Genomic DNA, 56833 nt, shown 5'->3' with positions numbered 1-56833 from the left:
CTCGCGCGAGAGGCTGCCCGTGCCCGAGCACGCCGTTGGGGGCGAGGGTGGGGGAGGCGTGGTTCCGTCAAGGACAAAGGGCGAAAGCTGGCTGCCGGCAATGGGCTCCTGCCGGGTTCCGTCGGGCAGGGTCCAGGACACAGCCAGATAGCTGGGACCCCAGCTCTGCTTGTGCAGGGCTTCGATGTAGTAGCGCTGACCCGCTTGCAGCTGCACGGGAGCCGATTGCTGACTGGGGTAGCGGGTGAAGTCGCGGTTAGACGAAGTCCAGCCAACACACGAAGCGATGCGGACTTTGCGGCTGGGGTCAGCATCGGTGCTGAGGTACAGTTCGGCCGCGTCGTCGCCGACGATGGAAAAGGTATAGGCGCCGCTTTGCGGGGCGCAGACATAACCGCGCAGGCGCTCGGCGTGGTTATAAGTGGCCTGCGCGGTAGTCTCAAACTGCGTGAGCGGGCCACTGCTACTGGCCGGCAGGGAGAGTGGAATATCGGCCACGGCAGCGCCGGGCACGTCGTTCCACTCTTCGCGCAGCAGCGAACCCGTAGCCGAGCAAACGCTGACCGGAGGAGTAACCGGAGGAATGACCGGGGAGCTGCCGAAGTGGTCATGAAGAAAGCCGGGACCTCGCTCAGCGCAATGTTTTGGGCTGAACTGACGGCTTTGCTGCCCGATAGCGAATAGTCCCACTCGTACCGCTCCAGGCCGCCCAAGTTCAGGGCGCTGGGGAAGCTGTAGGTGGCGCTGGCCTGCTCCACGTTGTCGACCAGGGCCTTGGCCCAGAGCACGTACACGTACTGGCCGTCTTTGGCAAAAGCCGCGCCGTCCACGTTAGTGGGCAAGGCCAGGGCTGCCGTGCGGGCAGCATCGTAGCGGTAGCCGTACAGCAGCTTGGACGTGGTGGCAAAGGCGCGGCCCAGCTGCACCAGCTTGGTGGCGCCGGGGGCGTCGCGCTGCAGGTTTTCATACAGGCCCATCAAGCCCAGGCTCGTCTTCGCCCGACACCACGGTGCCGGCAGCCGGGGCATTCACGGTCTCGCCAATGGAGTACAGGTAGAACTGCTTGATGTCGTTTTTCTGAATGAGCACCAGCGCTTTGATGCCAAAGTTGCGCTGGTACTCATCGGAGCCCACCCGGTCGTCGGACGTGCGGCGGCTCACGTTGGACTCGCTCAGGGTCAGGAACTTGGCGGGGTGTTTGGTGCCGTTGTAGCCGTACTTGTTGAGCACAGCCACCATCTGGTTTTTGTCCTCGATGATTTTGTTGGCCGAATAGTCCGACGTGCGAGTATAGCGGAAGCCCCCGATGGCATTGTCCCAGTAGTGCAGCGAATAGTTCGGGTACACGTGGTAGCTCAACACGTCGAAGTAGGCCCCGCCGGTGCGCGCGTAGGCGGCCGTGGCGGCGCCGCCGTCGGGGTTATCGGTGTAGCGCAGCAGGGCGTCCACGTATTCCGGATAGCCCACGCTGGTCGACACGTACGCTTCGGGGTGGTATTTCTTCACCACTTCGTAGGTGATGCGCAGCATCCGGATGTAGTGGTAGAAGGGGGCCTGCGTGTTCACTTGCTCGGCCGGGGTAGGGGCCCGCGTGAGCCAGGGCGCGGCGCTGGCGCCGTTGGCAAAATCGGGCTCGTTGAGCACTTCCCAGAAGCGCACTTTGTCGCCATACACCTGCAGCAGCTTGTAGACGTACCGGGCGTAGTAGTTATTGTCGTTTACGGTGCCGTCGGGGTTCCAGATGGGCTCGTACATGTTGGCAAACAGCTTCGAGGGGCCCGTGGCGCCGGGGTACACGGTCCAGTCGGCGTGGGCATTCGAGGGCTTTTCGATGAAGCAGGTCAGCTCCTTCATCCCCAGCTCGTTGACGTAGGTGTTGAACGTGTTCTGGCGAATGGTGTAGCCGTAGTTCTCCACAAACCATTCGGGCAGGGTGGGGCGCAGCGAGTGCCCACCGGCCTGCTGCAGCAGGCCCGCCAGGCTTTCGTCGTTCCAGTTGGTGCCGTAGTAGCCCACGTTGGCGCCGTATTGGAAGGGTTCGGTGTAGGGCCGAACGTATTCATCGGCCGTTTGCGCCGTGGCCGGCAGTCCCGAGAGGCCCACCCAAAACATCGTTAGCGAGATGACTCTTCTGAAAATATGTTTCATTTAATAGGAAGTAAAATGAGTACAAATAATGGGGGTTCGAGGGTGGTTAAATTGTAAGTATTAGGATGTTAAAATGTATTTTATTGCTGTTGAGCTTACTCTTTCGACATAGCTGAACTTAGAAAGGAATTAGCCCGACTCTAGCATATTTGCATTTTATTCGTCAAACAATCATAAATAAACTCGAAAGTATAATATTTATGCATGGCTAATTCGGATAATATTTTACTAGATAAATGTTAATATTCTTACCCGATTAATTCTGCTATTTTGGAGTTAACTGCAGTGGTTCAGCGGGTCGAAATCGATAAAGTTTATCTACTTCCCGGCCGGTTTCGTTAGGCGGGTTGGGCATCGCCCGGGGCTGGGCTGCCCGACTTATCTGGCCCTGGTTCGTATCCGGCCGGCCGGTTCTGCGTAATCCCGACCATTGAAAGTCTTACCCCGACTGCATGAAACGTGTTCTTAGCCTGGGCTTGCTGCTGGCCCTGATTAGCTGCTCATCCCCATCGGGCCAATCCCAGGAGGCCAACGCCACGCCCCCGGCGGCTACGCCCACCGGCGAGCCGGGCTACGTGCGCGGGGTGCTGCCCCTGGACCTGAGCAGCATGGTGTACCAGCAAAACAACGTGAGCGAGCCGCCCACGGCCCTGTTTCACCCCACCGGCTCCGACCTCACCAACACGTTCAGCCCCGGCCCCGGCCTGCTGCTCGACGAGCACGCCATCGTCATCGATTTCCCGCCCCAGTGGGCTGCCAAGAACCTCAAGCTGCGGATTTTCGACGGCAAGGGCGAGTTCAACCCCGGCCAGCGGTACTACGTGGTGGCCCGGGGCACGGGGGCGTCGAGAAGCTGGTGCACACCTTTACCGGCGCCCGCTACAACGAAGTGGAGACCGTGGAGCTGCCGCCCAATACCGTGTACGAGCGGCTGGTGCTGCGCGGTCCCAAAGCAGCCCAACCCGCCAAGCTGGAAATCATTGGCGACTACCGGCCCTTTAAGCCCGCTGCCGTAAAGCGGCCCCGGGCCCCACTGGCCGCCTTCACCGGCGCCAACGCCTTCCCCTGGAACTTCAACCAGACCGACGGCAGCGCCTTGAGCGAAGAGAAGTACGGGGCCATCCGCGAGGCCTTCGGGGGCGTGCTGCGCATGTACGTGGAGCTGGAAAAGTTTGTGCCCGTGGCCGGGCAGCACCAGTTTGAATACTGGAACCTAGACAAGCTGGCCCAACGCACCCACGCCGACGGCAGGGAGCTGATGTTTACGTTTACCCACGCCACCCGGGCCGAAATGGAAACTTGGCCCAAGACCACCTACGAGGGCAAGGAGTCCCCCGACATCGACGCCTCGCCCCACGTCTTTACGGCCGACGCCATGCAGGAAGCGGCCTACAAGCCCTCGGGCGAGGCGGCCTACCAGATGGCGGCCCGCTACGGGTTCAATACTCACATTCCCGACGCCAACCTGAAGCTCTATACCGTGCCCGCCTACCCCAATGCGCCGGTGTCGCTGCCGCGCAAGGGATTGGGCTACGTGCGCTACTACGAAGCCCACAACGAGCTCGACAAGGACTGGAAGGGCCTGAGCCACTACATGAGCGGCTGGAAAATGGGCCTGCACCAGTCCGTGGTGTACGACGGCGCCCAGGGTCGCATGGGCCCCACCTGCGGCATCAAAACCGCCGACCCCAGCGCCATCGTGCTCAACGCCGGCCTGGCCAAAGCCACGCCCGACACCTTCCGGGGCATGATAGACTGCTGGAAAAAGACCCGCGGCTACAAACCCGACGGTACCCTCGACATCCCCCTGGACCAGTGGAACTACCACCAGTACGCCAACGACGCCGGCAGTGCCCAGCACAGCGGCCAGCAAACCCGCGGCGTCTCGCCCGAGCAAAGCGCCATGCCCGGCGCGGCCCGGCGCATGGTCGAGTTTTCGACCCTCTACGGCGGAGGCAAGCCCGTGGTAATCACCGAAACGGGCTACGACGTGCACCCACTCTCGACCCTGGCCGCCGTGCGCGAGGCCGACTTGAAAGCCTATCCCAAACGGGAGCTTATTCCGGCCGCGCGCATCCAGCACACGCAGGGCGTGTGGGAGCTGCGCACCCTGCTGGAGGTAGCCGCGGCGGGCATCGACGGCATCACCTGGTACCAGGCCTTTGATGACAACGGGTCGTTGCCTTACATCTACCAGTCCTGCGGCCTGCTCAACAACGACAATTCCCGCCGGCCCGCGGCCGATTTTCTACTGCAGACCCGGGCGCTGATGGGCCAATACACCTTTCGCGAGCGCCACAGCGAAAACCCGCGCGTGGACATCTGGGAGGCCGGCCGGGCCCGCATGGCCGTGCTGTGGCTGCCCGTGGAAGACGACCGGAAAGGCTCGTACTCTCTACCAGTGCCCGCGGCGGGCCTGTGCTACACGCCCACCGTGGGCGCCAGCCGCATGGCTCAATCGAAGCTGGTGGTGAAAAAGGGCCAGGCCGTGGTCCCGCTCAGCGAAATGCCGGTATTTGTGCCCCTGGCGGAGGCCGGGCCCGAGCTGCCCGGCAAGGCCCAGGCTACCCCAAAGCCGAAGTCGCCGACAGCTCGAAAGTAGCCCGGGGCTGCCATTGCCGCCCGTCGTGGCGGAAGAGGGTGATGGTGTGCACTTCAAACACCGCGGCATAAGAGCGCGCCGCAAAGTGCTGGCGCAGCTCGGGCACCTGCGCCGGGGGCAGGTCCCGCGTGGCCAGCGTGAGGTGAGCCGTAAACGGGCGGTTTTCGGGCTTCACCTCGGGCAGGTGGGTGGCGCACCAGTCCATGAGCGCCGCATGAAAGGCTTTGATGCCCACCGCGTCGCTCACGTGCACAAACAAGGTCCGGTTGCCAAACCATTGAAACCCGTCGAGTCCCACCTGAAATGGGGCCTGCGTAGCCGTTAAAGCGGCGAGGGTTGCCGTGCAGCGGGCTTCAAACGCATCATCCTGGTGTAGCGGCGGAACGAGCGTGATGTGCGGCGGCAGCCGCACGGCATTGCGGCTCCCCGTGAGCTGGCTCACTTCCTGCTTCAGGGCCCAGACTTCGGAGAACACGGGCTCGGGCGGCAGCAGCGCCAGCAGGTACAGCGTGGGCATGGGGGAGATGATAATTTGGGGGTATTGGTCTGTACGAAGAGTGGGTTAAAAGGCTTCCTAGAGCCGTTTCATGGTCCGCGTACGTAGGGGCGGGGTCGTTCCCGACCCTACACGTACTTCGAAACCGCTCTAAAAGGTGTGTAGCGGCAGCTCAGGGCAAAGACCGTGTGATGGTGATGCTGCTCATTATGTAGCGCAAGCCGCCACCAGCTACTGAAGGAAGAGAGCCTTTACAATTCAGCGACGCTTAAAGAGGCTATTCTACCACGGTTCGCGCGAGTCTGGCAGATTGATTGTTGCCAAAATTTGCTCTGCGCTATAGTGCAGGTGTACAATCCTTGAACGAGTTAGTTGACAGGAACGAGGCCGCTTTGCTCCTCAATCCCGATACGCCTCTGATATCATTGATGAGCATGAAGCCCTCTGTTAGTATTGTATAATTCTGAAAATCAATGTTAGGCCTGATGTATAGTATGGGGTGACAATAGAATAAGCTAAATGTTTCCGCTCTATTATGAATTCTTTTCTTGTTACGCTTATGTCTGTGTAATTTATATTTTTTTCACAAAAAATATGTTGAGCTAAAAAAATAAGTAAATCTTTTATTGGAAAAGTGTTGTAAAATAGGCGTTTTTAATGTACTTTTAGTTTACTCAAGTGAAAGCCGCATAGCTCTTTTCTCAAAACTCAGCTATTGCCTATGACCTCGTGTACTGCCATTAAATTGGGAGGATTAATTGGTGAAATTGCCTCTAACGGCACCGGCAAGGCCGGTCTTTCAGTACTGTGCTGTTGAGTCTTTACAATGCTGACCTGACCACGATTCAGCTCAATTGTAAGTAGACCCCCTTTCCAAAACTTTTCTGGGTTCTCCCTAGCCACCGGCTACGGAATGGGATGCTTTTTCCCCGCGATTTCTGGTCCTACGCTACCATGGTTCCCTGTACAGGGCCTTGGTCTGCTGCTACCCCAGCAGCCATCCTCGACGCGAATTGAATGTCAAACCTTTCCATTGAATGTCATGAATACAACCTTTAGAACACCCAATCTTACCTATGCCCGACTGTGTACGCCTGCATTAGCTACTACTTCTTTTGCAAAGCGTGCCACTGCCAGTTGGCTGCATTTCCTGCTGCTCTTTGTAGCGGGATTTTTGTTTTCTGGAAATGCGCTTGCGCAAACCGTTACACTAAACTGTCCATCTCGCGACCGTTGTACTTCCAAAGACTTAGAAGTTGTAAGCGCGTATGTTGAAGGAGCTGACCAGTGCACTACTTGTACTGGCACTGAGCAACAGACAAGGAAGTTATACCTGAACATTGTTAATAAAACCGGCTCTGAACGAACATCATTTGCTGTTTTCGGAACACTGTCGGGAAGTGTAGCAGGTGAGAACGGATCCAGAATATTTTGCGGTGGTCCTATAGCTCCCAATTCAACCGTTCCTATTGAGGTAGGTACGGTTACTTACGTATGCGGCACTACCCTAAGGCTAACTGACGTTTTTGTCGCTTGGACAGACGCTTCTGATGGCAAAAAAATAGTTGCGATGCGATTAGAGCTGATGCTTGTGCAAGCATTGCACCTAAATGTGGCACTGTAGCAGAAATAATTATTAGAACACCTTTATCTGCTGCTTTCTCAAGCCCGGTTGCAACTTGCGCTGGTACTTCGAATGGAAGCCTAACTATCACTGCAGCAGGTGGAGTTGGGCCTTATGACATTGTCGTTAAAAACGCAGCAGGCACTACTGTTAAGACATATACCGATGTGACAGGTGCACAAACGGTAACCGGTCTTGCAGCAGGCAACTATACTGCTACCATCACAGATGCGAAGGGTTGCCACGCCACTGCAAACGGAACAGTTGGCACTTTGACCGCGCCCGTCATCACGTCTGCAAACGTGGCGATTACCCAGCCAACCTGCACCGCCGCTGGTTCGCTGGTAGTTAATACCACCGGCTTGGGCACTGGCACCTTTACGCTGCGTGGCCCCAGCCCCTCCACGGCCGTTGTTACTGCCCCCTACACCAACCTGGCTTCAGGAACTTACAGTCTCATCTTCACTAGCTCCAACGGCTGCGTTTCTGCGCCTTACCCGATTGTTATCAATCCGGCACCGAGTCCTTCGACCATTACTTCTGCGAACGTAACGGTAACGCAGCCGACCTGCACCGCCGGCGGATCAATTGTGCTCAATACCACCGGCCTGGGCACGGGTACGTTTACGGTACGCGGCCCCAGCCCCTCTACGGCCGTGCTGACTGCCCCCTACACCAACTTAGCTGCGGGCATCTACAGCATCACATTTACCAACGCTGATGGATGCGTCTCGGCTCCTTACCCGGTGACCATCAACCACGCCCCAAGCACGCTGGCCACGCCCACGGTGCTGCCCGCTTCGCAGCCCAACTGCTACCACAGCACGGGCTCGGTGGAAATCCACAACGTGGTGATTGGCGTGACTTACACGCTGACCGGCTGCGGGATTACGCAGAGCCTGACCCCGACCCAGCCCGGCGGCGCGGGCACGCCCATCTACCACAACGTGTTCGAGAACCTGCCTCCGTGCACCTACTCCGTGGTGGCCACCAAGGCGGGCTCCTGCCAGTCGGCGGCGGCCAGCGTAACGATTAACCACGCCCCAAGCACGCTGGCCACGCCCACGGTGCTGCCCGCTTCGCAGCCCAACTGCTACCACAGCACGGGCTCGGTGGAAATCCACAACGTGGTGATTGGCGTGACTTACACGCTGACCGGCTGCGGGATTACGCAGAGCCTGACCCCGACCCAGCCCGGCGGCGCGGGCACGCCCATCTACCACAACGTGTTCGAGAACCTGCCTCCGTGCACCTACTCCGTGGTGGCCACCAAGGCGGGCTCCTGCCAGTCGGCTCCCGCCAGCGTGACCATCAACGCCGTGCCAGCCGTACCCACTGTATACACACTAGGTGGTGGTTCGTGCGTAGGTAATTATGCTTCCGCACTGACGCTCAGCGATACCGACTACCACGTGAATTACCAGCTGCAGCGCGATGTAAACGGCACTTGGACCCCCGTGACGACTATGGCGGGCACCGGCGGAAGCATCAGCTTCGGCGTGCAGCCAGCCGGTACTTATCGCGTGGTGGCCACCAGCACCACAGCTGGCTATTGCTATACCACTACCAACTCGGTTACTGTAATTGTTTGTGCACCCATCGAAGGCTGCACGCTGGGCTACTGGAAGAACCACACCGACCGGTGGTGCTCAACCTACAGAACGGGCACACCTTACGGCTCGGTATTCACAAGCGCCCCTGCTGAGCTGAAGTACCTGACGCTGCAGGAGGCCCTAAATTTGGGTGGCGGTGGCATCTACAACCTGGCCCGTCAGTCGGTGGCTGCGCTGCTCAACGCGTGCAGCGACCAAGTGAACTACAACGCCCGGTATGAAGGCCATATCAGCGTACTTCAGTACGACGTGAACCACGCCTTCGAGACTGGTACGGCTGGTTCGTTGGCTTCCACGCTGGATGGGTACAACAATGAGGGCTGCCCCTTGGGCGGAACCCGCGCTACCACTGCGCCAAATGCCACTCTTGGCAGTGCACCGCTGGCCGAACGGGCCATGGACATCTACCCGAACCCCTTCACGCACCAGGCCTCGATTGAGTTCACGCTCAGCAAGTCGGAGCACTACAGCGTGCAGGTGCTCGATATGAGCGGCCGTCTGGTGACTCGTGTAGCCACTGGGGTTGCCGAAGCTGGTACGCCTAACCGCTTCCAGGTTTCGAGCAGCAACATGGCCGAAGGTATCTACATGGTGCGTCTGGTTACCGATAGCTCGATTCAGACGAAGCGCTTGATTCTGAGAAAATAATCTCTGGAGTGAAGTGCGAAAAAGACCGGCAGCTGCAAAGCTGCCGGTCTTTTTTGCCCGCTGCACTGGCTCGTTGAGCCATTTGGGTTAGAGCAACTGCACACGGCTTCGGTGCTCCGCTACCTCAACGTTGGGCAATGCTAAGCGCAGCATTAAGCCAACGGTAGTTGTGCTTCAAAAATTATATTATGAATATTATATATTATCGAGACAATGTTTGGTTTATCTGCTGGTTACTAACAATATATAATAAAAAATTATGGCTTTTGCAAATAAAGTTAATCTCCACGGACGTTGCGCTAGCGCCTTGATTTAGAGTAAAGTGAAAGTATTTAAGGTTAAAATAACTTGGACTATTGGATAAAAAAATATCAAATAACATACAAAATCTGCATCTTCTTATCTCTGAATTCAGTATCATTGCCTATCCAAAAGAACAGGCTCGTGGCCTCTGCCACAGGCTGGCGCTGCCGCCAGCGCCTGTGACCCCGTGTATCACCCGGCTCTAGGGTGGGATTTCAGTGGACCTGCCTTCCATGGCACCGGCAACGCCGGAATACTTACTGCTCTTTGCTGCTGCATGCTTACGCCTTTTCCCTGAGTGGTGCTTGGGGCCGGCGCAAGTCCCCTTTCGCTAAAAGGGGTTTTCCGATAGCCACAAGCTATGGAACGGAGCCTTTATGCTCCGCGATTTGCACTACTCGGTACGGGCCCGACGCGCTATGCGCCGGGGCTTGGGCGCTGCCTGGCAGCCAACGTCATTTCCATTTCACCCCTCATCACTTCATATGTAAAACATCGGTAACATGACTAATTCATCCAAGGACCACACACGTGGCCATTATCCCGGAGCGCAGAGCTGTTACGTTCACCTGGCTGCCGGTATGGCACCCGCGGCCCGCCCGGAGAGTATTCACCGAGTAGTCAGCTGGCTCCTAACGCTGCTGCTACTAGCCGGCATCAGCACTACCTTTTCGACCCTGAATGCACAGACCCTTACTGATAACTGTAGTTTTACGACCTACACCCAGGGCGGCTACGGCGCCGAGCCGCATGGCAACAACCCGGGAACGATAGTCGCCAGACTGTTCCCCTGGCGTTCCGCAACGGCCTCACGATTGGGGGCGGCTGCACCGGCGCCGAAACCCTCAGGCTCACATCGGCGGCTGCCGTGCGAGCCTTTTGCCTTCGGGCAGTACCGCCCGGGCGTTAGACCAGAACTACATGGACCCCACGCGGGACAATTACCGAAACGTGCTGGCCGGCCAGGTGGTCGCCCTCACGCTTTCGGTAGAATTTGACCGGTATGAGGCCGGCTTCGGTGCGTCGAGCACGTTGCTGGGGAATGCCATCATTACCCAGAGCGGCGCCTTCTACGGCATGACGGTCAACCAGGTGCTTGCCCTGGCCAACCAGGCCCTGGGCGGCTGCACCACGACTTATTCCTTCTCGCAGCTGAACGATATCATCTCGGCCATTAACGAGGCGTATGACGGCGGCCGGACCAGCTCCCTGCTGCGTTGCTGCAACCTCACCATCGCCAGCACCAGCGTGGTAACGGTGCAGCCCACCTGCACCGTGCGCACCGGTTCGGTTACCATCCACAACCTGGGCGGTGGCACGGCTACCCTGAGCGGGGGCGGGCTGGCTTCGCCCATTACCAACAGCACGGGCGTCTTCACGGGCCTGGCGGCCGGCACTTACAGCCTGACCCGCTCCCACAGCGGCTGCACCTCGCCCGCGGTCAGCGTTACCATCAACGCGGCGCCGGCTATCCCGGTTATCGTAGCGGCCAATGTGGCTACCGTGCAGCCAGGCTGCATCGTGCGTACTGGCTCAGTTACGCTGCACAACCTGGCCGGGGGCACGGCTACCCTGAGCGGTGGCGGGCTGGCTTCCGCCATGACCAGCACCACGGGCTCGTTCAGTGGCCTGGCCGCCGGCAGCTACAACCTGACCTGGACCAGCACGGCCGGCTGCGTCTCGGCGGCTTACGGCGTGGTCATTAGCCCGGCGCCGGCCATCCCGGTCATTGCGGCGGCCAATGTGGTCATTGTCCAAACCACCTGCGAAGTGCGCACGGGCTCGGTAACGCTGCACAACCTGGCCGGGGGCACGGTTACGCTGGGCGGGCTCTCGGCCCCGGTGAGCAACACCACGGGCGTGTTTACGGGCCTGGCCCCGGGCAACTACAGCCTGACGCTGACCAACACGGCCGGCTGCATGTCGGCTCCTTTTACCTTCTCCATCAACGTTCGGCCCACCCTGCCGGTCATCCCGGCCGCCAGCGTGGTCGTGGTGCAAACCTCGTGCACAAGCAGCACGGGCTCGATTACCCTGCACAATTTGGACGGCGGCACGGCCACCCTGAACGGCGGCAGCCTCTCGGCCCCCGTTACCAACAGCACGGGCATCTTCACGGGCCTAGCCGCGGGCACTTACAGCCTGACCCGGACGCTCAACGGCTGCACCTCGGCCGCATTCTCGGTAACTATCAACCCTGCGCCGGCTGCTTCTGTTGTGCTGGTGAATAATGTGGTAATAGTGCAGCCCACCTGCGCAGTGCGCACCGGCACGGTGACGCTGCACAACCTGGCCGGTGGCACGGCCACCCTGAGCGGTGGCGGCCTCTCGGCTCCGGTGAGCAATACTACTGGAGCCTTCGCCAACCTGGCTCCGGGCAGCTACAGCCTGACGCTGACCAACACCGCCGGCTGCGTGTCGGCTGCCTACTCGGTAACCATTAACGCCGCTCCTGCCACCCCGGTCATCGTGGCAGCCAACGTAGCCATTGTGCAGCCCGGCTGCATTGTACGCACGGGTTCGGTGACGCTGCACAACCTGGCAGGTGGTACGGCTACCATAAGCGGTGGCGGTCTGGCTTCGGCCATGACCAGCACCACCGGCTCGTTTAGCGGCCTGGCTGCCGGTTCTTATAACCTGACCTTGAGCAACGCCGCGGGTTGCGTATCGGCTGCCTTCGCGGTGGTTATCAATGAAGCGCCGGTTATTCCGAACATCTTGGGTGCCATTGTGGAAATAGTTCAGCCTACCTGCACGGTACGTACCGGCTCAATTTCGCTCACCAACCTGCGGAACAACGCCACAGCCACCCTGAGCGGTGGTGGCCTCTCGGCCCCGCTAAGCAACACGACGGGCCTCTTTACTGGTCTTGCCCCGGGCAGCTATAGCCTGACCATTACCAGTGCCATCAGCGGCTGCGTATCCGATGCCCGTGTAGTGGTCATCAATGCCGCGCCGGCCATTCCTGCCGCACCCGTGGTGAGCGTGAGCGCCGCAACGTGCACCGCCGGTTCGGTGGCCACGATTACCTCGCCCACTGCGAGCCTGACCTTTAGCCTCGACGGCTCGAGCACTTTCGCGGCTTACCCCGCGGGCGGCTACGCTAACCTGAGCGCCGGCCCCCACACCATCACGGCTCGCAACGAAGCCGGCTGCGTTTCGGCTGCTGCCAGCTTCACCATTGTGGGCCCCTTCGGCTTGCCCGTAGCGCCCGCCATCTGCGTGAGCGCCTCGACGTGCTCGGCCAGTTCGGTGGTTACCATTAATTCGAGCACCACGGGTTTGACCTTTAGCCTCGACGGCTCAACGACCTTCACGGCTTACCCGGTTGGCGGCTTCACTGGCCTGAGCGCCGGTGCCCACTCGCTCACGGTACGCAACGCGGCCGGCTGCACCTCTGCGGCCGCCTGCTTCACGGTTCAGGGGCCCTCGGCTACGCTCGATGTTCCGGTAGTAAGCGTGAGCGCGGCCACGTGCACCGCCGGTTCGGTGGCCACGATTACCTCCTCCACTGCGGGCCTCACGTTTAGCCTCGACGGCTCGGCAACCTTCGTGGCTTACCCCGCGGGCGGCTTTGCTAACCTGAGCGCCGGCCCCCACACCATCACGGCTCGCAATGCCGCCGGCTGCACCTCCGCTGCTGTCAGCTTCACCATTGCTGGCCCCCTGGGCGTGCCCGCTGCGCCGCTGGGCATTGTAACGCAGCCTACCTGCACGGCTGCCGGCTTTATCACGCTGCATAACGTGGTGATTGGCTCAACTTACACGCTCACGGGCACCAGCCCCGTGCGGGCTGCCGTGCGCCTGACCCCAACCTCGACGGGCGGCGTTATCTCCAACAATGTGTTCGCCCTGCTGCCCACCGGTGCTTACAACCTGACCGTGACCAACGCAGCCGGCTGCACCTCCGCTCCGCTGGCCTTGACGGTGAACCCTGCGCCGGCCGCCTCAGCCATTACAGCCGCCAACGTGAGCGTGGTGCAGCCCAACTGCTTCCACCACACGGGCTCGCTTACGCTCAACACGACGGGCCTCGGCGCCGGCACCTTTACCGTGCGCGGACCTAGCCCCTCAACGGCCGTGGTTACCAACCTGACCAGCCTGGCTCCCGGAACCTACAGCGTTACCTTTACCACGGCGGCTGGCTGCGTTTCGCCGGCCTACTCGGTGACCATCAACGCGGCTCCGGCGGCTTCGGTTGTTCTGGCGGCCAACGTGGCCACCGTGCAACCAAGCTGCACGGTGCGCGCGGGCTCAATTACGCTGCACAACCTGGCTGGCGGCATGGCTACCCTGAGTGGTAGCGGCCTCTCGGCTCCGGTGAGCAACACGACCGGTGTGTTCACCAGCCTGGCTTCGGGTAACTACAGCCTGACGCTGACCAACGCCGCCGGCTGCGTGTCCGCTCCTTACGTCGTGTTCATCAACGGTGTCCCGGCTATCCCCACTGCGCCGGCGGGCACCGTAGTGCAGCCAAGCTGCACCATGGCCATGGGCACCGTAAACGTGACCTCGCCAACCGCCGGCTATGCTTACTACCTGACCGGTACCAATCCGGTACGGGCGACGGTTAGCAACACCACCGGCATCTTTACCAACGTTGCGCCCGGCGTCTATAGCCTGACCAGGGTGAATATTGCAGGTTCGAGCCCCGGCTGCCCCTCGCTGGCACTTCGATAACGGTGATTCCGGCGCCCACCAACTGCGTAGCCGAGGGCTGCACGCTGGGCTACTGGAAGAACCACACCAACCGGTGGTGCTCGACCTACCGCCCCGGCATGCTCTACGGTTCCGTATTTGCCAGTGCTCCCAGCCAGCTGAAGGGCATGAGCCTGCTGGATGTCCTGAACCAGGGCGGCGGCGGCATCTACAACCTGGGCCGGCAGTCGGTGGCTGCGCTGCTCAATGTGTGCAGCAGCGAGGTGAACTACAACTCCAAGTACGAAGGCCATATGTCGGTGCTCATCGCCGATGTTAACTATGCCTTCACGCATGGCACTTCCGGTTCGCTCGCTTCCACGCTGGACAACTACAACAACGCCGGCTGCCCCCTGGGCGGCACGCCCGCCAATCACAATAGTGATACCGCTGGCGGCGAGGTGAACGGTGCCCAGGGCAGCCTCGACATCTACCCGAACCCCTTCTCGCAGCAAGCCTCGGCCCAGTTCACGTTCAGCAAGTCGGAGCACTACACGCTGCAGCTGCTGGATATGAGCGGCCGGGTGGTGAACCGCATTGCGGAAGGAGTGGCCGAAGCCGGGAAGGCCTACAGCTACCGGATTGCCGGAAAGGATTTGGCCGAAGGGGTGTACATGCTGCGTCTGTCGTCGGAGAAGTCGACGCAGACCAAGCGCCTGGTCCTGAAAAAGTAACCGGGGAGTAAGTGCACAAAAAAGACCGGCAGCCGCCAAGCTGCCGGTCTTTTTTTGTGTCGTGATTTCCGAGCTCGTCTTGTCGATTGTCGGGCGGCGGCTGGGCAGGAAGCAAGCCCGGGAAGGGTAGGGGATACTTGTAGTCCGACAATGGCTGCTTTGGCTCAATTTTTTGATTGTTAATATTTTATTAAATCCCGTTGCTTAAAATTTGGCTTAAGTCCACCCCGGTTTTCTTCGCCTTCCCGCAAGGCTGAAAATGGAGCCCCGCTACTTTCATGCTGAATTAAAACCCACCATGAAACGAGCACAGGACAAAGTAGTCATCATCACCGGCGGGGCCAGCGGCATCGGGCGGGTTTCGGCCCTGCGGTTTGCCGCCGAGGGCGCCATCGTGGTTATCTGGGATATCGACAAGGCTAAAGCGGAAGCCACCCGCGGCGAGATAGAAGCGGCCGGCGGGAAGGCGGTGGTGGCCCAGGTAAACACCACCCAGCCCGAGCAGGTGGCCGCCGCCGCCCAGGCCGTGCAAACCGAGTTCGGCCGCATCGACGTGCTGATAAACAACGCCGGCATCACCCGCGACGCCTCGCTGCGCAAGATGACCCTGGCCCAGTGGCAGCAGGTAATCGACGTGAACCTGACCGGCGTGTTTGTGTGCGCCCAGGCCGTGGCGCCCTACATGGAGGCCCAGCGCAGCGGCCGCATCATCAACACCTCGTCGGTGGTGGGGCTGTACGGCAACTTCGGCCAGAGCAACTACGCTGCCACCAAGGCCGGCCTCATTGGGCTGACCAAGACGCTGGCCCGCGAGCTGGGCAAGTACAACATCACCGTAAACGCCGTGGCCCCCGGCTTTATGGCCACCGATATGCTGAATACCATCCCCGAAAAGGTGCTCGATGCCCTGAAAAGCCGCACGCCCCTGGGCCGCCTGGGCCGGCCCGAAGACATTGCCGCAGCCTACTTATTCCTGGCCTCCGACGAAGCCGGCTACGTGAGCGGCACCGTGCTGAGCGTGGACGGCGCCATTACCATCTAAGGCCATGAGCACGACCACCGCCCGCCGCGCCCTGATTACCAGCACCGGCTCCTGCGTGCCGGAGCGGGAGCTGCCCAACGCCTACTTCAACGAGCCTGCTGGGCGAGGACGTGGACCAGTGGCTGCGCGACAACGTGAATATCTACTCCCGCCGCTGGTGCGCCGCCGACGAATCGGTGGCCGACCTCTGCGAGGGGCGGCCCGCCAGGCGCTGGAGCGCGCCGGCGTGCGCCCCGACGAACTGGACCTGCTCATCGTGGCCACCGACACGCCGGAGTATGTGTCGCCCTCCACGGCCGCCGTGCTGCAACACCGGCTGGGGGCCACGGGAGCAGGTACTTTCGACCTCAACGCCGCCTGCGCCGGCTTCGTGACGGCCCTCGATGTGGCCGCGAAGTACGTTATGTCGGACAAGCGCTACAACCGCGTGCTCGTGATTGGCGGCTACGCCATGAGCAAGTACCTCGACCTGACCGATAAGAAAACCGTGACGCTCTTTGCCGACGGTGCCGGTGCCGTGCTGCTCACCGCCGCCACCGATACCGACCGCGGCTTCCTCACCAGCCGCCTCCACACTGAAGGCCAGTACGCCTCCTGGATGGGCATCTACGCCGGCGCTTCCCACCAGCCCGTGACGGCCGAAGTAGTGGCCCGCAACGACCACAAGCTCAAGTTTGTGCACCGCTTCCCCAAACAGCTCAACCCCGAAGTCTGGACCCGCCTGGCCGAAGAAATGGCCGACGACATTGGCGTAAGCCCCCGCGCCGTGGACCACTACGTGATGACGCAGGCTCAACGTGCACGCCATTCACGAAACCCTCGACCGGCTGGGCGTGCCCCACAACCGGGCCCCGCTCGTCATGGACCGCTACGGCTATACCGGCTCCGCCGCCATCCCCATGGCCCTCGACTATGCGGTGACCAAGGGTGATATTAAAGAAAACGACCTGATATTTCTGATTGGCTCCGGTGGTGGGCTTGCCTTTGCCGGGGCTGCTTTTAGAATGTAGCGTGGACTCTGCGAGTCCGCGCCCGCACCATACGCTTCTAAAACATATGCTCACTCGCGGACTCGCAGAGTCCACGCTACATCCTTACATATGAACGGCATCGCTACTTCGCAGCAAGTTACCGCCACGGCCATTTTGCTGGCGTGCTATGCGGCCGTCATCCTGTTTTTTGTGGTGCGCGGGGCCTTGCGCATCAATAGTATGGCCGATTATGCGGTGGGGTCAGTGCGGTTTTCACCGGTGGCGGTGGGGCTGTCGCTGGCCGCGTCCATGACCAGCGCGGCCACGTTCATTATTAACCCCGGCTTTGTGGCCATCAATGGGCTCAGTGCCATGCTCTCCTTTGGCGTGGTGATGCCCATTGCTTCGATGGCTTCGCTGGTGGTGTTCACCAAAGGCTTCCGCAAGCACGGGCAGACGGTGAAGGCCCACACGTTGGCGCAGTGGATAGGCACGCGGTTTCAGAGCCGTGGGCTCACGCGCTACTTTGGGTGGCTGTCGCTGCTGCTCATCACCTTCATCGTGCTCATTTGCGTAGGGCTGACGCAGGTGCTCAGCAATGCCCTGAACGCGCCGCCGCTGCCCGTGCTGGTGGGCGTGGTGGTGTTCATTTTCGGCTACATGATGTTCGGCGGGGCCAATTCGATGGTGTATACCAATACCATTCAGGCCTGCCTAAAGCTGCTGGTGGCGCTGGTGCTGCTCACCTCCGGCTACGAGCATTTCAGCCAGGGCGTGCACGGTTTTGTGGACCGGCTCGGTGCTATCGACCCGGCCCTGACGCACGCCAACAACCCGGGCAGCTACCTGTTCCGCGACTACTTCGAAATCGTGTTTTGCCAAGTGGTCATCGGCATCGCCATCGTGTGCCAGCCCCACCTCATCACCAAGTCGCTGCTGCTTGACAACGAGAAGGACGTGAACCGTTACCTCACCACGGCGGTGCTGGTGCTCACCGTGTTTTTCTCGGTGGTATTTGTGGGGCTGTATGCCCGCCTGGCTTTCCCGGGCCTGGTGCTGAATGGCCAGGAGCTGAAGATGGACAAGATAATGTCGGCCTACGTGGTGCGGGAATTTCCGGTATACATGGGCGTGCTGATAATAATGGGCCTGATTTCGGCTGGAATTTCCACGCTGGAAAGCCTGATTCAGTCGCTCTCGAGCACCATCACGGCCGACATCATCAAGCCCTTGCTGCCGAGCACGGCGTTTGGTGGCGCCGGCGGTTTCGGCCGCGAAATCCTGCTCAACCGCGTGGTGATTGCCGCGCTTGGCGCCATTGCCATCTGGCTGTCGTACGACCAGTTTGTGAACGCCAAGCTCAGCGTGGCCATCTTCGCTCAGACGGGCGTGTACGCCTATTTCGCCGCGGCTTTCGTGCCCATCAGCTTCGGGATTTTCCTGAGGGATGCGCCGCGAGTGGCTGTGGCTGCGGCGTCGGTCACGGCGCTGCTGGTGCACTTTGCCATTTACTTCGGGCGCCTCACACCCTACATGCAGGCGCCCGTGCGCAACCCTGGGGTATCGGCGGCCATCGCCATCGTGGCTTCGGTGGCGGTGGGCGGGGCGCTGTATCTGGCCCGGCGCCAGGCTGCAGAGCCCTTAGCGGGGGAACTTCACGAGGCCCCTACAGGGCAGCCCCTCCCCATAAGAGAGGGAAGCCGGACAACTGTAGCGCGGACTCTGTAGTCCGCGTCTGCGCGAACGATACGCGGACTACAGAGTCCGCGCTACTTGCCGCGCCGCCGTGGCTCCCCTCTCTTATGGAGAGGGGCCGGGGGTGAGGTTCCTCAACTGTGCCGCTGCACTTCTTCATCCAAAATTCCCACCACCCCAACACCACCTCATCCGATGTACACGAAAGACTGGGCCGCGAAATGGGCGCTCTACTCGCCGCGCAAACCAGCCCTGAAAGAGCTGGATACCGACCGGGCCTGGACCTATGCTGAACTCAACCAAGCAGGCAGCTTCCTGGCTGCGGAGCTCACCCAGCGCCACGGCCTGCGCAAGGGCGACCGGGTGATGGTGCTGGCCGAGCACTGCTTAGAATACGTGGCCCTGTTTGTGGCAGCTCAGAAAACCGGCCTCATCCTCGTGCCGATAAACTACCGGCTGGCCCCGGCCGAAATCGACTACTTGGTGAGCAACTGCAAGCCCGCGCTGCTGATTTGCGAAGCCCAATTTCAGGACAAAGCCTCGCAGCTGCAGGCGCTCCAAGGGTCTTCTGCGCCGGAAGTGTGGCCCATGCAGTCGCTGACTGATATGTGCCAGCGCGGCCTGGAAGCGCCGGAGCCGGTGCCCTTCGCCGCAGTTGAGCTAGACGAGGACGATGCCGTGTTCATCCTCTACACCTCCGGCACCACCGGCTTTCCCAAAGGCGCCCTCTACACGCACCGCATGCTGCTGTGGAACAGCCTGAACACCTCGCAGAGCCTGGAAATCACCCCCGACGACGTCACCATCAACTGCATGCCGCCCTTCCATACCGGCGGCTGGAACGTGCTGCTGACGCCGTTTCTGCACCGCGGCGCCACGGTGGGCTTGCTCAAGAAATTCCAGCCCGAGCGGCTGCTGGCGCTGCTCGACCAGGAGCAGGCCGACATCTTCATGGGCGTGCCCACCATGCTCAAGATGATGATGGAAAGCCCGGCCTTCGCGGCCGCCGACCTGAGCAGCCTGCGCTATTTCATAGTAGGAGGAGGCCCTGCCGCTGGAAGTCATCCGGGCCTGGGACCGCAAGGGCATCAAAATCCGCCAGGGCTTTGGGCTGACTGAAGTAGGCCCCAACCTGTTTTCGCTGCACCAGGACGATGCCATGCGCAAAATTGGCTCCATTGGGCGTTCCAATTTCTACGTCGAAACCATGCTCATCGACGAGCAGGGCCAGGAAGTGGGCCCCGACGAAGTAGGCGAGCTGTGCCTGCGCGGCCCCATGACCACGCCCGGCTACTGGCGCGACCCCGAAGCCACCGCCAAGGCCATGCCCGACGGCTGGTTTCGCACCGGTGACCTGCTGCGGCGCGACGCCGAGGGCTACTTCTTCGTGATGGACCGCATCAAAAACATGTACATCTCGGGCGGCGAAAACGTGTACCCGGCTGAGATTGAGCGGTTTCTGCTCACGTTCCCGGGCGTATCGGAAGTGGCCGTAATCGGCGTGCCCGACGAGCGCTGGGGCGAAGTGGGCAAGGCCTTCATCGTGACCAAGGACCTCGAGATTTCCTGCGAAGCCCTGCAGGCCTACTGCTGTGTCAACCTGGCCCGCTTCAAGGTGCCCAAGTACCTGGAGCTGGTGCCCGAGCTGCCCAAAAACGACACCGGCAAAATCAATAAAAAGGCCCTGAAAGCCAGCGTATGAGCCGCGCCCTCCGTTTCCTGCCCGCCCTACTTCTGTTCATCCTCCCAAGCCTTTCTCCGGCGATGAGTTATCCGACGCAAACAGTGCCGATTCGTCAGGTGATTGGCCCCTATGGTTTTCCCGAGCACACCGTGGCGCTGGCCGACTCGGTGCAGCTGGCCTATGTGGACGCGGGCAAGGGGCCGAATACGCTCATATTCATCCACGGTCTGAGCAGCTACGTGCGGGCCTGGGAGCGCAGTATTCCGGAATTGAGCAAAACGGCCCGCTGCCTGGCCGTTGATTTGCCGGGCTACGGCAAGTCGTCCAAGGGCCAGTACACGGGCACTATGGACTTCTACGCCGAGGTCATCCACCAGTTCATCCAGAAGCTGCACCTCAAGAAAGTGACGCTGGTGGGCCACAGCATGGGCGGCCAAATTGCCGTGACCCTGGCCCTGAAATACCCCGCCGACGTGCAGAAGCTGGTGCTCACCTCGCCGGCCGGCTTCGAGACCTTCACCGAGCCCGAGCGGCAGCAGCTGCGCGCGTTCTACACGGTGCCGTCCATCGTGAGCACGCCCGAGGCGCAGGTGCGCACCAACCACAAGTACAACTTCTACCGCATGCCCGCCGAAGTGGACCTCTGGATAGCCGAACGCCTGCGCATGATGCAGTGCGACGACTTTGCCCAGTACGCCCAAACGGTGGTCAACAGCATGGCCGGCATGCTCGACGGCCCCATTTTCGACCGCCTGCCCCAGGTGAAGCAGCCCACGCTGGTCGTGTTCGGCGCCGAAGATTTCCTGATTCCCAACCGCGCCCTACACCCGAAGCTCACCACGGCGCAAGTATCGGCTGCCGGGCTGGCCCGGTTGCCCCACGCCCAGCAGGTGCTGCTGCCCGAAGCCGGCCACTTCGCCCACTACGAGCAAGCGGCCGAGTTTAACCGGCTGGTGGCCAATTTTGTACGGTAGGCTATAAAGTGCTCCATCATCAGTAATCGGTAGTATATAGAACGTCATGCCGAGCGCAGCCGTGCCTCTCGCCCGCTTCGTTGAGCTAATAGGATGACTACTCCACGCGAGATGCCTCGGCTGCGCTCGGCATGACGTTCTTTTTGTACTGGTATATTTCTACGGGGCACTCACTTTCTGAATAGCTGCCCACAGCTATTCTTAAGCTGCTGCCGTAGAACTGGCATGCGCAACGACACCTCTTTGCAACGATTTCTGGACGCCCAAGAGGCCGATTACCCCGTGGCCCTGTCGGAAATCCAGCGGGGCCGGAAACAGAGCCACTGGATGTGGTACATCTTTCCGCAGCTCCAGGGCCTGGGCTTTAGCTCAACTTCCCATTACTACGGCCTCCAGGGCAGCCAGGAAGCGCAAGACTACGCGCAACACCCCGTATTGGGCCCGCGGCTGGTGCGCATCAGCGAGGCCTTGCTGGCGCTGGGCGGCAGCGATGCCACGCGCATCATGGGCAGCCCCGACGACGTGAAGCTGAAATCGTGCATGACCCTGTTTGCAGCATTGCCCAATGCCCACCCGGTCTTTCAACAGGTGCTCGACAAGTTCTTCCAGGGCCGGCCCGACGAGCACACCTTGCGCCTGCTCGAGCCGCGCTCCTGAGGCGTATAGTTTCTCGCCGTTTCAACTGGCGCAGCGCTTGGTCGGAATGCCTAAAATTCGGCTCCCCGGTATGCTAGCTTTTGGGCCCTAGCAGGTAGGCCACCGCGACCTGAAAGGCGTGGTTGCGGTAGGTTGGCAGGGCCGCGGGACTGGTGAGCTGGGCCTCGTAGGCGGTGCCGACCGTGCGCACGCCCTGGCTGTAGCCGGCCTGCACTTGCAGCCCGCCGGCGAAGCCGTAGCCTACCCCCGCCTGGAAGCCCAGGTCGGGTCGCCGGGAGTAGAACTTCCCGTTGGGGGTATTGGCGTATCGTTCGCGGTCCACCACCTTGCTACCGACTGCCCCGCTGCCCGCAGCGCCGGGCCCATAACTGTCGCTGATAGTGGCAGTGACCAAGCCGCCGAGCAAATAGCCCGCGTACGGGCCGGCAAACACCTGCGCCCCCGGCCCGCCGGCCGCTGGCTATAAACCAGGTTCACGGGCACGCTCAGATAGTCGAGCCGGTACGCGTGCTCCTCGCGGTGGGTAAAGGACGCATTGTGGTTCTGCCGCGCAAAGCCGTAGCCTTTCTGCGCGTAGAGCACGGCCGGCTGCACCACCAGGCGGTCCGACACTCTTGCCTGGGCCACCAGCCCGGCTTCGGCCCCACTGCGGTAGGAGGTGCTCATCGACAATGGGTCGGGCAGGTCGGGGAGAGCGATGCGGCAGGAAGACAGGTTGTAGCCCACTTTCGGGCCCAGGCGGAAGGTGGCCTGCGCGTGGGCCATGGCGGCGTCGAGCAACAAACTGCCCGCCAGCAACGAGGTAGTGAAGGCTTTTCTCATGACGCTATGAGGAGTCGTATCAGTCCACAGGTTGCAGCGGGATGTTCGTTCACGCACGCGTTCCGGCCTGTTAGGAAAGAACGGCGTTTATGTAGCTAGTAGTATATAAACCCCTCTTTACTTCTCCGGCCGTTTATGTGAAACCAACCGATGGAATAGCGCGGCCCTTGGAACCGTGGTAGCTTGCGCCGCCCCCGTGGTTGTTTCCTGGTTCCGCGTTGCCGGGGCCAACCCTTGTTCCTACATTTCAGCCCCTTTGAATGAAGTATTGTTTTTCCTCCATCTGCCTCCCGTGGCTGCTTTTGGTCCTGCTCTGCGGCCTGGCCGGCCCTAGCCGGGGCCAATCCCTGCCGACCGGGCTCCTGCCCCGGACGCACCGCTTTGCCTACACGGCAGTAGTGCCGGTCGAGGGCGTGAGCCAGGCGGACTTGGTGCTGCGCGCACGTGCATGGGCCCAGCAAGTAACCCCCGCCGGCCAGTTCCCCGTGAGTACCCACGGGCCCGATACCGAGGTGGTGCGCACGACGGGTGTCTGCCCCTTGGCCTATGACTGGGCCGGGAATAAACTCCTGATGAGTGCGCTGCGCTACACCGTCACGATTTCGGTGCGCAAAGGCCGCTACCAGTACGAGGTGAAGGATTTCTTCTTCGTGAATCCGGGCTCGGACCGGTCTCCGGTCTCCGAAACGCCCGCCGAAACCTACTTCAACGGCAACTTTATTCCCTACAACGAAACCGCTGCACGATTCAATGGGACCATGCGCACATGCTTTAAGGAAGTCACCACCGAGGTGCTGGCCCACCTGCAAGAGGGCATGCGCAAGGCGTTATAGTAAACGCACTGGGGCATGAGTTCCGTGAACGCCTGATGCGAGTGAGAGGAAGAGCCCGCAGAAGAAGTAGCTCAACTGCTCGCGCATCAGGGAAGCCAGCCGGCCCATTTCAAATAGGCCAGCAGGCGCGGATTGTCGGCGGACATGGCCGGTAGCCAGATATCTACCGGCTCCCGCTGCCACCACAGGCCCTGCGGGTTGCCGGGCCGGGCAAACGAATACCGGTAGCGCACGGCGCGGATGTAGCGCGGCGGCCGGTCGGGGAAGGGGTTGGCGGCAAACAGGCCGACGGCGCCCGGGTCGTTGTGCAGGAGCTTCCACACCAGGTGCACCGTCCAGGGGTATTCGGTGGGCGTGGCCATCGAGGCAAACCACATTTGCCAGTCCAGCCGCAGCTGGTACGGCGCGATTTGGGGCGGGCGCTGGTCGAGGGCCACCGGCAGGCCTTTGTAGGGATACGGCTTCCAATGGCTTGTGTCGCTGGGGTTTTCGTCCATCGTGCCTTCGAATACCACGTTTAGCCGCTCGCGGCCCACCGTGCCAAAGGCCCCGTAGGTGTTCACGAGGTCGAGCGGGTCGAAGGAGGTGTTCATGATTTGGCCCGGCGATACCATGTTGAGGGCCGGCCGGATGCTCAGGGCGGCGATAAGGGCCGTTACCACCCAGGCCGCCGTGCGCATGGGCCGCGATTCCTGGGCACTCGCCGCCGCGGCCGCTGCCCGCCGCACCAGCCGCCGGGGCAGCAGCCGGGCCCAGAAGCCGTCGTCGAAACAAGCCAGGGCCGGCACGATGGTCAGCCAGTTCAGAAACGAGAGGTTGCCGCTGAGAATGATGTTGAGCTGAAACACCACCATCAACACGCCCGCCACGTGCCGGGCCAGGCGCGGCCCGAACGCAAAAAACGGCGCCACGATTTCGGCCAGCCAGTTAAACCACACACCCATCCGGAGCGCGAGGCGCGGCAGAAAATGGAACCATCGGCTCAGCGGCCCGGGAATGGGCTGCGTTTCGAAATGGTAGTACAGCGCGGTGCTGTTGCGCCATATCTCGTCGCCGCGCAGCTTGATGAGGCCGGCGCCCAGCATGACGCGAAACGCCAGCCACCGAAACAGCACGATGACGGGCATCGGCGGCGGGTACCGGGGAAACGGCCGCGCGTCGAGCAGCGGGCAAAGAAAGATGGTCAGAAACCCGGTCTCGGTGAGCTGAATCTCCCAGCCGTAGCCGTACCATTCCTGCCCCACGTGCACAAACGACATGTACAGCACCCAGAGCACGGCCAGCAGCAGGCCATTGGCCCAGCCGGCCACCACCACACAGGAAAGCCCGAGGCCCAGCCAGGCCGCCGCCAGCAGGGCCGTATCGGAGTGCCCAAGCCAGAAAAGCGACGGCAGCCGCGCAAAACCGGCGGCATCGGACCCCAGCGCCTGGCTCACCTGCTGGAGGTAATTCCCCACCGGCAGCAGCCCCGTTGAGCCAATTAATGGCACAATCTGATTGATGGCCACGAGAAAGGCCACCGCATAAATGGCCCCCAGCAGGCGCAGGATTACAAACCGCGCGAGCCAGTAAGTGGGTGGTGAGCCGGGGGCACGGGAAATGCTTTGGGCAACGCTATCCATGAGAAGGTTCGCTGATGGGAGAACACGACGTTGATTGCTTTGCGAATGCCCACTGGGAGCATGGCCGGGGAGCGGTAGCTCATTCGGGCGGGTGAGGCGGATTTCGCCATGCTTTTGGCTAAACCGGCCTCACCCATTCCTGCCCTTTACATACTGAGGAATGGAGGGTTGGTTTAGGCTGAGCTTCGGTGGGGCGGGGCCAGCAGCCCAAAGCAGCTGCGGCTGCCCTCGGTCGTGATTGAGCCCATTGATAGGCGCGGCTCAGACCGGCCTGCATGCCCAGCGTGTATCAGCCTGGGAACTTGCCCCTCAGGTCGCTTATGATTCTCTGGGATAAAGCCCCGCTCGTAGCTGTGCTCTAATTGCCGAAGGCGGGTGCCTGAGCAGAAAGCGCACGCGGGCCGGGCGCTACTCTGAAAGCACGATGCGCAGCGCCTGTAGCCGCCGCTGCACGGGCTGCAGCACCACCGGCTGTAGGGGCGCGTGGGTGCCGTGCTCGGTGAGCAGGCCGCGCAGGAGGGTGCGCAGGGCGTGCACGTCGTGACGCAGGCGGCGGCACACCGTTTCCCACTGCTCGGCGCCCAGGCTCGGGGATGCTCTGGCAGAGGTGGCGCACTGCGATGGCGAGACTGGCTACGTTGGCAATGGCTTCGAGGACTTCCTGCTCGGCGGCGTCGAAGGACCGCGGGCGCGGGCCCACCAGGCACAGCACCCCGATGGGGCGGCCGTCGGGCATGGTGAGTGGCGCCGCGGCGTAGAAGCCCGCGCCCTTGCTCAATACCGCGCGGATGGCCGGGGCGTCGGCACCGCCTTGCGGAGCGGTGGCGAGGTCCTGATAAGCCACGGCGTGCGGGTACAGAATCGCCGTGGAGCACAGCGCCTGGGCCCGGGCCACCGGCGGCATAGCCGGGACGCCGTGCCAGACGGGAAAGTGTACTTCGTCCTCGTCGACGAGGGCCAGAAAGGCCTGGGGCTGGCCAAACACCTGGGCCGAAAGGGCCACAAGGTCGGTAAAAACGTCCTCGGGCGGCGCCGCCATGAAGTCGTAGTGCTGCAGGGTCCGCAGGCGTTCGGACTCGTCGGGGTGCAGGAGGGCAGCAGGCGTGAGCATGAGTGCGGCTTGGGGAAAGGTGGTTCGCCTCGTTTCACCAACATACGAGATGCGTAAGCAGAAGGAAGCTAACCGCTACAAAAGAAGCACCTTCCGCCTTAGCAGAACGCAGGTTCCGGAAGCAGGCACCCAACAAAGGGAGGCCGGACAGGTTGTATGCTACGCGTGCGCTTTCGCAAGAAAGCACCCGCTTATTTCCAGGCTCGTATTAACCCGCTCTGTTTCTTAGCCGTATATGCCGCGCAAGCCAAGCCCCGGGTTATTCGCAGCCCGTCCAGCCTCTACTTTCTGCCGTTATGACGTCTACTGCTTCAGCGCTGCTCACCACTGAGGAAGAGCTTGCGCTGGTGGAGCGGATGCTGGCCCGCGACGAGCGGGCGCTGTGCCTGCTGCAGGAGCGGTACGCCCGGCATTTGCAGCAGGCCATTGTGCGCCTGGTGCGCGACGAGGTGCTGGCCCAGGACCTCTTGCAGGAAGGTTTGCTCAAAATCTGGCTGAGCATTGACCGCTACGACCCGGCCCGCGGCCGGTTGTCGACCTGGATGATGCGCGTGTGCTGCAACCACGCCATCGATGCCCTGCGCAGCCCGGCCTTCCGGTTTTACAATGCCAATAAATCGCTGGACGGCAGCAGCGCGCAACGCGCCCAGGCCCCGGCCACGTTCAACCCCGACCACATTGGGCTGCGCGAGCTCACGAGCGAACTCAAGCCGCGCCTGCGGGAGGTGATAGAGCTGCTGTACTTCGGCGGCTGCACGCAGGTGGAAGCCGCCGAGCAGCTCGGCATTCCCCTGGCCACGGTGAAGACGCGGGCCCGGACCGCGCTGGGAGTACTGGCCCGGGTGGCGCGCCCGGTGCTGCGCTAGGCTGGGTGGATAGTAACAATTCTTGGTGCAAATAACCCGTCGTGCTTCGCTACGCTCTGCATAACGGGCTATTCGCTTGCTGTCCAGCTGCCTTAGCGGCCTGGCACTTTTCTGCCAGCTTTGTGTCCACTGGGCCAAGCTAATTTCACTGTGTAGAAATAGTATTACCACAATATACACCTTTGACAGGCAGTAGCGTTACGATGTAGTTGTTAGCTACCTGTTACTCGTCCGTGTATGCGCTGCAGACTACTGTTCTTCCTATTGCTCACGGGGCTGCTCACTCAACCGCATCATGGCATTGCGCAAAGCACGCTGTACCTGGACCTGAAAGCAGGGATTAATCATAATGCAGCCGAGGGGGTGTACTTCGATAAAAGTCGGTTGCCTTTTAAACCGTACAGCACTCTGCAGGACATGAGCTTCGGCGTGCAGGGCGTGGCGATGCTGCGCCTGCAGGTGCGGGAGAAATGGGGCATCGCGACGGGGTATAGCGGCAGCTCGCTGGCGTGGGCGTATAGCCTCCAAATGCCGCAGCAATACACCGCCAACCCCTACCATGGCGAATGGAGGGGCCATGGAAGCAGCCTGTACATGCATCAGCTTCCGCTGTTGCTCAGCAAAACCATCGGGGCGTACAACATCCGGGAAATGGATACCGTCCGGCACACGTACCTGGCCAGATTTCGGCTGGATGCCGTGGTGGGCGGGGGCCTCAACCGTCTCGGCAATAACTGCCTGGACTGCGGCCAGCTCAGCGCAGGCGGGCTTCTCTACGACACCATTGACTTTCGGGAAACCATTCAGGTGCAGCGCCTGTGGGGCGGCTTCCTGATAGGCGGCGTGACGGCCCGCTTCTACCGCCTGGGCCGGGAGCGGCTCAACCTGAGCATCTACTACACGCAAGGGCTCACGGACATGCTGCGCGTGCCGGTGGCGTATCAGTACAACTCGCAACGCGGCGCTACTACGTTGCGCGTCCGTGGCTCGGGCTTCAGCGCAACCCTGGGCCTGCCGATTCGGCTGAAAACGTTTCGGAAGGCTCCGACAGGCTAAGCCAGTGGCTACAGGCCCGCACGATGTAGAGACGCCATATTGTGCGTTGCGTAGCCAGATGAGAGATAAACCTGCGAACGTGGAGGTCTTTGTTCAGCTCAACCAGGCTAACCGTTCAGCTACACAACAAGGCCAAACTCATGTTCTCCATCCCGCCGAGTTGAGCCATTTTCATCTTCCAGCAAAGCGCCCTTGGACGGCGCTTTTTTTGCGCGCAAACACCATAGCGGCCAACCTCAAAATTTCCGCTACATTGGATGCCCCGTCCACCCCTCACGCGGCTATTCTGTGAAAAAGAAACTAGAGAAGTTTGCCGAGTTTGCCGCCGACGTGCTGCCGCACGAAGTGGCGTGGCTGCAGCAGGTGCAGCAGTTTCAGGACGCCGACAACCGGGAGATTCTCGAAACCATTGCCTACAACTGCCACCACTCGCGCACGCCGGTGGCCTTCCGGCCGGCCATCGACAAGCGCAAGTACTCCAACCTGATGCAGTGGATACAGCAGCGGCTCGACAGCATCGACGTGGACAAGCACCTGGTGCGGCTCAACGAGCTGGACCAGAAAATCATGACCGATTCCATCAGCCCCGCGGAGGAAAAGGCGCTGCTGCAGGCCATCGTGCGCTACGACCGGCCGGCGTACTACTTCGCGAAGTTCTACGAGCTGACGTTGAGCTACCAGCAGTTCTTGCTGGTGCGCATGCGCTTCAAGGAGCACCAGGCTGGTGGCTCAATTTGTGGAGCAGCAGCGGGGGGCATACGAGAAGAGCAAGGCCACATTCGCGCAGCTGCACCAGGCCACGCTCGACATCACCAACCAGTACACCAAAAATGCCTCCGAAAGCCGGCAGTGGGAGCCGTGGCTGTTGGCCACGTTTTACGACGAAACGCTCGACGGCCTGAACCGCTACTTCGCGGTGGTGCGGCTCACGTTTCTGTACTTCAACTACTCGGAGTTTGACAAGCTAAAGGCCGTGTACGAGGCCCTGGACGGCATGCTGCGGCAGGGCATGTTCTACTCGCGCCGCATCCTGTTCAACTACTACGCCAACAGCGTGCTGCTGCACTCAAGTTCGACGTGCTGCAGCAGGCCGAGGAATTCGGCTACCTGAGCATCAAGCAGAAGAACACCGACCACCTGCACTACCTCAACAACTACAGCGCGATTCTGCTGCGGCAGGGCAAAATCCACGAGGCGCTGGCCCTGATGAAGCAGTCGTTTTCGTCGCTGCGCAGCACCAACAACCTGCGCAACAAAATCGGGTTCATGGCCTTCTACATCAAGTGCCTCAACCTGAACGGGCAGCCCGCCGACGGCGAGAAAATGGCCGACAGCTTCCTGCGCGACAACAGCAAGGAGATTCTGGCCCACCGCTGGCACATCTTCTTCGTGGCCTACTTCCAGGCGCTGGTGCTGCAGGAGAAGTACGACAAGCTGCTGCGGGTGTGCCGCAAGTTTCATATCCTGCAGAAAGAGGCCGAGTACCGCACGCGGCCCAACTACGTGCCCACGCTGGAGTGGTACTACAACATCAGCCAGTACGTGGAGAACGAGATTGACGACGACCAGCTCGTGGAGCTGATGGGCCGCTCCGGGCAGCCGCATTTTGGCAACCCGCACAAGCAGCGGCTGCTGCAGGACCTGCTGGGCGAGGTGAAATCCTGCATTCCGCACCTGTGCGGCCGCATAAAGTCCATGCTGTTGCAGCCGGGGCAAATCGGTTGATAAACAAGTGCTTGCGGAAGGCGTCGTGATTGGGCGGCGGTTAAGTCCACCTTCGTTATTTGATGGGCGGTGGGGCAGCGGTTTGGGGAGGCCAGTAGATTCGTCCCACTACTGCCCGCCACCCCGCAAATCCCACTCAACCCTTTCAAACACAACGAATATGGCCTCTCGAATTTTACTCCTTTTTCTGCTGACCATTCAGGCGTGGGCCGCGGCGGCCCAGAGCGGGGGCGTGCGCGGCCGCGTGACCGATGCCGCCACCAACGAGCCGCTGCCGGGCGTGAGCGTGCTCGTGACGGGCACCACCACGGGCACCTCCACCGGCAATGCCGGCGAGTTCACCATCAACAACCTCAAGCCGGGCACCTACAAATTGGCCTTCTCCTTCATCGGCTACGAGCTGCCCGAGCGCACCGTGGAAGTAGGGCAGGAGGTAGTGGACCTGGGCACCGTGACCATTGCCCAAACCACCGTGATGGCCGGCGAAGTGGTGGTGTCGGCCTCGCGCCGCCCCGAGAAGCTGACCGAGGCCCCGGCCACCATCAGCGTGATAAACGCCCGCCAGATTGATGAGCTGCCGTCCTTCAACGTGGGCGAGCTGCTGGCCCGCCAAAAGGGCGTCGACTACATCCGGACCGGCGTGCTGGGCACGGGCCTGAACGTGCGCGGCTTCAACAGCGCCTTCAACCCCAAAAACCTGCAAATGAACGATGCGCGCCTGTCCACGCTCATCGCCACGGGCCTGCCCCTGGGCCCACTCACCAGCGTGGTGAAAGAAGATATTGAGCGGGTGGAAGTGGTGCTGGGGCCAGCGGCGGCTCTGTACGGCCCCAACGCCCACAACGGCCTGGTGAACACCATCAGCAAGGACCCGCGCCGCTCGGCTGGCACCACGGTGGCCCTGGGCCTGGGCAACCAAAGCGTGTTTTCGGGCCGCGTGCGCCATGCGCAGGTGCTCAATTCCAAGCTGGCCTTTAAGGTGACGGGCGAGTACACCCGCGGCGAAGATTTCAAATACGTCGACACGGTGTATTACAACAACACCGCTTTTGCCGCGGCGGCTACGCCCACCACGCCCGCCCGCACGGGCCTGTTCCACGCCGAAAAGGAAATTGACCTGGACCGCACCTTCAAGAGCCTGCACGGCGAGGCGGCGCTCTACTACAGCCTCACCGACAAGGCCGACGTAATAGTGTCGTACGGCGGCAACCAGTCGAGCTTCCTAGCCCAGACCAACGCCGGCCGCAACCAGATAAAGGACTGGAGCGTGCAGTACCTGCACGCCCGCTACGTGTCGCCGCACATTTTTGGGCAGGTGTACCACACCTGGAGCAAGACCGACGACACCTACGCCATCAACCAGCGCACCCAAAACTACCTGAGCTTCAAGGATGCCGGCTTCAGCGAAGAAGTGGCCCGCAGCCGCTCGTTCGACGAGCAGTGGTTTGGCAAAACCACCACGGCCGGCGTGGCCCTGAAGCGCGGCGCGGTGTTTAAAGACGCTTCCCGCCGGCTCAACGGCGAACTGCAGTACAACAACACGTTCGGCATTTTCAACCTGGTGGTGGGCACGCAGTACCAGCGCGACATGGCCTTCAGCAAGCACACCTACCTGTTCGACCGCGACGGCGACATCGTCATCAACCAAATCGGCCTCTACGGCCAGGGCGAGGTGGCACTGCCCGGCCACTTCAAGTTCATCGCTGCCGCCCGCGCCGACCAGCACGACCGGTACGGTTTCAACTTCATCCCGAAAGCCGGCCTGGTGTGGTCGCACAACGACCAGTCGCTGCGCCTCACCTACGGCCAGGGCATTGCCGCCCCCACCATCCTCAACCTCGACGGCTACCTGTTTGGCGGCCTGCTCATCGGCAACGCCGAAGGCTTCACGCTCAGCGATGGCACCCTTATCAACAAGCTCAAGGTCGAAACCATCAAGTCGTTGGAAGTAGGCTACAAAGCCAAGCTGACCTCGAAGTTCTTCGTCGATGGCAACGCTTACTACAACCGCTCGAAAGACTTCCTGAGCCCGGCCATCAACATCGCCACGCTGGGCCGCAAGGTGACCAAGCGCGGCGACACGCCCATGTCGCAGGTAGTGCCCGGCACGCCCGAAGCCGGCGCCGCGGCCGTGCTCACCTACGTCAACTTCGGCCAGGTAGACACCTACGGCGCCGACCTCGGCCTGAGCTACTACCTGACCAACGCCGTGAGCCTGGCGCTGAACTACTCGTACTTCGGCTTCAAGCTCGACCACTCCGACCTGAATAACGACGGCAACAAGGACGGCAAGGTGCAGGACGAAATTGACCTGCCCATCAACACGCCCGCCCACAAAGGCAGCTTCGCCGTGAACTACAGCGGCAAGAAGCTCTTCGGCTCGGTGTTTACCCGCTGGGTGCAGGCCTACGACTTCTACTCCGGCATCAATGTGGCCGCTGCTGCCAACCCCACGCTCGGCGTGCGCGAAAACGCCCGCTTCGGCCGCACCTGGAACTACGGCCCCCTCGGGGGCTTCACCACCGTGGACGTGAGCGCCGGCTACCGCGTAAACAGCTACCTCACCGCCTCGGCCCAGGTAGTGAACCTGTTCGACACCAAGATGCGCGAGTTTGTGGCCTCGCCCTTCATCGGCCGCCTCTACTCCGTTGAGCTGAAAGCCATGCTGCCAGCGGTGGGAACCAAGTAAGCCTGCCGGGTATCAAGTAAAAAGGCCCCTGCTACCAATCGTAGCAGGGGCCTTTGCTGTAGGAACGCGCCATGGCGCGCTCCATCGTTGAACATTAATCGTTTCCTTCGCCTTCGTTCTGGCGCCGAACGCGCCATGGCGCGTTCCTACAACTAAACAGACCTGCGCCCGATAGGTGGCCGACGCTACCAGACCTGCGCTCGTTATGGCAGGCGCTTTAGCCCAATTACGCCGATTATAATGAGGCTCGTATAAAACAGGTGCAGCATGGAAAATGACTGCTTGAGCACGAAGACGTCGACTATTTTCAGCCCAATTACGGCCAGCGCCATCCACGCCGCGTAGGCGGTGGCGGTGGGAATGTTGCGCATGGCCAGGGACAGAAAAATCACGTTGCCCAGCCCGAACCCGATGTAGGCCACCAGCGGCAGCACGGGCGTCAGGTGGGCGGGTTGCGCGAAGGATTGCATCCACTCCACATCCCGGATTTTCTGCATGTTCAGCGCCTTCAAACTGTACGTCCAACAGACCTCCAGCAGCGACGCCGCCAATAAATAAAGCCAATGCATAGGGGAAAGAAGTAAGAAGAACAGAGGGGCTTAAACCGAAACTTCAGAGGCGGCAGCATCGGCCGGCACCGAAGGCACGCCTGGGGCGCGACGGCGTTTTACGAAGCTACGAACGCGCCGCTCCAGCACCGGCAGCAGCAAATAATAGCGCCGCAACAGCGGGTAGCGCCGCCCAAGTTCACGCTCGTCGAAGCGCTTTACGGAGAAGACGTGCTGCAGGAAATAGTCCTTGGGATACTTGTAGTACAGGCCCCATTTCAGGGGCTTATGGCCGGGAAAATACGCGGTGCCAAACAGCCAGTCCCAGAACGCGAACTTGGTGGAGAAGTTGGCGTGGAAGACTTCCTGGTGGTCGGCGTGGTGCCAGAGGTGCATTTCGGGGCCGTTGAAGAAGTACTGCAGCCGGCCGGACTTCACGTCGATGTTGGCGTGAATGTAGATGCCCCACACGGCATCAATCAGCGCCTTGATGGGCACCACCACGGGGTCGGCCCCGAGCAGGATGATGGGCGCAAACTCAATGGTCTGGTTGATGAGAATCTCGACGGCGTGGGAGCGGGACCCCGCCAGCCAGTCCACCTGCTTGCCCGAATGGTGCGCCTCGTGGGTGCGCCACAGCACGGGGCTGTGGTGCTGCCAGCGGTGAAACCAGTAGATGTAGAAGTCGTGCGTAATCAGAAAAAACAGCACCTGCACCCACACCGGCCAGTCCGACACGAGGTGCAGCTTCGAGAAAGCAAAGTGCTGGTCGAGCGGCAGGATGATGTAGTCGAAGATGAGTATCTTCAGCAGGAAGCTCTGCACGAAGGTGTAGAGCACGAGGTCCGTCCAGAAGCCTTCACGGAAAAAGGGCAGCCCCTTGCGGTACGGAAAGCGCCGCTCCAGCAGAATGACCACCACTACCCAGGCCAGCAGCAAGGCCGTGGTCACAATTTCGACCTGTTTCATATCCTCGGAAGACTCAGCTTGATACAGGGGTTAGGCTGAAAGCACGTCATGCTTTATCTGGCGTCCGCTTGTCGAAGCATCTCTACCGCGCCATCTGTTATGCTGACGAAGGAAGCATCTTATCACGGCTGAGTCGTTCCGCGGCGATAAGATGCTTCCTTCGTCAGCATGACAGGCAATTGGATTAGTTACGCAGTAGAGATGCTTCGCTGCACTCTGCATGACGGGCTTTTCTCACTCAGAAGATACTAACAGAATGCCTTACTGATTGTTAGGCGCAAGCTCGCGGCGCAGGCGGCGGCGGGGCTCCAGCTCGCTTTCGTACACGCGCTTGATGCCGTCGCCAAAGGCCATTTCCACGTCGCGAATGTCGCGCACGAGCTTGGCCATGCCGCCGGGCTCTACGGAGGCGGCGTGGTCGGAGCCCCACATGGCGCGGTCGAGGGTGAAGTGGCGCTCCACAAAGCAGGCGCCCAAAGCCACGGCGGCTACGGTGGTGGCCAGCCCGGTTTCGTGGCCGGAGTAGCCGAGGGGCGTGGTGGGAAAAAGCGCCTGTAGGGCCGGTATCATGCGCAGGTTCAGCTCCTGGGGCGGGCAGGGGTAGGAAGAGGTGGAGTGCGCAATCATCAGGTTGCCTGGACCCACCCAGCCCACGGCCTGGTGGATTTCCTCCAGGGTCGACATGCCGGTGCTCAGCATCAGGGGGCGGCCGGTGGCACGCACGCGGTCGAGCAGGGGCCGGTCGGTGAGGGAAGCGGAGGCCATTTTGTACAGCACGGGCTCAAACTGCTCAATGAAATCTACCGACGGCTCGTCCCAGCACGAGGCAAACCAGTCGATGCCCAGGGCCCGGCAATAGTCGTCGATGGCCGTGTACTCGGCCTGCCCAAACTCAGTGCGGCGCTTGTAATCGATGTAGCTCATGCGGCCCCACGGCGTGTCGCGCTGCTTTTCCCACTGGTCTTTGGGCACGCACAACTCCGGCGTCCGCTTCTGAAACTTCACCGCATCGCAGCCGGCGCGCACGGCCTCGGCAATGAGCTGCTTGGCCAGGTCCAGGGAGCCGTTGTGGTTGATGCCAATTTCAGCGATGATGTAGGCCGGGTGGCCGGCTCCGATAAATCGGTTTTTGCCCAGGGCGACAGCGTTCATAAGCGTGGAGTTAGAGCGTTCGAAAAAGGTGTGTAGGAAGAGCTTGCGGGGCGGCCAGGCGAGTGGTGGCTATGTGAGGCTGCGCAGCAATTGCCGCCTCTGGAATACCCGCTGGCGGCCCACCAGGCTCGGGTATTTGGCTGGCGATGATAAGCTCAGCCACTTCCCGGAAACAGCCCTTGCCGCCGGGCGTGGTGCAGTGGTAATGGGCCGCGTCGCGGGCAAAAACGGTGGCGTCGGCGGGGCAGGCGGCCAGGCCCACCAGCTTCATGGTTTCCACGTCGTCGGCGTCGTCGCCGATGAAGGCCACTTCGTGGGGCTGCAGGTGGTGGTCCCGCAGGATTTCGTGCAGCTGGGCGGCCTTGTCTTTCACGCCCAGATACAGCTCCGTGATGCGCAGCTTGTACGCCCGCTTCACCACCGACAACGACGACTCTCCGGTGATGATGCCCGTGGCGATGCCCTTGCTGCGCAGGCGCTCCACGCCCATGCCGTCGCGGATGGAAAACTGCTCCAGTTCTTCGCCTTGGGCAGAATAATACACGCCGTTGTCGGTGAGAACACCGTCGGCGTCGGTGAGCAAGAGCTTGATGCGGCGGGCTTGGGCATACACGTGGGAATTCTCCATATCTGCGAAAAAATAGGTGGACAATAAAGTTGAGCTATTTAGAAATAACAGGTCTAGATGTAAGTTTATGAAATAGTTATGAAATAAAGTAGCCCGTGTGGAGGCCTGAAATCAGATGGCCGTCCAGCCGCCGTCCACCACCAGATTGGCGCCGGTCATGTAAGCAGAAGCATCCGAAGCCAGAAACACCACAGCGCCTTGATAATCCGTGGCGTGGGCCATGCGGCCCAGCGGCGTCTTGGCGCTGTACTGCTGGATGAAAAAATTATCCTGATTATTTTCTACCCCGCCCGGCGAGAGAGTATTTACCCGCACCCCGCGCTTGCCCCAGTACGCGGCCAGGTATCGCGTGAAGCTGATAACCGCGCCCTTGGTGGCGGGGTAAGACGGTGACTTAAAGAAGGTCTGCTCGCCGTGCTCGTTCACGTAGATGCTTTGGTCGGGCCCCACCAGCCCGTAGGTGCTCGCCACGTTGATGATGCTGCCGTGCCCCTGCGCCGCCATGGGCGTGCCGAATACCTGCGCCGCCAGGAAAACGCCCGTTACGTTCACTTCCAGCGACTTTTGCCAGGTGTCGAGCGGGAAGTTTTCGAACTTGGACAGGTCGGCGGCCAGCGCCGGGTTCTCAAACATGTCGTTGATGGCGGCGTTGTTCACCAGCACGTCGATGTGCCCGAAATGCGCCAGTATTTCATCGCGCGCCCGCACCAGCGACTCGCGGCTGACGACGTTCACCGCCAGCGGCTGGTGCATGCCGCCGGGCAGGTCGGCGGCCACGGCCGCGCAGGCCTCAAAGTCGAGGTCGGCCACCACAACGTTGGCGCCGGCCGCGGCCAGGGCGGCGCAGTGCTGCCGGCCGATGAGCCCGCAGGCCCCGGTGACGATAGCCGTTTTGTTGGTCAGGGAAAAAAGGTCCAAGCTTGTTTTGATTTGTGGAAGGAGAATTTTTCCAGAGCGTCATGCCGAGCGCAGCCGAGGCAGCTCGCGTGCTTCGTTGAGCTAGTTTGATTACTACTCCACGCGAGATGCCTCGACTGCGCTCGGCATGACGTTCCTTTGAGCTGTTCTGGTTACTTCGCCTTCACCGGCGCGGCATTGGTCACCTTGCGGAATACGGCTTCCACCGGCTCGCCCAGCAGGCGGGAGGCAATATCTCCGGCTTCGATGGCGGCTTTCAGCAGCGGTAGCACGTCGCGGTAGGCGGCCAGGGTGTGGGCTACGTCGGCGTCGGAGTGCGAGAAGCACATGTTGTGGAAACCACCCCACAGGATGCCGCGCTTGAACAACTCCTGCTGCATGAAAGCCTTAATTTCCATGGGGTTGCCGGCCGAAGCGTCGAAGGTGACGATGGTGCGGCAGTCGTAGCCGTAGCACTTGGTGTACTGGCTCAGGCCGAGGTCGGCGGCAATCTGGTTGTAGCCATCCTTGAGCTTCTTGCCTTGCTCGGCGAGGCGGGCAGGTACGTTCTGCTCGCGCATTTCGGCGATGGTAGCCATGGCCGCAGCCATGCTCAGGGCCTCGCCACCGAAGGTGGTGAAGAAGAAAACGTCCTGCTCAAACAGCTCCATCACGTCGCGGCGGCCGGTGAGCAGGGCAATGGGCATGCCGTTGGCGAAGGCCTTGGAATACACCGCCAGGTCGGGCGTGATGCCGAAGAACTCCTGCGCGCCGCCGACCGCAATGCGAAAGCCGGTCCACATCTCATCGAAAATCAGCAGTGTGCCGTTAGCCTTGCACAGGGCGGCCACTCGTGCAGGAAGTTGTCTTTGGGCGCATCAAAAATGAATGGCTCCAGAATCACGCAGGCCACGTCCTCGTCCAGCAAGGCTTTCACCGAATCCAGGTTGTTGTACTCGAAGGCGGCTGTTAAGTTCTTTACTTCCTGCGGAATGCCTTTATCGCGGCTGGTGGTGCCGATGTACCAGTCGTGCCAGCCGTGGTAGCCGCAGCACAGCACCTTGTTGCGCCCGGTGAAGGCGCGGGCCACGCGCACCGCTGCCGAGCACACATCGGCCCCGGTCTTGCTGATGCGGATGCTCTCGGCGTTGGGGATGATGTCGTGAATCAGCTCGGCCAGCTCAACTTCCAGCTCGTGCATCATCGAAAAGGTGATGCCGTCCTGCAGCTGGGCCCGAATGGCATCATCGACCCGTGGGTAGGTATAGCCCAACGAAATGGGGCCGATGCCCATTTGGTAGTCGATGAATTCGTTGCCGTCCACGTCCCACACGTGACTGCCGTGGCCGCGCTTCAGGTACTTGGGCGAAACGCCCTTGGTGTACTGGCCCGGGCCTTTGGCCAGGGTTTGCGTCACGGGCGTCATGATTTTGTGCGCGCGGGCGTACAGCTCATCCGACTTGGTGATGTCGGGGTAGTTCTGGTTGAAGGAAACGGTGTTGGGCATGGGAAAGGGGTTTAAGAGGAGAGGCTTCACTTAGAAGAACGTCATGCCGAGCGCAGCCGAGGCATCTCGCTCGCATCGTTGAGCTAGCTTGATTACTACCACACGCGAGATGTCTCGGCTGCGCTCGACATGACGGCCAAGAAATTATGATGTTGTATTACTCCGCAAACTGATTTTCCAGCACCGCCGGGCCAGCGGAAATAGTTGAGCCATTTTCACCCAAAGCGGCGGCAATGCGGCGCGCAATGTGCTGGCCGGTGAAGCCCTCGTGCTCCAGCACGGCGCTCAGGCGGCCGGGGCGGTACCACCGCTCCTCCAGCGCCAGGGGCAGCACCCGCGCCGTGGTGGTGACGCAGCAGCACTTCAGCTAGAATAGAATACAGGCCGCCGGTGATGAAATGGTCTTCCACCGTGACGATGAGGGAGCCGCGGCGTGCGACGTTGAGCAGGGCAGCTTCGTCGATGGGCTTGAGGCTGCGCAGGTTGATGAGGCCCACGGATTTGCCCTGGGCCTGCAGCAGCTCGCGGGCCACCAACGTTTGCTCGAACAGCATGCCGTAAGTGAGGATGGTAACGTCGGTGCCTTCGGCTACGATTTCGGCTTTGCCCATCTCGAATGGCGCGTGCTCGTAGGTGGCGGAGCGGGTGTTGATGCGCACATACGCCGGAGCGGGTGAAGCCCAGATGGCGGGCAGCATGGCGAGCATGTCGGCCTCATCGGCGGGCGCAAATACCGTCATGCCCGGGATGCCGCGCATCAGGCTTACGTCTTCGATGGCCTGGTGCGTGGGGCCGTTGCCATCCGATAGAAAGCCGGGCACAAAGCCGCTCAGCTTCACCGGCAGCTGGCCGATGCCCACGTCGGTCCGGACGAATTCAAAGGCCCGCAGCGTGAGGAAGGTAGCCAGCGCGTGCACCACCGGAATGCGGCCGCGCAGGGCCAGGCCCGCTGCTGCCCCAATCAGGGTTTGCTCGGTGATGCCGGTATCGATGAAGCGCGGGCCCAAGACCGCTGGCAGGTTGCGGATGAGGGCGCGGTTTTCGGCCGTCATCACCACCAGCCGCTCATCGGCGAGGGCAGTTTGCTTGATGAGTTCTTCGTAGGTCATTGGAGGTAGCGTGGACTCTGCGAGTCCGCGTATGAATGGTTGACGCGCGGACTCACAGAGTCCACGCTACTTAGTTATCGGACCGTCAGTGTTTCTGAGCGCAGCGCAACGGGAGTTTCGCCGTGCAGCTCGCGCAGCAGTTCCTCTACTTCCTCTGAAGAGAAATTGCAGAACCAACGGTCGGCGCGGGCTTCGATGCTGGGCAGGCCGCGGCCGCGCACCGTATCGCAGATGATGACGCTGGGCTTGGTGTCGGAGAAGGGGAGGGCCGAGAAGGCGGCTTCCAGCTGGTCGAAATCGTGGCCGTCGATGCGGCGCACGGCGCAGCCAAAGGCTTCAAACTTGGGGGCTAGCGGCTCCAGCGGAATCAGGTCTTCGGTGGCCACGTTGGCCTGGAAGTGGTTGCGGTCGACTACCAGCGTGAGGTTGTTTACCTGGTGCGCGCTGGCTACGAGCAGCGCTTCCCACACCGAGCCCTCGTTGAGTTCGCCGTCGCCGGTGATAACGATGACCTTGTTGTCCTGGCCGCGCATCCGGCAGTCCATGGCCACGCCCAGAGCCACACTGGGCAGGTGGCCCAACGAGCCGGAGTGAAACTCCACGCCCGGCACGTTGCGGTTGGGGTGCCAGTAGATGTGGTCGTCGGTGCTCAGGTGCTGGGCCAAGCGTGCCTTGTCGAGAAAGCCCAGCTCCACGAATGTGCCGTACAGGGCCGGCACGTCGTGGCCTTTGGAGAGGAAGAGGTAGTCGCGGGTGGGGTCCTCCAGGTTGCCGGGGTGCACGTTCAGGCAGTCGGCGTAGAGGTACACCAGCAGGTCGGCGCAGGAGAGCGAGGCCCCCGTGAAGCAGCCGCCGTCGGTGCTCAGGCGTACGATGTGCTCGCGCACCCGTAGGGCCGCTGCTGCAGATGTCCTTGTTTCTCTCGTGTCATGCGTTTAGTTGTTCGTTGTCAGTTGCTAGTTGCTAGTTGCTCGTTGCTGGTTTCTAGTTGTTCGTGGTCAACCTGAAAACTGACAACGAGCAACTAGAAACCAGCAACTAGAGAACCCTGGTTTGGGAAGCGTCCACGGTTTTTAGCTCGTCGAGGTGGTGGCGGTACCAGTTCACGCCCGCCAGGTGGGCGTTGAGCCTGGGCTATGTCGGGGTGTTGGGCAAGCAGTTGGAGGATGTCATCCAGCCCAAATGCCGGGTTTTGGGGATACAGGGCATTGTAAACGGCCTTGATGAAGGTGTAGTCTTCGGGGTAGTCGATGGTCCAGCGGTGCGTCATCGAGAAATCCTGGCCGGTATCCCAGGCCACGTTCCCAATTCGGAAGCGTTCGGGGTTTTCCCAGAAGAAGGGGGTGGTGTGCTCGCGCTCCAGCGGCCGGTGGGCCTCGCGCCAGGCGGTTTCCAGGGCTTCGAAGGGCATTACTTCAACGTCGTTGCCGTCGGGGAAAGTGGCGGGGTGCAGGTTGCTCACGAAGTCGTAGCGGTCGGCGAAGTGCAGGTAGAACCCTACTACCTCGTCGATTATTGCCGGGTCGATGAGCGGACAGTCCGAGGGGATTTTCAGCACCACGTCGGCGCCGTAGTGGCGGGCGGCCTGGTAGTGACGGTCGAGCAGGTCGAGGGCATTGCCGCGATAGCACTCCAGGCCGTGGGCGGCGCAGCACTCGGCCACGGCGTCATCGGCGGGGTCGGTGGTGGTGGCCACTACCACCGTGCCGGCCAGCCTGCGCACGTTGCACCCGCTCCACCATGCGCACCAGCAGCGGCTGGCCTGCCAGCGGCAGCAATATCTTGCCGGGCAGGCGCGACGAACCCATGCGGGCTTGCACAACAGTCAGGATTTTGGGCAATGACATGAGGGATAGGTTAGTAACGCGTGTTTGGTATTAAGCAGTAAACATTTGGTACAAGGAAGTTTAAAGCTGGCTTCGATGCCAGCCCAACACCGAGCCACGCTATCAGTGCACGGCCAGCGAGCCATTGGTCGGGGAGGCAGCAGCGAATTCTTCGGGCTGGTACTGGCGCAAAAATTCCGGACCGCTGCCCTGGAAGCGGCTGAAGCTTCGGCAAATGGCCGCAATGCGCCGGGCCGAGGTGCCGCCGTTCTGCCAGGGCTGCTTGCGCCTGAGGTCTTCCACGTCGAAGTAGGAGTGCACGGGCTTGCCCAGGGCCAGGCCCATGTACACCACCGTGGAGTATTGGGTGATGAGCTCCACGCAGTTGGCAATCATGTGGTCGGTGTGCCCGTCGGTGAAAACGAGGGTGCCCGGCGGGGCGTAGCGCCTGATTTCGGCCACGGCGCGGTCCACTTTTTCGTTGGGATGGAGTTTGAAAATCAGGGGCCGGCCCGCAGCTATGTGCGTGCAGTGGGCAATGAACTTCCGGCGGTTGTCGGGCGTGAAGGTTTCGCGCAGGTCGGAAGTGGCCACCAGCACGTAGCCGTGGTGCGGGAAGTCGTTGTGGCGCAGCTTCTCCGCGTCGTCGAAGTTGGGGATGCCGGTCACGACGAGCTTGCCCGGGTCGACGCCCACGTGGGCAAAGTGTTTTTGTAGCCTTCCGAGGCCACGCAGTAGATGTCGCAGCAGTTGGCCAGGCCGTTGAGGGCCGTGCCGATGGCCAGAATCGGCATCCAGTTGAGCTTGCGCACGAGGCGGGCCCACCAGTTGAGCGGGTCGGTCATGCCTTCCTGCACGAAGACTGTTTTGGTGCGGCGCACGAGCGGCCAGGGCACTATCACATCGGAGCAGCACACCAGCAGGTCGTAAGTGTGGCCAAACTGCCGGGCCTCGAAATCGTTGTGGAGGCCGTGTTGGGCCAGGTATTTGTCGGCCTTGGCCTTGATGGCCCCCGTCACAATGGTCTTATCAAGCCCGCCCGTCTTGAGCAAGAATTTGTAGAAGCCGCGCTGCCAGCCGTCGTAGTAGAGCTGGCTGAAGTAGGGCTCAAACTCGTCGTCCAGCAACTGCGCAATCTGGTGCATCTGCGTGGTCTGGTTGGGCGAACCGATGAGAAACAAGGCCTTTTTTCGGGACATGCAGGAGGGATGATTAGCGCAACCGTACCACAAACTCATCGCCTCGTGTTCCCTCGCGAACACCGCAACTGCCTGATTAAGCAGCTGAACGGCTCCGAAAAGGAGAAACCGGGCTTGCGGCCAAGGTACAGCACAACCGGCGAAGTAGCCAGCACAACATTACCCGATTAAAATTAGGGCGTTAGGGCATTGCGAAGATTTACAAACTGTTACCCAACCGTAATGCCGGTAGGGAAGGCCACGCCATGCAGCCTTATTGCTATCCCTGAATAGTTGAGCCTACCATTGAAATTGGGCTGAAAACTGCTCGATGCGGCCGCGCCCAGCGCGCCACGCTGGGCGCTGCTTACTCGTCGCCCACCCGGCCCAGGGGCTCGAGGTCCTCCGAGATTACGGGCAGCGTGACGGTGGCGATGGTGCCGCGGCCGGGTCGCGACAGCAGCTCAAACTCGCCGCCCAGCAGGGCCGCGCGGTTGTAGAGGCTGGCCAGCCCAATGCCTTTGGCCGAGCCCACGGTGGCCGGCACGTCGAACCCGCCCCCGTCGTCTTCCATGCTGATGTGCACGTGGTCGTCTTCGTAGGCCACGTGCAGGGTGGCCTCGGTGGCGCGGGCGTGCTTCACCACGTTGTTTACCAGCTCCTGCACCATGCGGTAGATGGCCACGGTGAGCACCTTGGGCAGGGGGCGCTCCAGGCCGGAGAGGTACAGGTGCAGGCGCAGCTTTCCGCCGGGAATGCTTTTGGCCAGCTTCTGCAGCGCGGCGGCCAGCCCAAAATCCTCCAGGATGCCGGGCGTGAGCTCAAACGAGACGTTGCGGGTGGCTTTGATGGCTTCTTCGAGCAGTACCAGCGCCTCGGCCGCGATGGCGGGGTTGGTGGGGGCTTCTTCCAGGTGCAGCTTGGTGGCGTAGAGCAGCTGCCCCACGCCGTTGTGCAGGGCTTCGGCAATGCGCTTGCGCTCCACTTCCTGGGCCATGAGCACCATGCGGAAGGTTTCGCGCTGCTGCTGCTGCTTGAATTGGGCCGCGCTGGCGTGCAGGCGGTTGCGCTCGGTTACGTCGCGCAGCATGAGCAGCCCGCCGGCACTGCCCGCCCCGTCGGCGTGGGGCAGCGGCACGGCGGTCAGCTCAAAATCGCGCGAGGGCATATCCAGCGAAAACGGCTGGTGGAAGCGGGGCCGGCGGGCGCCTTCGCGCAGGTGCGTCACGATGTGGCCGGGCAGCGACTCGCGGTCGAAGGGCAGGCGGTCGAACACGTCCTGGCCCAGGGCCTCGACTTCGGCCCACCCCGTGAGGGCTTCCATCACCCGGTTCCAGGCCGTGATGCGGCCCTGCTGGTCGAAGGCGGCCACCCCGTCCACGTAGTGGTTGAGCATGCTTTTGGTGAACTCCTGCTCGGCGTGCAGCCGGTGCTTGGCTGCTTCCGTCTCGGTCACGTCGATGGCGAACACGACTCCTGCTGGCGCTGCTCGTCAAAAAAACCGTAGTTCTGGAAGTACACCAGGCTCGCCCTCTACTTCGCCGGTGCCCGTAAAGCTGACCCGCTCGCCGGCCAGCACGCGGCGCACCGGCTCGGTAATGGCCGGGAAGGCTCTGTAGAGCGACTCTCCCACCAGGCTCATTGTCGGCCAGGTTCAGGCGCTGCAGGCCGGCGCCGGTGGCTTCCAGGTATTCGCCCGCGGGCGAGAGGCGCACGTAGAGCATGGGCAGGTTGGCGAGCAGCAGCTGGAACTGCCGCCGCTGGTAGTCCAGCTCCTCCTCGGAGGTGCGGCGGGCCGTCACGTCGTGCACCAGCCCGATAAAGCACTCGGGCTCGCGCTGGGCATCGAGCGCACCTTGCCGTGGGCGCCCAGGTAGTGCACCGTGCCGTCGGGCCACTGCACCCGAAACTCGATGTCGAGCGGCTGGTCGCGCTTGATGGCGGCCTGCAGGGCCCGCTGCAGGGGCAGCACGTCGGGCGCGTACACGGCCGCCTGCAGCACCGCAAACGACGTCGGGTTGGGGTCGTGGGGCCGGCCGAAACAGGCCTGGGCCCGCTCGTCCCATTCCAGGGCGTTGGTGGCAAAGGCCCACACCCACACCCCGGTATTGGAGGCGGCCAGGGCCAGGTCCAGCCGCTCCTCGCTGCGCTTGCGCCGCTCCACCTCCGCGTTCAGGGCGCTTACGTCCATCACGGCCAGCTGCACGGTGGCGGCACCCGTGGCCGAAGCACCGGTCACGCCCTCTACATTGGCCACAAACTTGGCTCCGGCCATGGTTTGCAGGTGCAGGCTCGATGGTGTGCCGTTGCCGGCTGCCGAGCACAATGTCGAAAAACGCCAGAAAAGGCTCGCGGCTTTCGGGGCACACCACCAGCAGAAAGCGCCGGCCCGTGAGGCGCGAAGGCGTGGTGCCCAGCATGCGGCTGGCGCGGTCGTTGAGCTGCGCAATGGTGCCGTCGGCATGGAGGGCAAACAAGGCGGTGGGCGCGAATTCGTAGAGCTCGGCCATGCGCTCGCGCAGCGCTTCGGCCTGCACCAGAGCGGCCTCCGTGGCGGCGTGGGCGGCTTGCAGCTCCTCGTGCTGCGCATGCAGCTCTTCCTGGTGCTGCTGCAGCTCCTTTACCAGCTGATGCGCATCGGCCAGCACCCCACGCCCCGGTTTGCTGGGGCGGGTAGTGGACGGGCCGGACCGGTCGGAAGAGCCGGGCTGGGCGGAGTCGATGGGCGCAGAGTCGGAGGTATGCAGCATGATGGCTCGAAACCAGTAACGGGAGCTACTTAATCAAGCCATCGGCCAGGGCGATTTTAACCAGCGCCGCCGTGTTTTTGGCCTGGGTTTTTCCAGAATGTTCTGCCGGTGGGTTTCCACCGTGCGCTTGCTCGTAAACAGCTGGTCGGCGATTTCGGCGTTGGTCAGGCCTTCGGCAATGAGCTGCAGCACTTCCATTTCCCGTTTCGAGAGCAGCGGGCTTTTTGGGCCGCTGCCGCCGGGTGCCGCCGGTGGAGCTCCACTCCAGCACCTTGTGCAGCATGGCCAGCCCAATTTCCGAGCACAAAAACTGCTTGCCGTCCATCACCGTGCGGATGGCGTGGATGATTTCTTCTTTGCCCGTGCTCTTGAGCAGGTAGCCGCTGGCGCCAGCATCGAGCATGCGCCCGATGTAAAGCTCCTCGACCAGCATGGACAAGGCCAGCACCTTAACGTCCGGGAATTCTTCGCGCAGGCGCAGGGTGGTGGCGTAGCCGTCGAGCACCGGCATGTTCACGTCGATGAGCACGAGGTCGGTGGGCGTATCGGGCAGCTTGTCGAGCAGCTCCTGCCCATTGCCGGCCGTGCCCACCACCTGCAGGCCCGGCTCGCGGTCGAGCAGGGACCGAATTCCATCCCGGACAATGGGGTGGTCATCGACTAAAAAGACACGAATCATGGCGGTGCAGAGTAAAAGTTGAAAGGTGCCGACGCTCGGTTCATCAGAACAGCGGCGTTCCCTTATAACGTTGCCGATTCGGTAGATAGCAAGGCAATACTAGTGAAAATACGTAGAACTACACGAGTGATTCAGTGGTTTTGCTGTGGCTCGTACGTATTTCTAGCAGCTTTCTGGAATAAACGCGAGCCTGGGCAAACCGGGCTACCCAAAATAAGCACAAAACCGCCCATGAGCTCCGCCGCAGCCAAAAAAGCCCGGCTCCAGCGGAGGAGCGCCGGGCCGTAGGCCGCGTTCCCCGGCAGAGCCGGGACTGGTAGAAATTGGGGTGGAAAGGAAGGATAGAAGGCTTCGGTTGGGCTGAGGGCGTTTCAGCCCAAGCAGATGAGGTTATTCGTCTTCGTCGGGCAGGGCTTGCCAAAACGCCAGCACGGAGGGCGACAGCCGGGCGCTGAGAAAATCGGTGAGGGAATACCCGCGCTTTTCCAGCAAAAACCGCTTGAAATCCGGGATGGAGCGGGCCGAGGCCAGGCCGCGGGATTCGGCGTGGGCGCGGCGCCCGGCGGGCAGGGTGGCCAGCCACGCGGCAAACTCGGCGTGCGTGGCCTGCACGTTGCGGGCTTCGCGGTAGTAGAGGTACGTGGTGAATGCAATGTCACCAAGGGCGCCCTGGGGCATGGCGAAATTCATGTTCATATTCATCTGGTAGCATTAACAGTGGTTTCCCGGCGCATCCGTCCTGGCCGGGCAGCCCCCGTGGAACTGGTGCAAAGGTCCGGCGGTGTTTCCCGCAGTTTCTCCCACCAAATACGGGTTGTGGCTGAACCATTTACTTAAAATGCCCTACGAACTAATCGCGCCTGGCCCGGGCGCTTGCGCTGGCCGCGCGCTACTTCTGCACCACCCGGATGCTCACGCGGCGGTTTACGGAGCGCCCCTCGGGCGTTTTGTTCGTCATCACGAAGTAGCGCGGGCCGTAGCCCTTGGCCTGCAGCCGGCTGAGGGGGACGCCGCGGCGGACCAGGGCCAGCATGGTGGCGCGGGCGCGGTCGTCGCTGAGCCGGTAGTTGAGCTGGGCATCGCCGGTGCTGTCGGTGTAGCCCCCGATTTTGACCACTGCGTTCGGAAACGAATTCAGAATCCGGGCCACGTTGCCCAGGCTGCTCGGCCGATTCCGGGGTGAGCGTCGCCCGGCTGGTTTCGAAGTTTACCCGGTCGAAGTTTATCCAGCCCTTGGTCCGGTTCACGCTATCGACCTGCTCGCCGGACTGCAGGAAGGTGTACAGCCGGTTTTCGGTGGAGTTGATGCCCACTTTCTGGGTGGTGCCGTTGGCCAGTTTCAGCTCAATGGGCCGGCCGGTGTCGTAGATGTACCGGTCGCGCCTCCGGTCGTAGCGGCCGGCCAGGGCCACCTCAGTAGGCGCGGACTCGGGGCGCCGGACCCCGGCTGCCGCCCCCGGCCCCGCGGCGGACGCCGGGCTGGCAGGGTTTGGCGCGGGGCTGGTTACGGCATCGGTGGTTGTCGTGGCGCTGGTTGAGGTCGCGGGCGGTTGTTGGGCAAAGTAGCCGCGCCCAAAAAGTACCCCAGGCACACGGCCAGCAGCAGGAGCGCGCCCCACTCCCAGCGCAGCCCCGAGCGGGCTTGCGGGGCGAAGGCCGGCTCGGCGGTGGGCCGCGACCAGGGCGCTGCGGCGTGCAGGGCCGGCGCCGCGGCGGGCTGCCGGGTGGGGTGGCGCGCGTGCTCCGCCAAAGACGGGGAAGCGGGCTGCACCAGCGCCGTTTCGATGGCATCTTTCAGCAGCACCGACCCGATGCTGTCCTTTTGGCTGCGCAACCATTCGGTGAGCTCACCCGGCCCGAGGTTGTTTTCCGTGGCCTCTTTGCCCATCACGCCCAGCACCGCCGTGGCCACTACCTGCATGAGCGTGCCGCTGGCCGTGGGCCGAATGCCAACGGCCACCGCCAGGCCTGGTTGACGGTGCTGCGGTAGGTGTCGCCCAGCAGGTCGAGCAGCAGGTTGGTGCCCGGGTCGCTCCAGTTCGAGGCCGGGGACTTCGACAGCTGCTTGAGTACCTCCGCCGTGTCGGCGGCCTGCACCAGGTCGAGCAGCACCTCGGGCGCAAAGCCGCGCTCTACCCGGTTCAGCAGGCCTTTGAGCACCAGCGGCACCGCTTTGTTCAGCGCTTTGCGGGTGCTGGGCTCGGGCTCGTCCACCACGGCGCTCAGTTGAGCCACCACGTTGCTGGTAAAACACGATTTCACCTTTTCAACCAAATCGTTTTTCATGGAAGTAAGCGGATAGAGATGGACAGCCCGCAGGCCGTGGCGAAGTAATATTTTTCGATTAAACCCGTGTTATTGAATAGGTTACTATAAGGGTATCGACTTTGTAGAACGCGGCTGTGTAATAAAAGTGGAGTGTCTGGTACTGAGGTTTAGAAAGTCATGTACGGCCTGCGCCGCAACTTAAATGCAGCTGCTTGTGCCGGGAACGAAAAATATACGCAGGTTTAGCCCAACGTCTGCTTATACGAATTTGATAGGTATGAGAGAGGGGCGAGCAAGGCGCGATTCGGGCAGAACCATGTGCTTCGAAAAGCTGCTCACAGCCAAAGGGTACGGCCCCCGCCGGAAACTGCCCAACGAGGACGCGGGCCGGCTAAAAATCCTGCCCGCCGCGCTCGGTTTTTCGGGCTGGGGTTTCCGTACGGGCCCCGTTGATCTTACTTTTGGGTTGCCATGAACGACCCGGAAATCCGCGCTTTGCTCTACCCGCTGCTCACGGGCGGCGTGTACGTCGACGAGCTGCCCACCGGCACCACCCGCGCCGATGTGGTGCACATCACGCCCGCCTTCATGCACGGCTACGAAGTGAAGGGCGACGGCGACACCCTGCAGCGCGTGGCCAACCAGCCTGCGCTGCTACGGCGAAGTCTACGATTTCGTGACCTTCGTGGTCACCGAAAAGCACCTAATCAAGCTGCTGCCCCTGCTGCCCGAGTGGGTGGGTGTGCTGGTGGCCTCGGCCGAGGGCCTGCGCCCCCACCGCGCCGCCGGCTACAACGCCACCGTGGAGCGCGCGCCCATTGCCGGCCTGCTGTTGCTGGAGGAAGTGAAGCAGTTTCTGCTGGCGCGGGGCCTGGCCGGCGTGAGCACGCTGCGGAGCCGCGAAGTGGGCCACTTCCTGCGCACCACCCACACGGTGCCGCTTTCCTGCCTGGCCCAGTACGTGCGCGACCGCCTCATTGCCCGCCTGCCCGAGCGCCTGCTCATGCGCGCCGAGCGCAAGGCCGAGCGCGAGCGGCTGCCGCCCCGCAGGAAAAGGCGAAGCGCAGAAAGCCGGCTCCACGCAAAAAGGCTCGGGCTGTCTAGCAGTACGGGCTTTTTGTAGCTCAATAATTCAACGCTACTTCTTTTTCAAGGCAGCCGCCACGGCTTGGTTCAGGAGCGGCTCCATCACGCGGTAGCCGGCCAGGTTGGGGTGTACGCCGTCTTCGCCGTACACTTTTTCAGGCCCTGCTGCTCATCGGCCAGGGCCGTGTGGTAGTCGAGGTACACGCAGCCAGTCTTGGCCGCGTAGGCTTTGATTTGCTGGTTTAAGGCCACGATTTTGGGCGCGGTGTTCAGGCCTTTGCGCCACCAGAAGTCGGCCGCTGGGGGCACTGAGCACAGCACCACCCGGATGCGGTGGGCCTGGGCCAGCTCCACCATGCTCATGATGTTGTTTAGGGTATTCTGCGGGTTGTAGGGGCCGTTGTTTTCGGCCACGTCGTTGGTGCCAATGAGCAGCACCACCACGGCGGGGCGCAGGTCAATAACGTCCTGCCGGAAGCGCAGCAGCGTCTGCCCCGACGTCTGCCCGCTTATTCCGCGCCCAATGTAGCCATAGGGCTTGCCGGCAAAGAAGGCGGAATCGGCTTTGGGCCAGCCCTCCGTGATGGAGTTGCCCAGCAGCACCACGCGGGGTGTGCCGGCTTTGGGCGCGGGTAGTCGCTGGTTGGCTCCGGCGTAGCGCTGCAGGTTGGGCCAGTCGTTGTGCAGCAGGTATTCCCGCTGCCGGGTGTAGGCTTCGTCGGCTGCTTTTTTGGCCTCGGCGGTGGTGAGCTGCTGGGCCTGGGCGGCTACAGGGGCGAGTAAGACTCCACAGAAGAAAAGTCCGGCTTTAAAGGCTTGCGTAACCGTCATAGCAAGGGTATAAACGCTGTTATAAAACAGTTGAAAAAAGTCTGTCATGCTGACGAAGGAAGCATCTTCTCACCGTGGAACGAGTCGTTCTAACCTGAGAAGATGCTTCCTTCGTCAGCATGACAGACGATTAAGGGCACACCCGACGACGAGAGGTTACAGTAGCCCGTTAGTTCACCACCATCGTCATAATGGAATGCGCCGCCGACGTGGTTTTGGCGGCCTGCCCGTTCATCCAAAGCTGGAAATCCAGGGGTTTGTCGGTCTGGTTCATCACCACCACGGCCACGCTGCCATCGGGGTTGCGGAAGGCGGTGGTTTGCAGCACGTCGCGGTTGGAGGAGCTGCTGATGCGCTTGGCGCCGGGCCGGATGAACTTCGAGAAGTGGCCGATGTAGTAGTAGGCGTTGGTGTAGATGAGCTTGCCCGCCTTCGTATCGCCGATGATGGGGGCGTAGCAGAAGTTGCCCACGTGGTTGGGCCCGCCGGTTTCGTCGAGCAGCACGTTCCAGTCGGTCCAGCCCACGGTGCCGGCGTTGAAGTCGCCAATCATCGACTGGCCGTACTTCTCGCCCAGGTCCCAGCGGTTTACCTTGTCCAGTTCAAACTTTTCCAGGCAGCCTTCGGTGAAAATCAGGTTTTTGTCGGGGTAGGTTTCGTGCACGCGCTTTACGTTGTCGAAGAGCATGGCGCTGCCGGTCCAGGTTTCGTACCAGTGGTAGCCGATGCCCCAGACGTACTTGGCGGCCTGCGGGTCGTCGAGCACGGCGCTGGCGCGCTGCACCAGCAGGTCGCGGTTGTGGTCCCAGGCAATGAGCTTGCGGTTGCCCAGGCCGCCCTTTTGCAGGGTGGGCCCGAGGTAGCCTTTGATGAAATCCCGCTCTTCCTCGCCGGTGAATATGCAGGACTCCCACCGCTGCGTGGCCATGGGCTCGTTTTGCACCGTGAGGCCCCACACGGGGATGCCCTGCTGCTCGTAGGCCTTGATGAACTTCACGTAGTAGTCGGCCCAGGCCTGGCGGTACTGGGGCAGCAGCTTGCCGCCTTTGAGCATGGTACCGTTGTCTTTCATCCAGGCGGGCGGGCTCCAGGGGCTCACGTACAGCGTGAGCTTGCCCCCGGCGGCGGCCATGGCCTGCTTGATAAATGGAATGCGGAACTGCTCGTCGTGCTTCACGCTGAAGGTTTTCAGCGCCACGTCTTTGTCGGCCACGTAGGTGTAGCTGCCGCTCGAAAAGTCGGAGCTGTGGATGCTGGTGCGCGCCAGCGTGTAGCCAATGCCGGCCGTGGGGCTGTAGTACGCCCGCAGAAACTCCTGCTGCTGGGCCTTGGGCAGCTTGGCAAAGGTTTCGGCCGAGGCATCGGTGAGCGCCCCGCCAATGCCCAGCATGGTTTGAAAGGCATGGGCCGGGTCCACAAACACGCACACCTGGGTTTCCAGCGGCTGCCCCGCCGGCTGAAACGCCAGGGCTTCGCCCGCGGCCAGCCGCTGGGCGGTACCCGCCGCCGTGGTGTAGACCTTGGCCTGTTTGCCGGCCGCCGAAAAGGCCGCGCTGGCAGTGGGCTTGCTGGCTTTTGAGCCGCGGCGCTGCCCACGCTCAACGCCGACAGCACCAGTAAAGAAAGGAATTTTTGAACCATGGGCGGCAAGGTAGGCAACTAGATATATAGTGCCATCTTACCACACGTAGGTGCCCACGGCGCCGGCGGGTAGCTTAGCAGCCAAGCGCTTTCCCCGGTGGCCGATGTTGAAGGCCTGGGCGGCCGGCCCGTCGTTGTACACAACCACCACGCGGCCGCCCGTGGGGGTCCGGAACGCGACATTGGGCAGCGTGGCCGGCGCGGTGGAGGCAATGCGCACGCTGCCCGGCCGCACAAACTTGCTGGCGTGGGCAATGATGTAGTAGGCCGGGTTGCGGGTCACGGCGTTGCCGGCCAGGGTCAGGGCGCCGAGGCACTCGGTGCAGCCGCCGGGCGTGTGCGGTTGTTGCTGCGGGTCGGCGGCCAGGTTCCATTCCAGCACGGTGCGGGCCCAGTTGCGCGTGGCCCCGATAACGAGCGTTTTGGTGTGCCAGGCCAGGTCGCCGGCAAACTTGCCGGGTGCCCCAATCCACTGCTCGGTGAAGTACACGTGCTTGTCGGGATGGGCGGCGTGCACCTGGCTCAGCGCCTCGATTTTGCCACCGTACAGATGAAATGCCGAGCCGTCGACGTACTGCCGGGCCTCCGCGTCGTTGAGCACGGCAATGGGGTAGTCGGGCCGGTCGGCGTTGTGGTCGTAGGCGATGATTTTGGTGTCCAGCTTCGCGGCGCGGAAGGCAGGCCCCAGGCTGCGCTTGATGAACTCGGCCTGCTGCTCGGCCAGCATGAGCAGGCTGGGGTTGTTGCCGGGGTGCAGCGGCTCGTTTTGGATGGTAATGGCATCGATGCGCACGCCCTCGGCCTTCATGCCCTGGATGTATTTGACGAAGTACTGGGCGTAGGCGTCGTACCACTCGGGCTTGAGGCTGCCGCCTTTGGAGCTTTCGTTGGTCTTCATCCAGGTCGGCGGCGACCACGGCGAGCCCATCAGCTTGAGCTGGGGATTGATGGCCAGAATCTCCTTGAGCACCGGAAGCAGGTGCTCGCGGTCGGGCGCCAGGCTGAATTGGGCCAGGGTGGGGTCGGTGTGCCCGGCGGGCAGGTCGTCGTAGCTGAACACCCGGCCGTCGAGGTCCGACGCGCCGATGCTCAGGCGCAGGTAGCTCACGCCGATGTTGGTGTCGTCGGTGGCAAACAGCTCCCGCAGCAGCTTGGCGCGGGCCCCGGCGTCCATCTGGTGCAGCAGCATCGCGCTGCCGCCCGTGAGGCAGTACCCAAACCCGTCGATGGTCTGAAACGCCTGCGCATCGTCTACCGCAATGGTTGGGTTGGCGTTCGGGCGCTCATCAAAGGTCAGCCGGCCGGGCTGCTTCTGGAACAACGCCGATTTGTCCGCAGTGGTGAGCCACAGCTGCGCGCCCGAGGACGGCGCGGGCTTTTGGGCGCGGGCGCCCGCCGCCAGCAGGGCAAAGGCCAGCAGCAGCCAGCGGGAGGAGGAAGCACCATGCAGTTGAGCTGAATCAGGCCGTTGGAAAGGCTGAATGTAGCGCAGCGCTGCCGGTCTGGCACTTAATCACCCCCGGTTGTTTGCTCAAACCGATTGGCATGGAAGCAAAAAGTCCCGGCGCGCATGCGACCGGGACTTTTTGCTGTAGAGAGAGGACTCGAACCTCTAATTGTACTAGCGAGATAGGCTAGCGCGTCTGCCAGTTCCGCCACCCCACATTGTGTTCTTATGTAAAAGTAAGCAATCAATCCGCCGAATGAAAGCAAAGAGGCAATATTAATTTTTAGTTAACATTCTGTTTGTGAGATATTTTGCCACAAACGATTGTGGCCCTTCCATCGCCCAACCCCGCCCAATACGCGGGAAACGCACGTCGCGCTTTACGCACCCCGCCTTTTACCTTTGATAGAATAAATAGCTAAAATAGTGAGTGAAAATCTCATTCGCAAAATCATCCATTTGGACATGGATGCCTTTTATGCATCTGTGGAGCAGCGTGACAACCCTGACTTGCGGGGCCGGCCCGTGGCGGTGGGCGGCGCCCGGGAGCGGGGCGTGGTAGCGGCCGCCAGCTACGAGGCCCGCAAATTCGGCGTGCGCTCGGCCATGCCCTCCACCACGGCCCTGCGCAAGTGCCCGGACCTGGTGTTTGTGTCGCCGCGCTTCGACGTGTACAAGGAGGTGTCGCGGCAGATTAGGGCCATTTTTGCCGAGTACACCCCGCTCATTGAGCCGGTGTCGCTCGACGAGGCCTACCTCGACGTGACCCACAACCTGAAAGAGCTGGCCTCAGCCACCCAGATTGCGCGGGAAATCCGGGCCAAAATCCTCGACGCCACCCAGCTCACCGCCTCGGCGGGCATTTCCTACAATAAGTTCCTGGCCAAGCTGGCTTCCGATTACCGCAAGCCCAACGGGCAGTTTGTGGTGCGGCCCGAGCAGGGGCTGGCCTTTGTGGAGGGCCTGGCGGTGGGCCAGTTCCACGGCGTGGGGCCGGTTACGGCAGCCAGGATGAACCAGGCGGGTATTTTCACCGGCGCCGATTTGCGGCAGCAGTCGGCCGAGTTTCTAAAGCAGCAGTTTGGTAAGGCGGGGCACTACTACTTTGCCATTGCCCGCGCCCAGGACCACCGCCCCGTGGTGGCCGACCGCCTGCGCAAGTCGGTGGGCTCCGAAACCACCTTTGCGCAGGACTTAACCCTGTTTCCGGACCTGCTGGACGGCCTACGGTCCTCGCTCGAAGAAGTGTGGGAGTTCTGCCAGCGCACCGGCATTCTGGGCCGCACCATCACCCTCAAGGTGAAGTTTGCCGACTTCCAGCAAATCACGCGCAGCCGCAGCAGCGTGGGCCCCATTCCCAGCCAGGCCGTGCTCGAGCGCATCTGCAAGGAGTTGGTCGAGTCCCTGTTTCCGCTGGAAAAAGGCGTGAGGCTGCTGGGCGTGTCGCTCTCCAACCTGAGCAACGGCCAGCAAGCCGCCGGCCGCCAGCTGACGCTGAGCTTTTAGGGAAAAGTTGAGAAGCCTCGCGCGGGGGAGAACCTCACCCCCGGCCCCTCTCCATAAGAGAGGGGAGCCAAGGCACAAGTGTTTAGCTCAATTTTAAATCAAAAGGCCCAGCTCAATTGAGCCGGGCCTTGCCTATCTCTAACGTCAGGCTCCCCTCTCTTTTGGAGAGGGGCCGGGGGTGAGGTTCTCCCCGCGCGAGGTTCCGCGAAGTGCTATATGACAGATGCCCAATGAATTTCTCCCCTCGATTCACTGTTAATTCAAATATGCTCCTGCGGTAAAACGGGCCAGGCAGAAGTCCAACGCAGCGTTCCGTAGCCGGGCCCGGTATATTTAAGATTACGAATGGCTACTTTTCGCAACCTTATGGGTGGCTTTTTGACTTTAACCCGATACTTGGTGCGATTCTAGCACAACGGCTGTCACCTTTTGCACCCAGGGCTGCTCTTTAGGCGGCGCGGCCCCAGGCCGGCGCTCCGTATTCTTTCTCCGAAATTCTTCCTCGTATGCAAGCTTCCCGATTCAAGCTAGGACTTTATTCGACCGTGGCCCTGCTGGGGCTGGCTTCTTACTCAGTGTACCAGGGCACGCCCACGCGCGACCAGGTGGTGCTCGGCACCATGCTGCAGGGCCTGAGCATGGCCCACTACCAGCCCGAAAAGCTGGACGACAAGTTTTCGCAGCGCGTGTTCGACCTCTACCTCAAGCGCGTCGACGTGAACAAGCAGCTGCTGCTGGCGCCCGAAGTGGCCCAGCTCCAGCAGTTCCAAACCAAGATAGACGACCAGCTGCGGGCCGGCTCGCACCAGTTTCTGGACGCCACCAGCCAGCTGCTGAGCAAGCGCACCCTCGAGATTCAGGCGCTGTACCGCCAGATTCTGGCCAAGCCTTTCGACTTCTCGGTACAGGAAAACTGGGAAACCGACCCCGCCAAAGCCACTTACGCCCCCACGGCCGCGGCCCAGCGGGAGCAGTGGCGCAAGCTGCTCAAGTACCAGACCCTCGCGCAGCTCTCGGAGCTGATGGACGAGGAAACCCTCAAAAAGGACAAGCCGCTGGCCACCACCAAGAGCGGCACGTCGGCTGCGGCCACCTCGGAGCTGCCGAGCACGCCTGCCCAAATGGAAGCCGAAGCCCGCAAGCGCGTGCTGAAGTACTACGACGAGTCGTTTGCCGACCAGCTGCAAGTGGACGCCGATGACCGCCTGGCCGAGTTTGCCAACGTCATTGCCAACACCTACGACCCGCACACTGAATACTTCGCGCCCATTGCCCGCGACAACTTCGACATTGCCATGTCGGGCCGCCTCGAAGGCACCGGCGCCCTGCTGCAGGAAGACGCCGGCCACCTGAAAGTGACCGACATCGTGGCCGGTTCGGCCTCGGCGCGCCAGGGCGAGCTCAAGGTGGGCGATATCATCCTGCGCGTGGCCCAAGGCGCTGCCGAGCCGGTGAGTGTGGAAGGCATGCGCTTCGAGAAAGCCGTGAAGCTGATTCGCGGGCCCAAGGGCACGGAAGTGCGCCTGACGGTGCGCAAGCCCGACGGCGCTGTCCTGGTTATCCCCATCATTCGCGACGTGGTGGTGATTGAGGAAACCTACGCCCAGTCGGCCATTGTCAAGCGCGACGGCCGCAACTACGGTTACATCCATCTGCCCGGCTTCTACGCCGATTTCGGCCGCAAAGGCGGCCGCAGCAGCGCCGCCGACGTGAAAGCTGAGCTGGCCAAGCTGAGCAAGGAAAACGTGGCCGGTGTGGTGCTCGACCTGCGCTACAACGGCGGCGGCTCCTTGCAAGATGCCGTAGAAATGGGCGGCCTGTTTGTGCCCAGCGGCCCCATGGTGCAGGTAAAAGACAGCCGCAGCCCCGCCGTGGCCCTCGCCGACCAGGACCCGCAGGTGCAGTACGGCGGCCCGCTGGTGGTGCTGGTGAACAAGTACAGCGCTTCTGCCTCCGAGATTCTGGCCGCGGCCATGCAGGACTACCGTCGCGGTGTTGTAATGGGCAGCACCACCTACGGCAAAGGCACGGTGCAGCAGGTATTTGACCTCGACAAGGCCGTGTCGCCAGAGCTCAAGGACCTCAAGCCCCTGGGCTCGCTCAAGCTCACCCTGCAGAAGTTCTACCGCGTCAACGGCGGCTCGACCCAGTTCAAAGGGGTGGTGCCCGACATCACGCTGCCCGATGCGCTCACGTCGTACGCCAAGGGCGAGCAGGAAGCCGAGTATGCCCTGAAGTGGGACGAAATCACCCCGGCC

General features: G+C 61.8%; 55 protein-coding genes, 1 tRNA gene and 3 pseudogenes (2 of these 59 running past the window's edge). 27 read left to right on the top strand and 32 right to left on the bottom strand.

Annotated features, from left to right (window positions below; all coding sequences use genetic code 11):
* On the bottom strand, positions 1-690 hold the 5' portion of the coding sequence (locus ACFQT0_RS21220) for a PA14 domain-containing protein (protein ID WP_380205095.1). The gene continues 582 nt to the left of window position 1, outside the view; the window shows 690 of its 1272 coding nt (coding positions 1-690); the start codon lies at positions 688-690; the stop codon falls past the left edge of the window.
* A gap of 273 nt (positions 691-963) precedes the next feature.
* Positions 964-2148 carry a family 1 glycosylhydrolase gene (locus tag ACFQT0_RS21215; RefSeq protein ID WP_380205094.1) on the bottom strand — a complete coding sequence of 395 codons (1185 nt, stop codon included), beginning with the start codon at positions 2146-2148 and terminating at the stop codon, positions 964-966.
* A gap of 856 nt (positions 2149-3004) precedes the next feature.
* Here ACFQT0_RS21215 and ACFQT0_RS21210 point away from each other — a divergent pair.
* Positions 3005-4750, top strand: coding sequence for a hypothetical protein (locus tag ACFQT0_RS21210; protein WP_380205093.1), 1746 nt, complete (start codon positions 3005-3007; stop codon positions 4748-4750).
* On the opposite strand, the gene ACFQT0_RS21205 is transcribed toward ACFQT0_RS21210, so the two are convergent.
* The gene (locus tag ACFQT0_RS21205; RefSeq protein WP_380205092.1) at positions 4713-5267 is read right to left on the bottom strand and encodes a 2'-5' RNA ligase family protein; all 555 of its coding nucleotides are present in this window, start codon (positions 5265-5267) and stop codon (positions 4713-4715) included. The genes ACFQT0_RS21210 and ACFQT0_RS21205 overlap by 38 nt on opposite strands.
* Positions 5268-6288: 1021 nt before the next feature.
* Between ACFQT0_RS21205 and ACFQT0_RS21200 the strand changes: the two genes are divergently transcribed.
* The 13 genes and pseudogenes from ACFQT0_RS21200 to ACFQT0_RS21140 all read left to right on the top strand — a co-directional run bounded on the left by ACFQT0_RS21200 (position 6289) and on the right by ACFQT0_RS21140 (position 21829).
* A complete protein-coding gene (locus ACFQT0_RS21200; RefSeq protein WP_380205091.1) occupies positions 6289-6870 on the top strand; it encodes a hypothetical protein in 582 nt (193 codons plus the stop codon).
* Positions 6822-6998 (top strand): annotated as a pseudogene (locus tag ACFQT0_RS21195) (SprB repeat-containing protein); the annotation flags it as partial. The gene ACFQT0_RS21200 and the pseudogene ACFQT0_RS21195, both read left to right, overlap by 49 nt.
* A gap of 174 nt (positions 6999-7172) precedes the next feature.
* Positions 7173-9131 (top strand): T9SS type A sorting domain-containing protein, encoded by a 1959-nt coding sequence (locus tag ACFQT0_RS21190; RefSeq protein ID WP_380205090.1) that lies wholly within the window; start codon positions 7173-7175, stop codon positions 9129-9131.
* Positions 9132-10313: 1182 nt separating this feature from the next.
* On the top strand, positions 10314-14114 hold the full coding sequence (locus ACFQT0_RS21185) for a beta strand repeat-containing protein (protein WP_380205089.1): 3801 nt from the start codon (positions 10314-10316) through the stop codon (positions 14112-14114).
* 2 nt (positions 14115-14116) lie between these two features.
* Positions 14117-14806 (top strand): T9SS type A sorting domain-containing protein, encoded by a 690-nt coding sequence (locus tag ACFQT0_RS21180; protein ID WP_380205088.1) that lies wholly within the window; start codon positions 14117-14119, stop codon positions 14804-14806.
* 298 nt (positions 14807-15104) lie between these two features.
* Positions 15105-15848: a 3-oxoacyl-ACP reductase FabG gene (fabG, locus tag ACFQT0_RS21175; RefSeq protein ID WP_380205087.1), complete on the top strand. Its 744-nt coding sequence runs from the start codon at positions 15105-15107 to the stop codon at positions 15846-15848.
* Positions 15849-15852: 4 nt separating this feature from the next.
* Positions 15853-16371: pseudogene (locus ACFQT0_RS21170) on the top strand (3-oxoacyl-ACP synthase III family protein); the annotation flags it as partial.
* A gap of 274 nt (positions 16372-16645) precedes the next feature.
* Complete coding sequence (locus ACFQT0_RS21165) at positions 16646-16858, top strand: 3-oxoacyl-[acyl-carrier-protein] synthase III C-terminal domain-containing protein (RefSeq protein WP_380205086.1); 213 nt, start codon at positions 16646-16648, stop codon at positions 16856-16858.
* Between the two features lie 90 nt (positions 16859-16948).
* Positions 16949-18547 (top strand): sodium:solute symporter family transporter, encoded by a 1599-nt coding sequence (locus ACFQT0_RS21160; protein WP_380205085.1) that lies wholly within the window; start codon positions 16949-16951, stop codon positions 18545-18547.
* 162 nt (positions 18548-18709) lie between these two features.
* Positions 18710-19751: pseudogene (locus tag ACFQT0_RS21155) on the top strand (AMP-binding protein); the annotation flags it as partial.
* A 39-nt stretch (positions 19752-19790) separates the two neighbouring features.
* Positions 19791-20216 (top strand): class I adenylate-forming enzyme family protein, encoded by a 426-nt coding sequence (locus ACFQT0_RS21150; protein WP_380206094.1) that lies wholly within the window; start codon positions 19791-19793, stop codon positions 20214-20216.
* Between the two features lie 98 nt (positions 20217-20314).
* On the top strand, positions 20315-21172 hold the full coding sequence (locus tag ACFQT0_RS21145; RefSeq protein WP_380205084.1) for an alpha/beta fold hydrolase: 858 nt from the start codon (positions 20315-20317) through the stop codon (positions 21170-21172).
* A gap of 225 nt (positions 21173-21397) precedes the next feature.
* Positions 21398-21829, top strand: a complete 432-nt coding sequence (locus tag ACFQT0_RS21140) for a DUF1810 domain-containing protein (protein WP_380205083.1) — start codon at positions 21398-21400, stop codon at positions 21827-21829.
* Positions 21830-21902: 73 nt separating this feature from the next.
* Here the strand turns inward: ACFQT0_RS21140 and ACFQT0_RS21135 are convergent, their stop codons facing one another.
* Entirely contained in the window at positions 21903-22043 is a 141-nt protein-coding gene (locus ACFQT0_RS21135) for a hypothetical protein (protein ID WP_380205082.1), read from the bottom strand.
* A gap of 26 nt (positions 22044-22069) precedes the next feature.
* A complete protein-coding gene (locus ACFQT0_RS21130; protein WP_380205081.1) occupies positions 22070-22651 on the bottom strand; it encodes an outer membrane beta-barrel protein in 582 nt (193 codons plus the stop codon).
* Positions 22652-22953: 302 nt separating this feature from the next.
* Between ACFQT0_RS21130 and ACFQT0_RS21125 the strand changes: the two genes are divergently transcribed.
* A complete protein-coding gene (locus ACFQT0_RS21125) occupies positions 22954-23484 on the top strand; it encodes a hypothetical protein (RefSeq protein ID WP_380205080.1) in 531 nt (176 codons plus the stop codon).
* An 86-nt stretch (positions 23485-23570) separates the two neighbouring features.
* Here the strand turns inward: ACFQT0_RS21125 and ACFQT0_RS21120 are convergent, their stop codons facing one another.
* Entirely contained in the window at positions 23571-25106 is a 1536-nt protein-coding gene (locus ACFQT0_RS21120) for a lipase maturation factor family protein (RefSeq protein ID WP_380205079.1), read from the bottom strand.
* 358 nt (positions 25107-25464) lie between these two features.
* Positions 25465-26217, bottom strand: a complete 753-nt coding sequence (locus ACFQT0_RS21115) for a GAF domain-containing protein (protein WP_380205078.1) — start codon at positions 26215-26217, stop codon at positions 25465-25467.
* A gap of 296 nt (positions 26218-26513) precedes the next feature.
* Between ACFQT0_RS21115 and ACFQT0_RS21110 the strand changes: the two genes are divergently transcribed.
* The 6 genes from ACFQT0_RS21110 to ACFQT0_RS21085 all read left to right on the top strand — a co-directional run bounded on the left by ACFQT0_RS21110 (position 26514) and on the right by ACFQT0_RS21085 (position 32553).
* A complete protein-coding gene (locus tag ACFQT0_RS21110) occupies positions 26514-27083 on the top strand; it encodes an RNA polymerase sigma factor (RefSeq protein ID WP_380205077.1) in 570 nt (189 codons plus the stop codon).
* A gap of 237 nt (positions 27084-27320) precedes the next feature.
* Complete coding sequence (locus ACFQT0_RS21105; protein ID WP_380205076.1) at positions 27321-28139, top strand: hypothetical protein; 819 nt, start codon at positions 27321-27323, stop codon at positions 28137-28139.
* Between the two features lie 288 nt (positions 28140-28427).
* Complete coding sequence (locus ACFQT0_RS21100; RefSeq protein WP_380205075.1) at positions 28428-29099, top strand: hypothetical protein; 672 nt, start codon at positions 28428-28430, stop codon at positions 29097-29099.
* Positions 29056-29250 (top strand): hypothetical protein, encoded by a 195-nt coding sequence (locus ACFQT0_RS21095; RefSeq protein ID WP_380205074.1) that lies wholly within the window; start codon positions 29056-29058, stop codon positions 29248-29250. The genes ACFQT0_RS21100 and ACFQT0_RS21095 overlap by 44 nt, the downstream gene beginning before the upstream one ends.
* A complete protein-coding gene (locus tag ACFQT0_RS21090) occupies positions 29217-29864 on the top strand; it encodes a hypothetical protein (protein WP_380205073.1) in 648 nt (215 codons plus the stop codon). Before ACFQT0_RS21095 ends, ACFQT0_RS21090 begins: the two co-directional genes overlap by 34 nt.
* Positions 29865-30024: 160 nt before the next feature.
* Positions 30025-32553 carry a TonB-dependent receptor gene (locus ACFQT0_RS21085; RefSeq protein WP_380205072.1) on the top strand — a complete coding sequence of 843 codons (2529 nt, stop codon included), beginning with the start codon at positions 30025-30027 and terminating at the stop codon, positions 32551-32553.
* Between the two features lie 203 nt (positions 32554-32756).
* Here ACFQT0_RS21085 and ACFQT0_RS21080 read toward each other — a convergent pair whose 3' ends face one another.
* From ACFQT0_RS21080 to ACFQT0_RS21020, 13 genes are all read right to left on the bottom strand, one after another.
* A complete protein-coding gene (locus tag ACFQT0_RS21080) occupies positions 32757-33122 on the bottom strand; it encodes a DMT family transporter (RefSeq protein ID WP_380205071.1) in 366 nt (121 codons plus the stop codon).
* Between the two features lie 30 nt (positions 33123-33152).
* Positions 33153-34070, bottom strand: a complete 918-nt coding sequence (locus ACFQT0_RS21075) for a sterol desaturase family protein (RefSeq protein WP_380205070.1) — start codon at positions 34068-34070, stop codon at positions 33153-33155.
* Between the two features lie 261 nt (positions 34071-34331).
* Positions 34332-35222 carry an N-acetylneuraminate synthase family protein gene (locus ACFQT0_RS21070; RefSeq protein ID WP_380205069.1) on the bottom strand — a complete coding sequence of 297 codons (891 nt, stop codon included), beginning with the start codon at positions 35220-35222 and terminating at the stop codon, positions 34332-34334.
* A 10-nt stretch (positions 35223-35232) separates the two neighbouring features.
* Entirely contained in the window at positions 35233-35850 is a 618-nt protein-coding gene (locus ACFQT0_RS21065) for a KdsC family phosphatase (protein ID WP_380205068.1), read from the bottom strand.
* Positions 35851-35961: 111 nt separating this feature from the next.
* The gene (locus tag ACFQT0_RS21060; RefSeq protein ID WP_380205067.1) at positions 35962-36768 is read right to left on the bottom strand and encodes an SDR family oxidoreductase; all 807 of its coding nucleotides are present in this window, start codon (positions 36766-36768) and stop codon (positions 35962-35964) included.
* Between the two features lie 152 nt (positions 36769-36920).
* A complete protein-coding gene (locus ACFQT0_RS21055; RefSeq protein ID WP_380205066.1) occupies positions 36921-37550 on the bottom strand; it encodes an aminotransferase class III-fold pyridoxal phosphate-dependent enzyme in 630 nt (209 codons plus the stop codon).
* Between the two features lie 11 nt (positions 37551-37561).
* Complete coding sequence (locus tag ACFQT0_RS21050; RefSeq protein WP_380205065.1) at positions 37562-38254, bottom strand: aminotransferase class III-fold pyridoxal phosphate-dependent enzyme; 693 nt, start codon at positions 38252-38254, stop codon at positions 37562-37564.
* 215 nt (positions 38255-38469) lie between these two features.
* Positions 38470-39363 (bottom strand): transketolase family protein, encoded by an 894-nt coding sequence (locus tag ACFQT0_RS21045; protein WP_380205064.1) that lies wholly within the window; start codon positions 39361-39363, stop codon positions 38470-38472.
* Positions 39364-39437: 74 nt separating this feature from the next.
* Positions 39438-40250, bottom strand: coding sequence for a transketolase (locus ACFQT0_RS21040; protein WP_380205063.1), 813 nt, complete (start codon positions 40248-40250; stop codon positions 39438-39440).
* Between the two features lie 137 nt (positions 40251-40387).
* Positions 40388-41065, bottom strand: a complete 678-nt coding sequence (locus ACFQT0_RS21035; protein ID WP_380205062.1) for a cytidylyltransferase domain-containing protein — start codon at positions 41063-41065, stop codon at positions 40388-40390.
* Positions 41031-41210 carry a cytidylyltransferase domain-containing protein gene (locus ACFQT0_RS21030; protein WP_380205061.1) on the bottom strand — a complete coding sequence of 60 codons (180 nt, stop codon included), beginning with the start codon at positions 41208-41210 and terminating at the stop codon, positions 41031-41033. The genes ACFQT0_RS21035 and ACFQT0_RS21030 overlap by 35 nt, the downstream gene beginning before the upstream one ends.
* A 102-nt stretch (positions 41211-41312) precedes the next feature.
* Positions 41313-41885 (bottom strand): hypothetical protein, encoded by a 573-nt coding sequence (locus ACFQT0_RS21025; protein WP_380205060.1) that lies wholly within the window; start codon positions 41883-41885, stop codon positions 41313-41315.
* Complete coding sequence (locus tag ACFQT0_RS21020; protein ID WP_380205059.1) at positions 41855-42388, bottom strand: hypothetical protein; 534 nt, start codon at positions 42386-42388, stop codon at positions 41855-41857. Before ACFQT0_RS21020 ends, ACFQT0_RS21025 begins: the two co-directional genes overlap by 31 nt.
* Before the next feature lie 45 nt (positions 42389-42433).
* Between ACFQT0_RS21020 and ACFQT0_RS21015 the strand changes: the two genes are divergently transcribed.
* Complete coding sequence (locus tag ACFQT0_RS21015) at positions 42434-42559, top strand: hypothetical protein (protein ID WP_380205058.1); 126 nt, start codon at positions 42434-42436, stop codon at positions 42557-42559.
* Positions 42560-42734: 175 nt separating this feature from the next.
* Here the strand turns inward: ACFQT0_RS21015 and ACFQT0_RS21010 are convergent, their stop codons facing one another.
* The 3 genes from ACFQT0_RS21010 to ACFQT0_RS21000 form a co-directional block, all read right to left on the bottom strand.
* Complete coding sequence (locus ACFQT0_RS21010) at positions 42735-43838, bottom strand: PAS domain-containing sensor histidine kinase (RefSeq protein ID WP_380205057.1); 1104 nt, start codon at positions 43836-43838, stop codon at positions 42735-42737.
* 21 nt (positions 43839-43859) lie between these two features.
* Positions 43860-44009: a hypothetical protein gene (locus tag ACFQT0_RS21005; protein WP_380205056.1), complete on the bottom strand. Its 150-nt coding sequence runs from the start codon at positions 44007-44009 to the stop codon at positions 43860-43862.
* Between the two features lie 156 nt (positions 44010-44165).
* The gene (locus tag ACFQT0_RS21000; protein ID WP_380205055.1) at positions 44166-44642 is read right to left on the bottom strand and encodes a PAS domain-containing protein; all 477 of its coding nucleotides are present in this window, start codon (positions 44640-44642) and stop codon (positions 44166-44168) included.
* Here ACFQT0_RS21000 and ACFQT0_RS20995 point away from each other — a divergent pair.
* On the top strand, positions 44629-45150 hold the full coding sequence (locus ACFQT0_RS20995; RefSeq protein ID WP_380205054.1) for a hypothetical protein: 522 nt from the start codon (positions 44629-44631) through the stop codon (positions 45148-45150). The genes ACFQT0_RS21000 and ACFQT0_RS20995 overlap by 14 nt on opposite strands.
* Here the strand turns inward: ACFQT0_RS20995 and ACFQT0_RS31715 are convergent.
* The 3 genes from ACFQT0_RS31715 to ACFQT0_RS20975 all read right to left on the bottom strand — a co-directional run bounded on the left by ACFQT0_RS31715 (position 45143) and on the right by ACFQT0_RS20975 (position 46955).
* Complete coding sequence (locus ACFQT0_RS31715; protein WP_449272078.1) at positions 45143-45796, bottom strand: response regulator; 654 nt, start codon at positions 45794-45796, stop codon at positions 45143-45145. The two genes, ACFQT0_RS20995 and ACFQT0_RS31715, sit on opposite strands and share 8 nt — an antisense overlap.
* A 390-nt stretch (positions 45797-46186) precedes the next feature.
* Positions 46187-46486, bottom strand: a complete 300-nt coding sequence (locus tag ACFQT0_RS20980) for a hypothetical protein (protein ID WP_380205053.1) — start codon at positions 46484-46486, stop codon at positions 46187-46189.
* Between the two features lie 199 nt (positions 46487-46685).
* Entirely contained in the window at positions 46686-46955 is a 270-nt protein-coding gene (locus tag ACFQT0_RS20975; protein ID WP_380206092.1) for an OmpA family protein, read from the bottom strand.
* Between the two features lie 20 nt (positions 46956-46975).
* Between ACFQT0_RS20975 and ACFQT0_RS20970 the strand changes: the two genes are divergently transcribed.
* Positions 46976-47164, top strand: a complete 189-nt coding sequence (locus ACFQT0_RS20970) for a hypothetical protein (RefSeq protein ID WP_380205052.1) — start codon at positions 46976-46978, stop codon at positions 47162-47164.
* Positions 47165-47300: 136 nt separating this feature from the next.
* Here ACFQT0_RS20970 and ACFQT0_RS20965 read toward each other — a convergent pair whose 3' ends face one another.
* Complete coding sequence (locus tag ACFQT0_RS20965; RefSeq protein WP_380205051.1) at positions 47301-47756, bottom strand: hypothetical protein; 456 nt, start codon at positions 47754-47756, stop codon at positions 47301-47303.
* Positions 47708-48082, bottom strand: a complete 375-nt coding sequence (locus ACFQT0_RS20960) for a DUF937 domain-containing protein (protein WP_380205050.1) — start codon at positions 48080-48082, stop codon at positions 47708-47710. Before ACFQT0_RS20960 ends, ACFQT0_RS20965 begins: the two co-directional genes overlap by 49 nt.
* Positions 48083-48740: 658 nt before the next feature.
* Here ACFQT0_RS20960 and ACFQT0_RS20955 point away from each other — a divergent pair.
* Positions 48741-49187 carry a hypothetical protein gene (locus tag ACFQT0_RS20955; protein ID WP_380205049.1) on the top strand — a complete coding sequence of 149 codons (447 nt, stop codon included), beginning with the start codon at positions 48741-48743 and terminating at the stop codon, positions 49185-49187.
* Between the two features lie 65 nt (positions 49188-49252).
* On the opposite strand, the gene ACFQT0_RS20950 is transcribed toward ACFQT0_RS20955, so the two are convergent.
* From ACFQT0_RS20950 to ACFQT0_RS20935, 4 genes are all read right to left on the bottom strand, one after another.
* Positions 49253-49981: a GDSL-type esterase/lipase family protein gene (locus tag ACFQT0_RS20950; RefSeq protein WP_380205048.1), complete on the bottom strand. Its 729-nt coding sequence runs from the start codon at positions 49979-49981 to the stop codon at positions 49253-49255.
* Between the two features lie 169 nt (positions 49982-50150).
* On the bottom strand, positions 50151-51410 hold the full coding sequence (locus ACFQT0_RS20945; RefSeq protein WP_380205047.1) for a glycoside hydrolase family 30 protein: 1260 nt from the start codon (positions 51408-51410) through the stop codon (positions 50151-50153).
* Positions 51411-51659: 249 nt separating this feature from the next.
* Positions 51660-53072, bottom strand: coding sequence for a glycoside hydrolase family 30 protein (locus ACFQT0_RS20940; protein ID WP_380206091.1), 1413 nt, complete (start codon positions 53070-53072; stop codon positions 51660-51662).
* A gap of 139 nt (positions 53073-53211) precedes the next feature.
* Positions 53212-53287, bottom strand: a tRNA-Asp gene (locus tag ACFQT0_RS20935).
* 208 nt (positions 53288-53495) lie between these two features.
* Between ACFQT0_RS20935 and dinB the strand changes: the two genes are divergently transcribed.
* Positions 53496-54575, top strand: coding sequence for a DNA polymerase IV (gene dinB, locus ACFQT0_RS20930; protein WP_380205046.1), 1080 nt, complete (start codon positions 53496-53498; stop codon positions 54573-54575).
* A 506-nt stretch (positions 54576-55081) separates the two neighbouring features.
* Positions 55082-56833, top strand: partial view of a carboxy terminal-processing peptidase gene (locus ACFQT0_RS20925; RefSeq protein WP_380205045.1) — the 5' portion only. 378 nt of this gene lie beyond the right edge of the window; 1752 of the gene's 2130 nt are visible here — the first part of the coding sequence; it begins with the start codon at positions 55082-55084; its stop codon lies beyond the right edge, outside the window.

It is taken from the genome of Hymenobacter humi (assembly GCF_042665855.1).
Classification (GTDB): domain Bacteria; phylum Bacteroidota; class Bacteroidia; order Cytophagales; family Hymenobacteraceae; genus Hymenobacter; species Hymenobacter humi.
The sequence above is the reverse complement of the archived record's forward strand: the minus strand, read 5'-3'. Positions and strand labels throughout refer to the sequence as shown.

Excerpts from the sequence above, each read along its gene's own strand:
- ACFQT0_RS21105 (WP_380205076.1), top strand. The coding sequence starts at position 27,321 with ATGCGCTGCAGACTACTGTTCTTCCTATTGCTCACGGGGCTGCTCACT.
- ACFQT0_RS21200 (WP_380205091.1), top strand. The coding sequence starts at position 6,289 with ATGAATACAACCTTTAGAACACCCAATCTTACCTATGCCCGACTGTGT.
- ACFQT0_RS20980 (WP_380205053.1), bottom strand. The coding sequence starts at position 46,486 with ATGAATTTCGCCATGCCCCAGGGCGCCCTTGGTGACATTGCATTCACC.
- ACFQT0_RS21055 (WP_380205066.1), bottom strand. The coding sequence starts at position 37,550 with ATGTGGACCGGCTTTCGCATTGCGGTCGGCGGCGCGCAGGAGTTCTTC.
- ACFQT0_RS21045 (WP_380205064.1), bottom strand. The coding sequence starts at position 39,363 with ATGACCTACGAAGAACTCATCAAGCAAACTGCCCTCGCCGATGAGCGG.
- ACFQT0_RS21215 (WP_380205094.1), bottom strand. The coding sequence starts at position 2,148 with ATGAAACATATTTTCAGAAGAGTCATCTCGCTAACGATGTTTTGGGTG.
- ACFQT0_RS31715 (WP_449272078.1), bottom strand. The coding sequence starts at position 45,796 with ATGATTCGTGTCTTTTTAGTCGATGACCACCCCATTGTCCGGGATGGA.
- ACFQT0_RS21140 (WP_380205083.1), top strand. The coding sequence starts at position 21,398 with ATGCGCAACGACACCTCTTTGCAACGATTTCTGGACGCCCAAGAGGCC.
- ACFQT0_RS21150 (WP_380206094.1), top strand. The coding sequence starts at position 19,791 with ATGACCACGCCCGGCTACTGGCGCGACCCCGAAGCCACCGCCAAGGCC.
- ACFQT0_RS21120 (WP_380205079.1), bottom strand. The coding sequence starts at position 25,106 with ATGGATAGCGTTGCCCAAAGCATTTCCCGTGCCCCCGGCTCACCACCC.
- ACFQT0_RS21000 (WP_380205055.1), bottom strand. The coding sequence starts at position 44,642 with ATGGCCGGAGCCAAGTTTGTGGCCAATGTAGAGGGCGTGACCGGTGCT.
- ACFQT0_RS21110 (WP_380205077.1), top strand. The coding sequence starts at position 26,514 with ATGACGTCTACTGCTTCAGCGCTGCTCACCACTGAGGAAGAGCTTGCG.
- ACFQT0_RS21020 (WP_380205059.1), bottom strand. The coding sequence starts at position 42,388 with ATGTCCCGAAAAAAGGCCTTGTTTCTCATCGGTTCGCCCAACCAGACC.
- ACFQT0_RS20950 (WP_380205048.1), bottom strand. The coding sequence starts at position 49,981 with ATGACGGTTACGCAAGCCTTTAAAGCCGGACTTTTCTTCTGTGGAGTC.
- ACFQT0_RS21080 (WP_380205071.1), bottom strand. The coding sequence starts at position 33,122 with ATGCATTGGCTTTATTTATTGGCGGCGTCGCTGCTGGAGGTCTGTTGG.
- ACFQT0_RS20960 (WP_380205050.1), bottom strand. The coding sequence starts at position 48,082 with ATGAAAAACGATTTGGTTGAAAAGGTGAAATCGTGTTTTACCAGCAAC.
- ACFQT0_RS21030 (WP_380205061.1), bottom strand. The coding sequence starts at position 41,210 with ATGTCATTGCCCAAAATCCTGACTGTTGTGCAAGCCCGCATGGGTTCG.
- ACFQT0_RS21085 (WP_380205072.1), top strand. The coding sequence starts at position 30,025 with ATGGCCTCTCGAATTTTACTCCTTTTTCTGCTGACCATTCAGGCGTGG.
- ACFQT0_RS21130 (WP_380205081.1), bottom strand. The coding sequence starts at position 22,651 with ATGAGAAAAGCCTTCACTACCTCGTTGCTGGCGGGCAGTTTGTTGCTC.
- ACFQT0_RS21065 (WP_380205068.1), bottom strand. The coding sequence starts at position 35,850 with ATGGAGAATTCCCACGTGTATGCCCAAGCCCGCCGCATCAAGCTCTTG.
- ACFQT0_RS21115 (WP_380205078.1), bottom strand. The coding sequence starts at position 26,217 with ATGCTCACGCCTGCTGCCCTCCTGCACCCCGACGAGTCCGAACGCCTG.
- ACFQT0_RS21005 (WP_380205056.1), bottom strand. The coding sequence starts at position 44,009 with ATGAGCCTGGTGGGAGAGTCGCTCTACAGAGCCTTCCCGGCCATTACC.
- ACFQT0_RS21075 (WP_380205070.1), bottom strand. The coding sequence starts at position 34,070 with ATGAAACAGGTCGAAATTGTGACCACGGCCTTGCTGCTGGCCTGGGTA.
- ACFQT0_RS21160 (WP_380205085.1), top strand. The coding sequence starts at position 16,949 with ATGAACGGCATCGCTACTTCGCAGCAAGTTACCGCCACGGCCATTTTG.
- ACFQT0_RS21205 (WP_380205092.1), bottom strand. The coding sequence starts at position 5,267 with ATGCCCACGCTGTACCTGCTGGCGCTGCTGCCGCCCGAGCCCGTGTTC.
- ACFQT0_RS21050 (WP_380205065.1), bottom strand. The coding sequence starts at position 38,254 with ATGCCCAACACCGTTTCCTTCAACCAGAACTACCCCGACATCACCAAG.
- fabG (WP_380205087.1), top strand. The coding sequence starts at position 15,105 with ATGAAACGAGCACAGGACAAAGTAGTCATCATCACCGGCGGGGCCAGC.
- ACFQT0_RS21070 (WP_380205069.1), bottom strand. The coding sequence starts at position 35,222 with ATGAACGCTGTCGCCCTGGGCAAAAACCGATTTATCGGAGCCGGCCAC.